Source organism: Streptomyces sp. NPDC029151 (genome assembly GCF_055564315.1).
The window spans coordinates 339,533-396,797 of sequence record NZ_JBVHWQ010000008.1; the positions used below are offsets into that span (position 1 = coordinate 339,533).

General features: G+C 73.0%; 48 protein-coding genes and 1 riboswitch (2 of these 49 cut by a window edge). Of the genes, 24 read left to right on the forward strand and 24 right to left on the reverse strand.

Annotated features, from left to right (window positions below):
• Positions 1-486, reverse strand: partial view of a GlxA family transcriptional regulator gene (locus ACZ4VF_RS28700; protein WP_467929541.1) — the 5' portion only. It extends 483 nt beyond the left edge of the window; 486 of the gene's 969 nt are visible here — the first part of the coding sequence; the start codon lies at positions 484-486; the stop codon falls past the left edge of the window.
• A gap of 52 nt (positions 487-538) precedes the next feature.
• Here ACZ4VF_RS28700 and ACZ4VF_RS28705 point away from each other — a divergent pair, with 52 nt between their 5' ends.
• The 3 genes from ACZ4VF_RS28705 (at position 539) to ACZ4VF_RS28715 (ending at position 3,915) form a co-directional block, all read left to right on the forward strand.
• Positions 539-925 carry a cupin domain-containing protein gene (locus ACZ4VF_RS28705; protein ID WP_467929542.1) on the forward strand — a complete coding sequence of 129 codons (387 nt, stop codon included), beginning with the start codon at positions 539-541 and terminating at the stop codon, positions 923-925.
• A gap of 175 nt (positions 926-1,100) precedes the next feature.
• The gene (locus ACZ4VF_RS28710; protein WP_467929543.1) at positions 1,101-1,934 is read left to right on the forward strand and encodes a calcium-binding protein; all 834 of its coding nucleotides are present in this window, start codon (positions 1,101-1,103) and stop codon (positions 1,932-1,934) included.
• A 94-nt stretch (positions 1,935-2,028) separates the two neighbouring features.
• A complete protein-coding gene (locus tag ACZ4VF_RS28715) occupies positions 2,029-3,915 on the forward strand; it encodes an NHL domain-containing thioredoxin family protein (RefSeq protein WP_467929545.1) in 1,887 nt (628 codons plus the stop codon).
• Here the strand turns inward: ACZ4VF_RS28715 and ACZ4VF_RS28720 are convergent.
• The 3 genes from ACZ4VF_RS28720 to ACZ4VF_RS28730 form a co-directional block, all read right to left on the reverse strand.
• Complete coding sequence (locus ACZ4VF_RS28720; RefSeq protein ID WP_388320994.1) at positions 3,903-4,154, reverse strand: DUF6458 family protein; 252 nt, start codon at positions 4,152-4,154, stop codon at positions 3,903-3,905. The two genes, ACZ4VF_RS28715 and ACZ4VF_RS28720, sit on opposite strands and share 13 nt — an antisense overlap.
• A gap of 66 nt (positions 4,155-4,220) precedes the next feature.
• Positions 4,221-5,519, reverse strand: a complete 1,299-nt coding sequence (locus ACZ4VF_RS28725; RefSeq protein ID WP_467929546.1) for a M18 family aminopeptidase — start codon at positions 5,517-5,519, stop codon at positions 4,221-4,223.
• Between the two features lie 100 nt (positions 5,520-5,619).
• Positions 5,620-7,446, reverse strand: coding sequence for an acyl-CoA dehydrogenase (locus tag ACZ4VF_RS28730; RefSeq protein WP_467929547.1), 1,827 nt, complete (start codon positions 7,444-7,446; stop codon positions 5,620-5,622).
• A 265-nt stretch (positions 7,447-7,711) separates the two neighbouring features.
• Here ACZ4VF_RS28730 and ACZ4VF_RS28735 point away from each other — a divergent pair, with 265 nt between their 5' ends.
• The 5 genes from ACZ4VF_RS28735 to ACZ4VF_RS28755 all read left to right on the forward strand — a co-directional run bounded on the left by ACZ4VF_RS28735 (position 7,712) and on the right by ACZ4VF_RS28755 (position 11,786).
• Positions 7,712-8,140, forward strand: a complete 429-nt coding sequence (locus ACZ4VF_RS28735; protein ID WP_467929548.1) for a BP74-related protein — start codon at positions 7,712-7,714, stop codon at positions 8,138-8,140.
• Positions 8,141-8,179: 39 nt separating this feature from the next.
• Positions 8,180-8,656 (forward strand): SseB family protein, encoded by a 477-nt coding sequence (locus ACZ4VF_RS28740; protein WP_467929550.1) that lies wholly within the window; start codon positions 8,180-8,182, stop codon positions 8,654-8,656.
• A gap of 156 nt (positions 8,657-8,812) precedes the next feature.
• A complete protein-coding gene (locus ACZ4VF_RS28745; protein ID WP_467929551.1) occupies positions 8,813-9,784 on the forward strand; it encodes a pirin family protein in 972 nt (323 codons plus the stop codon).
• A gap of 279 nt (positions 9,785-10,063) precedes the next feature.
• A complete protein-coding gene (locus ACZ4VF_RS28750) occupies positions 10,064-10,642 on the forward strand; it encodes a fasciclin domain-containing protein (protein ID WP_467929552.1) in 579 nt (192 codons plus the stop codon).
• 79 nt (positions 10,643-10,721) lie between these two features.
• On the forward strand, positions 10,722-11,786 hold the full coding sequence (locus ACZ4VF_RS28755; protein ID WP_467929554.1) for an AI-2E family transporter: 1,065 nt from the start codon (positions 10,722-10,724) through the stop codon (positions 11,784-11,786).
• Here the strand turns inward: ACZ4VF_RS28755 and ACZ4VF_RS28760 are convergent.
• The gene (locus ACZ4VF_RS28760; RefSeq protein WP_467929555.1) at positions 11,738-13,924 is read right to left on the reverse strand and encodes a SpoIIE family protein phosphatase; all 2,187 of its coding nucleotides are present in this window, start codon (positions 13,922-13,924) and stop codon (positions 11,738-11,740) included. The genes ACZ4VF_RS28755 and ACZ4VF_RS28760 overlap by 49 nt on opposite strands.
• A gap of 175 nt (positions 13,925-14,099) precedes the next feature.
• Here ACZ4VF_RS28760 and aspS point away from each other — a divergent pair, with 175 nt between their 5' ends.
• Entirely contained in the window at positions 14,100-15,863 is a 1,764-nt protein-coding gene (gene aspS, locus ACZ4VF_RS28765; protein ID WP_467929556.1) for an aspartate--tRNA ligase, read from the forward strand.
• 411 nt (positions 15,864-16,274) lie between these two features.
• Here aspS and ACZ4VF_RS28770 read toward each other — a convergent pair whose 3' ends face one another.
• A complete protein-coding gene (locus ACZ4VF_RS28770; protein ID WP_467929558.1) occupies positions 16,275-17,021 on the reverse strand; it encodes a hypothetical protein in 747 nt (248 codons plus the stop codon).
• Positions 17,022-17,171: 150 nt separating this feature from the next.
• Between ACZ4VF_RS28770 and ACZ4VF_RS28775 the strand changes: the two genes are divergently transcribed.
• Entirely contained in the window at positions 17,172-18,515 is a 1,344-nt protein-coding gene (locus ACZ4VF_RS28775; protein WP_467929559.1) for a pectate lyase family protein, read from the forward strand.
• A 65-nt stretch (positions 18,516-18,580) separates the two neighbouring features.
• Here ACZ4VF_RS28775 and ACZ4VF_RS28780 read toward each other — a convergent pair whose 3' ends face one another.
• The 13 genes from ACZ4VF_RS28780 to ACZ4VF_RS28840 all read right to left on the reverse strand — a co-directional run bounded on the left by ACZ4VF_RS28780 (position 18,581) and on the right by ACZ4VF_RS28840 (position 32,551).
• Complete coding sequence (locus tag ACZ4VF_RS28780) at positions 18,581-18,838, reverse strand: hypothetical protein (protein WP_467929560.1); 258 nt, start codon at positions 18,836-18,838, stop codon at positions 18,581-18,583.
• Positions 18,835-19,182 carry a hypothetical protein gene (locus ACZ4VF_RS28785; protein WP_467929561.1) on the reverse strand — a complete coding sequence of 116 codons (348 nt, stop codon included), beginning with the start codon at positions 19,180-19,182 and terminating at the stop codon, positions 18,835-18,837. The genes ACZ4VF_RS28780 and ACZ4VF_RS28785 overlap by 4 nt, the downstream gene beginning before the upstream one ends.
• A gap of 62 nt (positions 19,183-19,244) precedes the next feature.
• Positions 19,245-20,111, reverse strand: a complete 867-nt coding sequence (locus ACZ4VF_RS28790) for a helix-turn-helix domain-containing protein (protein WP_467929563.1) — start codon at positions 20,109-20,111, stop codon at positions 19,245-19,247.
• Between the two features lie 368 nt (positions 20,112-20,479).
• Complete coding sequence (metG, locus tag ACZ4VF_RS28795) at positions 20,480-22,195, reverse strand: methionine--tRNA ligase (protein WP_467929564.1); 1,716 nt, start codon at positions 22,193-22,195, stop codon at positions 20,480-20,482.
• Between the two features lie 106 nt (positions 22,196-22,301).
• On the reverse strand, positions 22,302-24,008 hold the full coding sequence (locus tag ACZ4VF_RS28800; protein ID WP_467929565.1) for a VWA domain-containing protein: 1,707 nt from the start codon (positions 24,006-24,008) through the stop codon (positions 22,302-22,304).
• 89 nt (positions 24,009-24,097) lie between these two features.
• On the reverse strand, positions 24,098-26,041 hold the full coding sequence (locus ACZ4VF_RS28805) for an FUSC family protein (protein ID WP_467929566.1): 1,944 nt from the start codon (positions 26,039-26,041) through the stop codon (positions 24,098-24,100).
• Positions 26,042-26,116: 75 nt separating this feature from the next.
• Positions 26,117-27,073 carry an endonuclease/exonuclease/phosphatase family protein gene (locus ACZ4VF_RS28810; protein ID WP_467929568.1) on the reverse strand — a complete coding sequence of 319 codons (957 nt, stop codon included), beginning with the start codon at positions 27,071-27,073 and terminating at the stop codon, positions 26,117-26,119.
• 183 nt (positions 27,074-27,256) lie between these two features.
• Positions 27,257-28,039 (reverse strand): ABC transporter permease, encoded by a 783-nt coding sequence (locus ACZ4VF_RS28815; RefSeq protein WP_467929570.1) that lies wholly within the window; start codon positions 28,037-28,039, stop codon positions 27,257-27,259.
• Positions 28,036-29,025: an ATP-binding cassette domain-containing protein gene (locus ACZ4VF_RS28820; protein ID WP_467929571.1), complete on the reverse strand. Its 990-nt coding sequence runs from the start codon at positions 29,023-29,025 to the stop codon at positions 28,036-28,038. Before ACZ4VF_RS28820 ends, ACZ4VF_RS28815 begins: the two co-directional genes overlap by 4 nt.
• A 99-nt stretch (positions 29,026-29,124) precedes the next feature.
• Complete coding sequence (locus tag ACZ4VF_RS28825; RefSeq protein ID WP_467929572.1) at positions 29,125-29,967, reverse strand: DUF4097 family beta strand repeat-containing protein; 843 nt, start codon at positions 29,965-29,967, stop codon at positions 29,125-29,127.
• Between the two features lie 115 nt (positions 29,968-30,082).
• A complete protein-coding gene (locus tag ACZ4VF_RS28830; protein WP_467929574.1) occupies positions 30,083-30,601 on the reverse strand; it encodes a toxin-antitoxin system HicB family antitoxin in 519 nt (172 codons plus the stop codon).
• A gap of 258 nt (positions 30,602-30,859) precedes the next feature.
• A complete protein-coding gene (locus ACZ4VF_RS28835) occupies positions 30,860-31,783 on the reverse strand; it encodes a hypothetical protein (protein ID WP_467929575.1) in 924 nt (307 codons plus the stop codon).
• Between the two features lie 246 nt (positions 31,784-32,029).
• The gene (locus ACZ4VF_RS28840; RefSeq protein ID WP_467929577.1) at positions 32,030-32,551 is read right to left on the reverse strand and encodes a hypothetical protein; all 522 of its coding nucleotides are present in this window, start codon (positions 32,549-32,551) and stop codon (positions 32,030-32,032) included.
• Positions 32,552-32,737: 186 nt separating this feature from the next.
• On the opposite strand from ACZ4VF_RS28840, the gene ACZ4VF_RS28845 reads away from it, so the two are divergent.
• Positions 32,738-33,907 carry a PP2C family protein-serine/threonine phosphatase gene (locus tag ACZ4VF_RS28845; RefSeq protein WP_467929667.1) on the forward strand — a complete coding sequence of 390 codons (1,170 nt, stop codon included), beginning with the start codon at positions 32,738-32,740 and terminating at the stop codon, positions 33,905-33,907.
• A 70-nt stretch (positions 33,908-33,977) separates the two neighbouring features.
• Positions 33,978-35,120: a hypothetical protein gene (locus ACZ4VF_RS28850; protein ID WP_467929578.1), complete on the forward strand. Its 1,143-nt coding sequence runs from the start codon at positions 33,978-33,980 to the stop codon at positions 35,118-35,120.
• A gap of 3 nt (positions 35,121-35,123) precedes the next feature.
• Here the strand turns inward: ACZ4VF_RS28850 and ACZ4VF_RS28855 are convergent, their stop codons facing one another.
• Together ACZ4VF_RS28855 and ACZ4VF_RS28860 are read right to left on the reverse strand one after the other, a co-directional pair.
• Positions 35,124-37,097: an Ig-like domain repeat protein gene (locus tag ACZ4VF_RS28855; protein ID WP_467929579.1), complete on the reverse strand. Its 1,974-nt coding sequence runs from the start codon at positions 37,095-37,097 to the stop codon at positions 35,124-35,126.
• A gap of 124 nt (positions 37,098-37,221) precedes the next feature.
• On the reverse strand, positions 37,222-38,463 hold the full coding sequence (locus ACZ4VF_RS28860; protein WP_467929580.1) for an amidohydrolase: 1,242 nt from the start codon (positions 38,461-38,463) through the stop codon (positions 37,222-37,224).
• Between the two features lie 365 nt (positions 38,464-38,828).
• On the opposite strand from ACZ4VF_RS28860, the gene ACZ4VF_RS28865 reads away from it, so the two are divergent.
• The gene (locus ACZ4VF_RS28865) at positions 38,829-40,172 is read left to right on the forward strand and encodes a helix-turn-helix domain-containing protein (RefSeq protein WP_467929582.1); all 1,344 of its coding nucleotides are present in this window, start codon (positions 38,829-38,831) and stop codon (positions 40,170-40,172) included.
• 4 nt (positions 40,173-40,176) lie between these two features.
• Here the strand turns inward: ACZ4VF_RS28865 and ACZ4VF_RS28870 are convergent, their stop codons facing one another.
• The gene (locus ACZ4VF_RS28870) at positions 40,177-40,968 is read right to left on the reverse strand and encodes a hypothetical protein (protein ID WP_467929583.1); all 792 of its coding nucleotides are present in this window, start codon (positions 40,966-40,968) and stop codon (positions 40,177-40,179) included.
• Between the two features lie 332 nt (positions 40,969-41,300).
• Here ACZ4VF_RS28870 and thrS point away from each other — a divergent pair, with 332 nt between their 5' ends.
• Positions 41,301-42,539 (forward strand): threonine--tRNA ligase, encoded by a 1,239-nt coding sequence (thrS, locus tag ACZ4VF_RS28875; RefSeq protein ID WP_467929584.1) that lies wholly within the window; start codon positions 41,301-41,303, stop codon positions 42,537-42,539.
• A 31-nt stretch (positions 42,540-42,570) separates the two neighbouring features.
• Positions 42,571-43,533 (forward strand): nucleoside hydrolase, encoded by a 963-nt coding sequence (locus tag ACZ4VF_RS28880; protein ID WP_467929585.1) that lies wholly within the window; start codon positions 42,571-42,573, stop codon positions 43,531-43,533.
• On the opposite strand, the gene nicT is transcribed toward ACZ4VF_RS28880, so the two are convergent.
• Complete coding sequence (gene nicT, locus ACZ4VF_RS28885; protein ID WP_467929588.1) at positions 43,534-44,604, reverse strand: Nickel transporter NicT; 1,071 nt, start codon at positions 44,602-44,604, stop codon at positions 43,534-43,536.
• 26 nt (positions 44,605-44,630) lie between these two features.
• Positions 44,631-44,814: riboswitch (cobalamin riboswitch) on the reverse strand.
• 80 nt (positions 44,815-44,894) lie between these two features.
• On the opposite strand from nicT, the gene ACZ4VF_RS28890 reads away from it, so the two are divergent.
• Both ACZ4VF_RS28890 and ACZ4VF_RS28895 read left to right on the forward strand, forming a co-directional pair.
• Entirely contained in the window at positions 44,895-45,245 is a 351-nt protein-coding gene (locus ACZ4VF_RS28890) for a metalloregulator ArsR/SmtB family transcription factor (RefSeq protein WP_467929589.1), read from the forward strand.
• Between the two features lie 80 nt (positions 45,246-45,325).
• Entirely contained in the window at positions 45,326-46,984 is a 1,659-nt protein-coding gene (locus tag ACZ4VF_RS28895) for a glycoside hydrolase family 13 protein (protein WP_467929590.1), read from the forward strand.
• Between the two features lie 218 nt (positions 46,985-47,202).
• On the opposite strand, the gene ACZ4VF_RS28900 is transcribed toward ACZ4VF_RS28895, so the two are convergent.
• A complete protein-coding gene (locus ACZ4VF_RS28900) occupies positions 47,203-47,949 on the reverse strand; it encodes a DUF4142 domain-containing protein (RefSeq protein ID WP_467929668.1) in 747 nt (248 codons plus the stop codon).
• A gap of 242 nt (positions 47,950-48,191) precedes the next feature.
• Here ACZ4VF_RS28900 and ACZ4VF_RS28905 point away from each other — a divergent pair, with 242 nt between their 5' ends.
• The 7 genes from ACZ4VF_RS28905 to ACZ4VF_RS28935 all read left to right on the forward strand — a co-directional run.
• On the forward strand, positions 48,192-48,878 hold the full coding sequence (locus tag ACZ4VF_RS28905; RefSeq protein WP_467929592.1) for a DUF6445 family protein: 687 nt from the start codon (positions 48,192-48,194) through the stop codon (positions 48,876-48,878).
• A gap of 117 nt (positions 48,879-48,995) precedes the next feature.
• Positions 48,996-49,712, forward strand: a complete 717-nt coding sequence (locus tag ACZ4VF_RS28910) for a DUF4328 domain-containing protein (protein WP_467929593.1) — start codon at positions 48,996-48,998, stop codon at positions 49,710-49,712.
• Positions 49,713-49,743: 31 nt separating this feature from the next.
• Positions 49,744-50,409: an SDR family NAD(P)-dependent oxidoreductase gene (locus tag ACZ4VF_RS28915; protein WP_467929594.1), complete on the forward strand. Its 666-nt coding sequence runs from the start codon at positions 49,744-49,746 to the stop codon at positions 50,407-50,409.
• Positions 50,410-50,577: 168 nt separating this feature from the next.
• Positions 50,578-51,525 (forward strand): MIP/aquaporin family protein, encoded by a 948-nt coding sequence (locus ACZ4VF_RS28920; protein ID WP_467929595.1) that lies wholly within the window; start codon positions 50,578-50,580, stop codon positions 51,523-51,525.
• Positions 51,526-51,701: 176 nt separating this feature from the next.
• On the forward strand, positions 51,702-56,879 hold the full coding sequence (locus tag ACZ4VF_RS28925) for an HD domain-containing protein (RefSeq protein ID WP_467929597.1): 5,178 nt from the start codon (positions 51,702-51,704) through the stop codon (positions 56,877-56,879).
• Position 56,880: 1 nt separating this feature from the next.
• Entirely contained in the window at positions 56,881-57,198 is a 318-nt protein-coding gene (locus tag ACZ4VF_RS28930; protein WP_467929598.1) for a hypothetical protein, read from the forward strand.
• Positions 57,195-57,265: the start of a hypothetical protein gene (locus ACZ4VF_RS28935; protein WP_467929599.1), read on the forward strand. It continues 577 nt past the right edge of the window; the window shows 71 of its 648 coding nt (coding positions 1-71); the start codon lies at positions 57,195-57,197; its stop codon lies off the right edge, out of view. The genes ACZ4VF_RS28930 and ACZ4VF_RS28935 overlap by 4 nt, the downstream gene beginning before the upstream one ends.

Genomic DNA, 57,265 nt, shown 5'->3' on the forward strand with positions numbered 1-57,265 from the left:
GGAGGCGGTGAGGAGGTCGCCGTCGTCCACGAAGAGCACGTCCGCCTCCAGGCGCACCCGCGGGAAGCGGGCCCGGAAGGCGTCCGCCCACATCCAGTGGCAGGCCGCCCGGCGCCCGTCCAGCAGTCCGGCCTCCGCGAGGGTGAACGCGCCCGAGCAGAAGCCGACGAGCCGGGCGCCCCGCGCGTGTGCCCGCCGGACGGCGTCCAGGACGCGTGGGGTGCGCGGGACCTCGGTGTCGGGCCGGTTCGGGACGATCAGCGTGTCGGCGGACTCGGCGGCCTCCAGCCCGGCGACCCCGGTGAGAGTGAAGAAGCCGTCCCGCATCCGGGTCTCCGGCTCGGCCGCGCACAGCCGGAAGTCGTACAGCTCCCGCCCCAGTTCCGGCCGGGCGAGCCCGAAGATCTCGATGGCGCAGCTCATCTCGAAGGGGTTGGAGTTGTCGTCGACCATCAGCACGACACGGTGAGAGGATCGTTGCGGCATGTGCGATTTCTAGCACTCGCCGGGCGCGCCGGCACCCGGCCACGATGAACCCATGGAACCCATCTCCCTGGAGGCGGCCCTCGCCTCCTTCTCCGAGCGGTGGAGCCCCCGCATCGTCACGGCCGTCAACGACTACGACGTGCGCGTGGCGAAGGTCGAGGGCGAGCACCTCTGGCACGCGCACGCGCACACCGACGAGTTCTTCCTCGTGCTCGCGGGCGAACTCCACATCGGGCTGCGCGAACCGGCCGGCGAACGCACGGTGGTCCTGCCCAGGGGCTCGGTGTTCACCGTGCCGCGCGGCGTCGAGCACAAGCCGTACGCGCCCGTGCCCACCGAGATCCTGCTCTTCGAGCCCACCGGGACGCTGACCGTCGGCGACCGGCACGAGGAGGTCCCCGACCACGTGGACGCGACCACGGGCCACGCGCTGACCTGACGGGGTACCGGAATCCACCGGACCGGCGGGTGTCGCGGGGGTGAACTTCCCGGACACCCGGGCGGGTTGCCCAACCAAACCGGCGGTCCCCGAGTCGGACGTCGTGCAAGGCGCAGCAGACCGCACGCTCCCTCTCGGAGGTTCTCCCACGTCCTCTCGTCCCACCCGCCGCCGGGTGCCCCACGCCGTCCCGGCGGCGGCCCTGGTCATCGGTGCGGCCCTGACCGTGCCGCTCGCCCTGGCCGGACCCGCCGGCGCCGCCACGGCGCCGGCCACGGCCGAGGTCAACGCGTACGACTGGCAGCTCGCCTACGAGGCCGCCCCCGGCCAGACCAACAGGGCCGCCGTCACCGCGTCGCTCACCGCGGACCGCACGGGCATCACCTACGTCATCGACGACGCCGTCCCGGTCCGCGCCGGCCACGACTGCCGCCACCCCGACGCCGCGGACCGCACGAAGGTCTCGTGCACGGTCACCGGCGTCGACAGCCAGGACCCGTACGCCGCCCTGGTCATGGACCTGGGCGACCGCGACGACGCGGTCACGTACCGGAACGCCACCGACCAGATCTACTCCTACGCCGAGATCTCGCTGGGCGCCGGCAACGACAGGGCGACCGACTCCGGCCGCCTCGACGGGGCCTACGTCTCGGGCGGCGCGGGCGACGACACCCTGACCGTCGGGAAAGAGGGCCTGGCCTGGGGCGGCGACGGCAACGACACGATCACCGCGAGCGGCGGCGACAACATCGTGCAGGGCGGCAGGGGCGACGACACGCTGCACGGCGGCAAAGGGGGCCAGTACCTGGCCGGCGACGACGGCAGGGACACGATCACCGGCGGCGCGGGCGCCGACACCCTGTACGGCGGCAGGGGCGACGACACCCTGTACGGCAACGGCGGCGACGACAGGCTGTACGGCAACAGCGGGAACGACAGGCTGTACGGCGGCGCCGGCCGGGACACCCTCTCCGGCGGCCCCGGCACGGACACGGTCCACCAGGACTGACGACCGGCCGCCCGGCGGTCCCGGGGTGCCCACAGGCCGGGCGGCGGCCGGCGCGTGTGATCCCGCCTTGGTGCCAGGATGGCAAGCTTGAAGGGTGAACGATGCTGCCCCGGCGTCCACCCCCGCGCCCGCGCCCCGCAAGCGTGCCCGTGTCCGCGCCCCCGGGCTGATCGGCAAGGGGGGCTGGCTGAACACCGGCGGCACGGAACTCAGCCTCGCCGCCCTGCGAGGCACGTGCGTCGTCCTGGACTTCTGGACCTCCTGCTGCATCAACTGCCTGCACGTCCTGGACGAGCTGCGCGAGCTGGAGGAGAGGCACCGGGACACGCTCGTGGTGATCGGCGTGCACTCGCCGAAGTTCGCGCACGAGGCCGACCACCAGGCCGTCGTGGACGCCGTGGAGCGCCACGGCGTGGCGCACCCCGTCCTGGACGACCCCGAGCTGGCCACCTGGAAGCAGTACGCGGTGCGCGCCTGGCCCACGCTGGTGGTGATCGACCCCGAGGGGTACGTCGTCGCCCAGCACGCGGGCGAGGGGCATGTGCACGCCCTTGAGCGCCTGGTGACGGAGCTGGAGGCGGAGCACACGGCGAAGGGCACGCTGCGCCGCGGCGACGGCCCCTTCGTGCCGCCTGCGCCCGAGCCGACGACGCTGCGCTTCCCCGGCAAGGCGCTGCGGCTGCCCTCGGGGAACTTCCTGGTCAGCGACACGACCCGGCACCAGCTGGTGGAGCTGGCCGAGGACGCGGAGACCGTCGTACGGCGGCTCGGCTCCGGAAGGCGCGCCTTCACGGACGGCGGTCCGCGAGAGGCGTCCTTCAACGAGCCGCAGGGCCTCGCGCTGCTGGACGACGGATCGGTGGTCGTCGCCGACACCGTCAACCACGCGCTGCGCCGCCTGGACCTGGCCACCGGCGAGGTGACGACCCTCGCGGGCACCGGGAGGCAGTGGCGGCGGGGCTCGGCGGCCTCCGGCCCGGCCCGCGAGGTGGACCTCTCCTCCCCGTGGGACGTCGCGGTCTTCGGCGGCACGGTGTGGATCGCGATGGCGGGCGTCCACCAGCTGTGGACGTACGACCCGGCCGCCCGCACGGTCGCCGTGGCGGCGGGCACCACCAACGAGGGCCTGGTGGACGGGCCCGGCGCCGAGGCCTGGTTCGCCCAGCCGTCGGGCCTCGCGGTCTCGCCCGACGGGGAGCGGCTCTGGCTCGCCGACTCCGAGACGAGCGCCCTGCGCTGGGTGGACACGGAAGGGCACGTCCACACCGCCGTCGGCACCGGCCTGTTCGACTTCGGCCACCGGGACGGCGCCGCCGGCCAGGCCCTCTTCCAGCATCCGCTGGGCGTCACCGCCCTGCCGGACGGCTCGGTCGCGGTCGCCGACACCTACAACCACGCGCTGCGCCGCTACGACCCCGCCACCGGTGAGGTCACCACGCTCGCCACCGATCTGCGCGAGCCCGGCGACGCGGTCCTCGCCGGCGAGGACATCGTGGTCGTGGAGTCGGCCCGGCACCGGCTGACCCGCCTGCGCCTGCCGGAGGACGCGGTCCGCGTGGAGCCGGCCGCCCACCGCACCCGGCGTGCCGCCACCGAGGTCGCTCCCGGCCGGCTGTACCTGGACGTGGTCTTCCGGGCCCCGGCGGGCCGGAGACCCGACGACCGGAACGGTCCCTCCACCCGCCTGCTGGTCTCCTCGTCACCGCCCGAGCTGCTGCTCGAGGGCGGGGGAGCGGGCACGGACCTGTCCCGGGAACTGGAGCTGAACCCGGCCGTCACCGAGGGCGTCCTGCACGTCTCGGCGGGGGCGGCCTCCTGCGACGACGGCCCTGCCGACGCGCACCCCGCCTGCCGTGTCCACCAGCAGGACTGGGACATTCCGGTCCGCCTCGTGCGGGGCGGGGCCGACCGCCTGCCGCTCGTCCTGGCGGGCACGGGCGCCGGCGTGGACGAGCAGGAGGCGGCGGCTCAGACGCCGTAACCGTCGCTGTAGCCGTCGGCGCGGTGGTGGTGCGGTTCGCTCTCCACCACCGGCGTCGTCGGCGGGACCACCACACGGCGGCGTCGTGCGATGCCGCTGAAGGTGGCCACACCGATCAGACCCACGGCCATCAGGATCAGGCCGACGACGGTGAGGTTGACACCCTGCATGTGCCAGTCGGTCGCGAACGTCAGGATGGCCCCTATGGCGATGAGGATGATGCAGCCGCCGAGACCCATGAGACCTCGCCTCCCCTTCCGGTTCCGGAATCTCCGGTGCCGTCCGGGTACCCGGCGAGGTCCCGACTAGCCCTGCAGGAAGGCCGTCAGCGCGTTCGCCAGCAGGAACGGGTCGTCGGCGCCGCACAGTTCGCGGACGCTGTGCATGGAGAGGATCGCCACGCCGATGTCGACCGTGCGGATGCCGTGCCGGGCCGCGGTGATCGGGCCGATGGTGGTGCCGCACGGCATGGAGTTGTTGGAGACGAAGCTCTGGAAGGGGACGTTCGCCTTCTCGCAGGCCGCGGCGAACACCGCGCGGCCCGAACCGTCCGTGGCGTAGCGGTTGTTGACGTTGACCTTGAGGATCGGGCCGCCGTTGACCCGCGGGTGGTGCGTGGGATCGTGCCGTTCGGCGTAGTTGGGGTGGACGGCGTGGCCCGTGTCGGAGGACAGGCAGACCGTGGCGGCGAACGCCCGGGCCCGGTCCTCGAACGAGCCGCCGCGCGCGAACACCGAGCGCTCCAGGACCGATCCGAGCAGCGGGCCGTCCGCGCCGGTGTCCGACTGGGAGCCGTTCTCCTCGTGGTCGAAGGCGGCCAGCACCGGGATGCGGGTGAGCGGGGCGCCGGAGGTCGCGACGGCGGCGAGGGCGGCGGCACCGGCGTGCACGGACAGCAGGTTGTCCATGCGCGGACCGGCGACCAGTTCCCGGTCCCGGCCGAGGTAGGCCGGCGGCTCCACCGGATGGGTCATCAGGTCCCAGCCGGCCACCGAGCCCGCCGCCAGCCCGGCCTCCTGCTCCAGGAAGGCGATGAGGTCGCCGTCCGAAACGTCGTTGCCGAGGCCCCACACCGGCTGCAGGTGCCGCTGCTTGTCGAGCTTGAGCCCCTCGGAGCCGACCGAACGGTCCAGGTGGATGGCGAGCTGCGGCACCCGCAGCAGCGGCCGGTCGACGTCGACCAGGACCGAGGAGCCGTCGCGCAGGGTCAGCCGGCCGGCCAGGCCCAGGTCGCGGTCCAGCCAGGAGTTCGTCAGGGGTCCGCCGTAGATCTCCACGGCGACCTGGCGCCAGCCGTGCGCCCCGGTGTCGGGGCGCGGCTTGATCCTCAGGTTCGGTGAGTCGGTGTGCGCGCCGACGATGTGGAAGGGGGTGTGCGGCTCGGCGCCCTCGGGCACGTACCAGGCCACGATCGCGCCGCCGCGCAGCACGTACCTGCCACCGCTGGTGCCGTCCCAGGCGTCCGTCTCCGCGACCTGCCTGAAGCCCGCCTTCTCCAGCCGCTCGGCGGTGTTCGCCACGGCGTGGTACGGCGACGGGCTCGCCGCCAGGAAGGACATCAGGTCGTCGGTGTGGCCGCGGTCGAAGCGGGCTGGTGCGCTCATGGGATTCACCTTAACGACGTGCACGGGCCCGCTCCTGGTAAAGGGAGCGGGCCCGTGCGAGGAATCGACGGGGACGTCCGGCACGTCCGGGACGACTCGGCTAGAACGCGGCCTCGTCCAGCTCCATCAGGTCCAGCTCGACGGTGCCCGCGACCTTGCGGGCGAGCGTGACGCCCGGCAGGACGTTCGCGGCGAAGAACTTCGCCGCCGCGATCTTGCCGGTGTAGAACGCCTTGTCCTTCGCCGAGGCGGTGGCCAGCTTCTCGGCGGCGATCGCGGCGCCCTTGAGGAGCAGGTAGCCGACGACGACGTCACCGGAGGCCATGAGCAGGCGGGTGGTGTTCAGGCCCACCTTGTAGATGTTCTTGGTGTCCTGCTCGGTGGCGGCGAGGTCGGTCAGCATCAGGCCGACGATCGCCTCCAGCTCCACGGCGGCCTTGGCCAGGTGCTCGCGGGCGCCGGCCAGCTCCTCGCCGCCGGTGCCGAGCGCCAGGAACTTCTTGATGTCCTCGGCGAGGGAGTTCAGCGCGGCACCCTGGTTGCGGACGATCTTCCGGAAGAAGAAGTCCTGGCCCTGGATCGCCGTGGTGCCCTCGTAGAGGGTGTCGATCTTGGAGTCCCGGATGTACTGCTCGATCGGGTACTCCTGCAGGAAGCCGGAGCCGCCGAAGGTCTGCAGCGACTGGGCGAGCTGCTCGTAGCCCTTCTCGGAGCCGTAGCCCTTGACGATCGGCAGGAGCAGGTCGTTCAGCGCGATCTCGGCGGAGGCGTCCTCGCCGTTCGCCTCCTTGATCTGGATCGCGTCCTGGATCGAGGCGGTGTAGAGGACGAGGGCGCGCATGCCCTCCGCGTACGCCTTCTGCGTGATCAGCGAGCGGCGCACGTCGGGGTGGTGGGTGATGGTGACCTTGGGCGCGGTCTTGTCCATGAAGTTCGCCAGGTCCGGGCCCTGCACGCGCTCCTTGGCGTACTCCAGCGCGTTCAGGTAGCCGGTGGAGAGCGTGGAGATCGCCTTCGTGCCGACCATCATGCGGGCGAACTCGATGATGCGGAACATCTGGCGGATGCCGTCGTGCTTGTCGCCGATCAGCCAGCCCTTGGCGGGGTGCTTGTCGCCGAAGGTCATCTCGCACGTGTTGGAGGCCTTCAGGCCCATCTTGTGCTCGACGTTGGTGGCGTAGACGCCGTTGCGCTCGCCCAGCTCGCCGGTCTCGAAGTCGAAGAGGTACTTCGGGACGAGGAAGAGGGACAGGCCCTTGGTGCCGGGGCCGGCGCCCTCGGGACGCGCGAGCACGTAGTGGAGGATGTTCTCCGACATGTCGTGCTCACCGGAGGTGATGAAGCGCTTCACGCCCTCGATGTGCCAGGAGCCGTCCTCCTGCTGGACCGCCTTGGTGCGGCCGGCGCCCACGTCCGAGCCGGCGTCCGGCTCGGTGAGCACCATGGTGGAGCCCCACTGCTTCTCGGTGGCGATCTTGGCGATGTGCTTCTGGACGTCGTTGCCCTCCTCGAAGAGGATGCCGGCGAACGCGGGGCCGGAGGAGTACATCCACACGGCCGGGTTGGCGCCCAGGATCAGCTCGGCGTAGGCCCAGATCAGGGAGCGCGGCGAGGTGGTGCCGCCGATCTCCTCGGGCAGGCCGAGGCGCCAGTACTCGGAGTCCATGAAGGCCTGGTAGCTCTTCTTGAAGGACTCCGGGATCGGCGCGGTGTTGGTCTCCGGGTCGAAGACCGGCGGGTTGCGGTCGGCGTCGGCGAAGGACTCGGCCAGCTCGTTCTCGGAGAGGCGGGTCAGCTCCTCCAGGACGCTCTTGGCGGTCTCGACGTCCATCTCCTCGAACGGGCCGGTGCCGTACACCTTGTCGCGCCCCAGTACTTCGAAGAGGTTGAACTCGATGTCGCGGAGATTCGACTTGTAGTGCCCCATGGCGACGGCTCCGTAGAGAGAGATCGGCGAGGCACTGACTCCTCGCACCTAGTTCACGTACCAACAAGTAGCTACGATGATGCTACCCGTCGGTAATAAGACGCAACCCTGAACCGGTCATCTGTGACGCGTCTCAAGTGCGCCTCCGGCGACCCCGTGCGCCCCGGCCGTCCGGGTGAATCGATGCCTCCGTTCAGGGCACACGGCGTAACCCGTTCGCTACGGTCGGTGACTGCCCGATCCCTTCTCGTGCACGGAGGCACTCATGCGACGGCTCCTGACCAGGCTGGGCGGACTGGCGGCGGCGGCGATGCTCACCGTCGGACTGGCCCACCCCTCCCAGGCGGCGGACCACGCCTACTTCGAGTTCACCGACATCACCCACGAGCGGGCGATCGTCCGGATCGACGACCCGGCCAAGATCCAGCACGCCCGGGACCTCGTCAACGGGCTGACCACCGACCGCCCCCACCTGCTCGGGCGGATCGTCCCGCGCACGGCCCCCTACAACCCCCGGTGGTCCTTCCACTACAACCCGGACACCGTCGATTTCTTCGACGTCGCCATCGAGGTCTGCGACGCCACGCTCCCCTACGTCGAGGACCACCTGGACGAGGCGGGCGGCGCCTTCCTCCCCGGGTACGTCTGGTGCCCGTGGACGTCCCGGCTGGTCCGGGAGGTTCCGGCCCCGTAGGCCGCTCGGGCGGCGGGGCGGCTCGGTACGCTTGCGCTCATGTACGGATACGGCCAGTCCATGGACGGGGGCGCCGCCCAGCAGCAGTACGCCCCGCCGCAGCAGCCGATGGCCAGCGGATACGGGCAGCAGCCGCCGCTGTACCCCGAGCCGTCCCCGCCCTCGCTCGCGGACGCGGTGCGCGCCTTCACCACCGGCCAGATGTCCGCCGAGGACTTCCAGCAGATCTTCGCCACGTCGAAGGTGTACTGCCCGCGCGGCGACACCCCCGGCTTCCTCGCCCTGCACAACACCCAGCAGCCGGTGATCCCGATGTTCACCTCGCTCAAGGAGCTGCGCCGGTACGCGGGCAAGGAGTCCAAGTACTTCGTGATCACCGGCGCCGAGGTGATCGACCTGCTGCCGACCGGCTACGGCTTCGTCCTGGACATGGAGGGCGAGCACCGGATGGTGTTCGACGCGAAGGCGGTCGAGCAGATGGTCGACTTCGCGATGCGCCGCATGTACGGCGGCTGAGCCGCGCGGCACGCCTCACAGCCACACCCCGCAGCACGTCTCACGGCACGTCTCGCACGATCGGGCCCGGAGGGAATGTCCTCCGGGCTTTCTCCGTTCTGGGTGACAAGAAGTTCAACGCTCAACTAAAGTGGGCGTACCAAGGAGGTACCCACCATGCCTGCAGTGACCGTCGAGAACCCGCTGACGCTGCCCCGTGTGACCGCACCCGCCGACGCCGTGGCACGTCCCGTGCTCGCCGTCACGACCGCTCCGAGCGGTTTCGAGGGCGAGGGCTTCCCGGTGCGCCGGGCGTTCGCGGGGATCAACTACCGCCATCTCGACCCGTTCATCATGATGGACCAGATGGGCGAGGTGGAGTACGCGCCGGGCGAGCCCAAGGGCACCCCCTGGCACCCCCACCGCGGCTTCGAGACCGTCACCTACATCATCGACGGCGTCTTCGACCACCAGGACAGCCAGGGCGGGGGCGGGACCATCACGAACGGCGACACCCAGTGGATGACGGCGGGCTCCGGCCTGCTGCACATCGAGGCCCCGCCGGAGTCGCTCGTCGTGTCCGGCGGCCTCTTCCACGGCCTGCAGCTGTGGGTGAACCTCCCGGCCAAGGACAAGATGATGGCCCCGCGCTACCAGGACATCCGCGGAGGCAACGTCCAGCTGCTCACCACCCCCGACGGCGGCGCGCTGCTGCGCGTCATCGCCGGCGAGCTGGACGGCCACCAGGGCCCGGGCATCACGCACACGCCGATCACGATGATCCACGCGACCCTCGCCCCGGGCGCGGAGATCACCCTGCCGTGGCGGGAGGACTTCAACGGCCTCGCGTACGTCCTCGCCGGCCGCGGCGCGGTGGGCACCGAGCGGCGGCCGATCCACCTCGGCCAGACCGCCGTCTTCGGCGCCGGCGGCTCGCTGACGGTCCGCGCGGACGAGAAGCAGGACTCCCACACGCCGGACCTGGAGGTCGTCCTCCTCGGCGGGCAGCCGATCCGGGAGCCGATGGCCCACTACGGCCCGTTCGTCATGAACACCAAGGACGAACTGATGCAGGCCTTCGAGGACTTCCAGAAGGGCCGCCTCGGAACGGTCCCGGCGGTCCACGGGATGACCGAGGGCGGCCTGTAGGTCTCACGCCCGCCACCGCCTCGCCGGGTCCCGTGCGACGGGCCGGCGGGGCGGCGGGGCGGGCGCGGCGAACCCCGGCCGGGCCCGCCTCCCGGGGCCGTCCCGGTCTGTCCGGGGATGCGGTCAGGGGAGGTGCCGGATACGCTCGACGGGCGGGAGCGGACACGGAAGTGCCCTGAGCCCGAACCGCCTTGAGGCCGGACTCGGCCGGGTTCCGTGGCGACGACGTGCATCCCGCGACAGACCCCTGCAGGACGACGCCTCAGCGGGAGGAACGCCATGAGGCTCACCGGCACGCGCACAGCACAAGCCGTCACGGCGGCCGTGGTCGCACTACCCCTCGCATGCGGTGGCCTGGCGGCGCAGAGCCACGCGCAGAGTCCGTCCCCCGGCTCCTCCGGGCCGTTCGGTCCCGGCTGTTCCGCGCTCTCCCAGAAGGCGGACACGGCCAGGGACAAGGTCGTCGAGGCCGCGGCCGCCTACCCACAGCTCAGTCAGCTGGTCGCGGCCGCGGTCAGGGCGGGGGTGAGCGGCGACCTCGACGGCATGCCCGGCATCACGGTGTTCGCACCCGACAACCAGGCCTTCCAACAGGTCGACAAGGACCAACTCGCCTCCCTGCTGGCCGATCAGGGACAGTTGAAGAAGGTGCTGACCTACCACGTCGTCAACCAGCGGATCACGCCGGACGAACTGTCCCACGGTTCCTTCACGACGGTGGCCGGCGGCAAGCTGACCACGTCGGGGTCGGGCACCGACTTCACGGTCAACGGCAAGGCGCACGTCGTCTGCGGCAACATCAAGGTCGCCAACGCCACCGTGTACGTCGTCGACTCCGTGCTCATGCCGCCGTCCTGACCCGCGGCGCAGCCTCTCCAGCCATCCGTCCGGCCCCGCGCCGCGCGACAGCCGGGGCCGGACGTGATGCGCTGGGGGCGTGCACCTCCTTCCCGTTCCCGTGCGGCGGTTCGCCGCGTGGTGTGTCGTGCTGCTGCTCGCCGCGGGCGTGGGCTGGGTGGGGGTGCGGCTGTGCGGGGAGCTGCGCACGGCCGTCATCCCGGTACTGCTCGCGCTGCTCGGGACCGCGCTGCTCGGTCCGTTGCACCGGCGGATGGTGCGGGCGGGGGTGCAGGCGTCGGTGGCGGCGGGGCTCACCTGTGTCGCCGTCCTGACCGTGGTGGGCGGCGCCGTCTACGTCGTCGTCGCCGCGCTCGTCGGCACCGGCGACCAGATCGTCTCCTCGCTGCGAAACGCCGCCAAGGGGGTCGCGCGGCACTTCGGGGCCGCCGGGACCGGTCTCGACGACCTCGCCGGCAACGCGCGCGAACTGCTGCGCAGGTTCGGCGGGACGGCCGTCTCCAACGTCATCAGCGGGGTCAGTGTCGTCGCCGAGTCCCTCGCCATGGCCGTGCTCGCGCTGCTGCTCGTCTTCTTCTTCCTGCGCGACTCCCACCGGGCCGTGGGCGCCCTGCGCTCGGTCGCGCCCGGCGGCACCGCCGACACCCTGGAGGCCATCGCCCGGCGGGCCTTCGCCGCGATGGAGGGGTTCATGCGCGGGACGACCCTCATCGCCCTGATCGACGCCCTGTGCATCACCGTCGGCCTGCTGGTCCTCCGGGTGCCCGGCGCGGTCGGGCTCGGTGCGCTCGTCTTCGTCGGCGCCTACATCCCCTATCTCGGCGCGTTCGTCTCCGGCGCGGTGGCCGTGCTGGTCGCCCTCGCCGACCGGGGTTTCGTGATCGCGCTGTGGGCGCTCGGGGTGGTGCTCGCGGTGCAGGTGCTGGAGGGGCACGTGCTGCAGCCGGTGATCCAGAGCCGGACCGTGCAGATGCATCCGGCCGTGGTGATGCTGGCGATCACCGCGGGCGCCTCCGTCGCCGGCGTCCTCGGCATGCTCCTCGCGGTCCCGCTGACCGCGGCGGCCTTCGGGGCCGTACAGGAGCTGAGAGAGCGCTACGCCGGCTCGTCCGGCGCCCCGGCCGCCGGGCCCCCGGTCTCGTAGAGCTCGAACCAGATGCTCTTGCCCTCGCCCCGGGGGTCCACCCCCCACGCGTCCGCGAGGAGTTCGATCAGCATCAGGCCGCGGCCGGAGGAGGCCAGCTCGCCGGGGCGGCGCCGGTGCGGGAGGTCGTCGCCGCTGTCGAAGACCTCCACCCGCAGCCGCCGCCCGCCCCCCTCGCCGACGACCTCGGCGAGCAGCAGCGCGTCGGCGTCCGTGTGCACCAGCACGTTGGTGATCATCTCGGAGACCAGCAGCACCGCCGAGTCCAGCTGGTCGGCCGAGGCCCAGTCGTGCAGCAGCTCCCGCAGGTGCTGGCGGGCCTCCGCGATCCGGTCCGGCTCGTCCTGCGCCACCGACAGCAGCGTCCGCCGCACCCGCGGTCGTACCGCGACGGTGTCGCCGCAGCCGCAGCCCTCCCCCGGCCGGCACAGCAGCAGCAACGCGATGTCGTCCTCGCGGCGGTCGGCCAGGGGGCCGGTGGTGTGGTGCGAGAACGGCCCGTGCACGGCCTGCACCAGCGTGTCCGCCAGGGACTCCAGGTCGCCCCGGTGGTCCTCCAGGGTCTGGCGGAGCCTGCGCCAGCCGCTCTCCAGGTCGTGGCCGCCGGTCTCGATCAGGCCGTCGGTGCACAGCATCAGCGTCTCGCCGGGTTCCAGGGTGAACCGGGTCGTCGGGTAGTCGGCGTCCGGGTCGATGCCCAACGGCAGCCCGCCCACCGTCGGCCGCATCATCACCGTGCCGTCCGCCATCCGGATCACCGGGTGCGGATGCCCGGCGCGGGCGATCTCCAGCCGGCCGGTGGGCGGGTCGGCCTCCACGTACAGGCAGGTCGCGAAGCGCAGGTCGGGCTGCGGGCCGGGGTGCCGGTCCGGGTGCGGGTCCGGGGGCGGGTCGACACCGGAGGCCTGCGTGATGCCGTGCAGGAAGCGGGAGGCGCGGGAGAGGACGGCGTCCGGGCGGTGGCCCTCGGCTGCGTAGGCGCGCAGCGCGATCCGCAGCTGGCCCATGAGGCCGGCCGCGCGCACGTCATGGCCCTGGACGTCCCCGATGACCAGCGCGAACCGCCCCGAGGGCAGCGGGATCAGGTCGTACCAGTCGCCGCCGACCTGGAGGCCGCCGCCGGTCGGGATGTACCGGGCGGCCACCCGCATCCCCGGGATCTCCGGGCCCAGCGAGGGGAGCATGGAGCGTTGCAGGCCCTCGGTCAGCTCCCGCTCGGACTCGGCCGCACCGGCCCGGGACAGCGCCTGGGCGAGCATCCGGGCGACCGTGGTCAGCACCGCCCGCTCGTCCGGGGTGAAGGCCACCGGGTAGGTGAAGGCGGCCATCCAGGCGCCCATCGTGCGTCCGGCGGCCGTCAGCGGCAGGAAGGCCCAGGAGTGGCGGCCGAAGACCCGGGCCAGCGGCCAGGTCGCCGGGTAGCGCTCCTTGTAGTCCTCCGGGGAGGACAGGTACACGGCCCGCCCGGTGCGGACGACCTCGGCGGCCGGGTAGTCGGTGTCCAGCGGCATGTCGGAGAAGGGGTTCATGTCGCCGGGCTGGTGCCCGTGCTGGCCGGTGATGGTCAGCCGGTCGCCCTGGACGCCGAAGACCACGAGCCCGTCCGGGGAGAACCCCGGCATCGACAGGCCCCCCGCCACCCGCAGCACCTCGGCCGTGGACCGGGCCTCCGCCAGCGCCCGGCCGGCGTCCAGCAGGAACGCCTCCCGGGAGCGCCGCCAGTCCCCGGTGACCGCGCTGCGGCCGGCCGCCGTGCCCGGGGCCGGCTCGGTCACCTCCTGGAGGGTGCCGATCAGTTCGTACGCGTGCCGCTCGGGGTCGTACGACGGTTTCGACCGGCTGCGGACCACCCGCAGGATCTCGCCCTCGCCGTTCATGATCCGGATGCGCACCTCGGCGAGGGTGCCCTCGGCGACGGCCAGCCGCACCACGCCGGTGATCTCGTTCCAGTCGACCGGGTGGAACCGGGCCCGGGTCTGGGCCTCGGTGAGGGTGGCCGGCTCCGCGGGCAGGCCGAGCAGCCGCGCCGCCTCCGCGTCCACGGTCACCAGTCCGGTGGCCGTGTCCCAGTGCCAGAGCCCGGTCGCGAGGGCGGCGAGGACGTCCTCGGTGGACGGCAGGGGCTCGCCGGTGCGCATTGCCCCACTTTAGGAAGACATGACCGGTGCCTGCCACCGTAGGCGGGCGGGCGGTAAGGGTGGGGACCCGAGCTGGGGGTGCCCGGTACCCTTGATGGGTCCGGGCCCCGTGCCCGTTCCCGCCGGTCCGCAGAGCCGGCAGGAGAAACCCCACCACGAAGGACGATGAACGACGATGCATCGGTACAGGTCCCACACCTGCGGCCAGCTCCGCGCCTCTGACGTCGGCACCGACGTCCGGCTGAGCGGCTGGCTGCACAATCGGCGCGACCTGGGCGGCATCCTGTTCATCGATCTGCGCGACCACTACGGCATCACGCAGCTGGTCGCCCGCCCCGGCACCCCCGCGTACGAGGCGCTGGACAAGCTCTCCAAGGAGTCCACGGTCCGCGTCGACGGCCAGGTGGTCTCCCGGGGAACCGAGAACGTGAACCCCGACCTGCCCACCGGCGAGGTCGAGGTCGAGGTCGCCGAGGTCGAGCTGCTCGGCGCGGCCCAGCCCCTGCCCTTCACCATCAACACCGAGGACGGGGTCAACGAGGAGCGGCGCCTGGAGTACCGCTTCCTGGACCTGCGCCGCGAGCGCATGCACCGCAACATCATGCTGCGGACGGCCGTGATCTCCGCGATGCGCCAGAAGATGGCGGCGATGGGCTTCAACGAGATGGCGACGCCGATCCTGTCCGCCACCTCCCCCGAGGGCGCACGCGACTACGTGGTGCCCTCCCGTGTGCACCCCGGCAAGTTCTACGCCCTGCCGCAGGCCCCGCAGCAGTTCAAGCAGCTGCTGATGATCTCGGGCTTCGACCGCTACTTCCAGATCGCGCCCTGCTTCCGCGACGAGGACGCCCGCGCCGACCGCTCGCCGGGCGAGTTCTACCAGCTCGACGTCGAGATGAGCTTCGTCGAGCAGGAGGACGTCTTCCAGCCGATCGAGAAGCTCATGACCGAGCTGTTCGAGGAGTTCGGCGGCGGCCGCCACGTCACCTCCCCCTTCCCGCGCATCCCGTTCCGCGAGGCGATGGCGAAGTACGGCTCCGACAAGCCGGACCTGCGCGCCAAGCTGGAGCTGGTGGACATCACCGACGTCTTCGAGGGCTCGGAGTTCAAGGCCTTCGCGGGCAAGCACGTGCGCGCGCTGCCGGTGCCGGACGTCTCCGGGCAGCCCCGCAAGTTCTTCGACCAGCTCGGTGAGTACGCCGTCGAGCAGGGCGCCAAGGGCCTGGCCTGGGTGCGCGTCGGCGAGGACGGCTCGCTGTCCGGCCCGATCGCGAAGTTCCTCACCGAGGCCAACGTGGCCGAGCTGACCAAGCGCCTCTCGCTGGCCCCCGGCCACGCCGTCTTCTTCGGCGCGGGCGAGTACGACGAGGTCTCGAAGATCATGGGCGCGGTCCGCGTCGAGGCGGCCAAGCGCGCCGGCCACTTCGAGGACGGTGTCTTCCGCTTCTGCTGGATCGTCGACTTCCCGATGTACGAGAAGGACGAGGAGACCGGTGGGATCGACTTCTCCCACAACCCCTTCTCGATGCCGCAGGGCGGCCTGGAGGCCCTGGAGACCCAGGACCCGCTGTCCATCCTGGGCTGGCAGTACGACATCGTCTGCAACGGCGTCGAGCTGTCCTCCGGCGCGATCCGGAACCACGACCCGGAGATCATGCTCAAGGCCTTCGAGATCGCGGGCTACGACCGGGAGACCGTCGAGGAGAAGTTCGCGGGCATGCTCCGCGCGTTCCGCTTCGGCGCCCCGCCGCACGGCGGCATCGCCCCGGGCGTGGACCGCATCGTCATGCTCCTCGCGGACGAGCCCAACATCCGCGAGACGATCGCCTTCCCGCTCAACGGCAACGCCCAGGACCTGATGATGGGCGCCCCGACCGAGCTGGACGAGTCCCGCCTGCGCGAGCTGCACCTGACCATCAGGAAGCCGCAGCCCAAGTAGCGAGCACCGCCTGTGCGCGCCGACCCGTCCTGACTCGCTCTCGACGATCGGCGCGCACAGCCGTCTCCGGGCTCGGTGACGGCTTGCGATACGAGCCGTCGGCGGTCCCGGGGGCGGCGGCGGTGGCCACCAGGAACCCACCGACGACAGCCGCTGCTGCGCGGCACCCGGCGCACCGACAAACGCGGGTACGTCACCTTCCGGACCGTCTTCCCCGGCTGGTACCAGGGCCGCTGCGTGCACATCCACGTCAAGGTGCACGTCGACGGCGCCTGGACGGACGCCGGGTACGAGGGCGGCCGCACCTGCCACACCGGGCAGCCGTACTCCACCCACATCGCGCGCGGGGTCCGGGCCCGCCTCACCCTGGGGGTGGCACCGGACGACACGCACGACGGCAGCCGACCGCACTCAACCGCCCTGCCCGCCCTGCTCACCCTGGTTCTCCCGCTCCTCCCGCTCCTCCCGTTCCTCCGGCTCGTCCGGCTCGGTGTCGGGAGAGGCGCCCTCCTCCAGGAGGCGTTCGGCGATGTCGTCGGACCAGTGCTGGGCCCAGGCGCGCAGGGCGGCGACGGCGGCCTCGTCCAGGCCGTACCGCAGGAAGTCCCGGTCGGCGTAGAAGTCCGTGCCGGTCAGACGGGACTGGAGGGTGGGCAGGTCGAACGGGTCGTGGGCGTGCCGACGGCCCAGTTCCTCCAGGCCGGGCAGGGAGAACCGGGCCGCGCAGGCGTGCGCGTCGATGAGGTCGACGGCCGCGCCACGGTCGTACAGGGCCCGGATCTTCGTACCGACGGCGTCCGCCAGGGAGAGCGCCGGGCCGTACGGGGTGAGTTCCGGCGGCTGCCAGAACGCCTCCTTGTGCAGCGCCAGCCCGCACTCCTCGCCGCTCGGCGGGTCCGTGACCGTCAGCTGCGCGGTGAGCGCGGTCACCGGGCCGGTCCGCACCCGGCGCCCCCGCGCCTCCAGGGCGGCCGCGACACCACCGGCGATGTGCTCCGTCGTCTCGCCGCTCTCGGTGGCGAGGTCCAGGTCGGCGTGCGGCCGGCGGAGGAGCCCGTGCGCTTCGAGGGCGTAGCCGCCGGCCAGCACCAGGCCGTACGGGCCGCCTGCCGGGACGACGTCCGCGAGGAGCCGGCGATGGGGTTCGGGGATGTCCACGGAAGGATCTTTTCCGGCTTCCCGCCCCCCATGCGGGACGCCCGACCGGGCCGGACGGAAAAATTCCGGCCGCGGCGGCAACGTCCGCACGGGCGGCGGCCACTGAGGAGGCGTAAGACATCATCGACAGACCTCCTTAAGGACTCCTCCGTGGCAGCTCCCTCCCACCGCCGGTCCCTCCGCGGGCGGCGCACCCTCGCCGTGTCCGCCGCCGTCGTGGCCGCGGGTGTCGGCGCCGGGGTGTTCGTGATGAACGCGAACGCCGACGCCGTCGACCTGTACCACCAGACCCTCGCCGCCAGGGACGGCTGGGCCGCCTCCGGTACGGGGACGACCGGCGGGGCGAAGGCCGACCCCGCGCACACCTTCACCGTCTCCACCCGGGCCCAGCTGGTGAAGGCGCTGGGCTCGGCGACCGACACCACGCCCCGGATCATCAAGGTCGAGGGCAGGATCGACGCCAACACCGACGACAGCGGCAAGAAGCTGACCTGCGCCGACTACGCCTCCGGCACCGGCTACTCGCTGTCGGCCTACCTCAAGGCCTACGACCCCGCCGTATACGGCCGCTCCAAGCTGCCCTCCGGCACCCAGGAGAAGGCCCGCGCCGCCGCCCAGGCCAGGCAGGCGAGGAACGTCGTCTTCAAGGTGCCGGCCAACACCTCGATCGTCGGCGTGCCCGGCAGCGACGCCGGGATCACCGGCGGCATGCTCCAGATCCAGAACGTGGACAACGTCATCGTCCGCAACCTGGCCTTCTCCGCCACCGAGGACTGCTTCCCCCAGTGGGACCCCACCGACGGTGACGACGGCAACTGGAACTCGAACTACGATGCGGTCACCCTGCGCGGCGCGACCCACGTCTGGGCGGACCACAACACGTTCACCGACGCGCCCCGCTTCGACAGGGCGAACCCGAGGTACTTCGGCCGCGAGTACCAGATCCACGACGGCGCCCTGGACATCACCAAGGGCTCCGACCTGGTGACCGTCGAACGCAACCGGTTCACCGACCACGACAAGACCATGCTGATCGGCTCCAGCGACACCGACAGCGCCGGCAAGCTGCGGGTGTCGATCCACCACAACGTGTGGAAGGGCATCGTCCAGCGCGCCCCGCTGACCCGCATCGGCCAGGTCCACCTCTACAACAACCTGTACGACACGACGACCGTCGACGGCTACGCGCCCCTGTACAGCATCAACTCACGCGCCAAGGCCCAGGTCGTCGCGCAGGCCAACTACTGGACGGTGCCCTCGGGCGGCAAGGTCGCCAAGCTGCTCAGCGGCGACGGCACCGGCTCGGTCGCGGGCAGCGGCAACCTGGTCAACGGCACGGTCACCGACCTGGTCGCCGCGTACAACGCCGCGAGCTCGAAGAAGATCAGGACCACGGTCGACTGGACGCCGACGCGCACCGCCGGCCTGGAGACCTCGGCGAAGAACCTGCCGGCGGAACTGGCGAACACGACGGGGGCGGGTGTGCTGAAGTAACGCCCCGGACGGCTGTGAGGGCCTGCTCCTGCTGAAATGGCGGGGCTCGTGAAACAGGGGCAGGCTCAAAACCCCAGGTAGGTGATCTGGACGACGTAGACCCGCTCGCTCCGGACAACGACCTGGTACGTGAACATGCCACCCGGCACGATGACGTCGCCACTCCGGGGATCGAGACCTTGGTGGGCTCGGCCGTGGACGTGAAAGGCTTCAGCGGCTCTCACCAGTTCGTCCGCCTTGGCTGCCACCTGGGTGAGGAAGTCGGTGGGTGCCGAGCGCGCGGCTTCCTCCGCTCCAAAGGCGTACTCCCACTTCCAGCTCAACCGCGTACTGCCTTCATGGCTTCGTCCAGTACGGCGGTCAGCTCCTGGAGAGCTGCTTCGGCGAGAACGGGATCCTCGTCCTCCAGCATGTTCTGCGCGCGCTCGAAGCGGGCGGACAGCTCGGGACGGCGGGCGATCTCGATGTCCCGGGCCCAGCGGAGAACCCAGCTCTGCACGGGACTCAGGGACTGCCACTCGACCGCCTTGGCGAACGCCTCGTCCTTCGAGGCCTGCATATCCGCGAGGCGTCCCGGAGCCAGGACGGCGAGTGCCGCGCGCAGGGCGTCGGGTGTCTGCTCAGGTCGGGGGATCAGCTCGCGTCCGTGCTCGGGCAGTGTGCTCATGGTGTCCTCCAGGAGTACCCCAGCCACACTATCCGGCACGGCGGGGCCGAGCGTCCACGTGCTCATCCGGCCGGGCTCGGCTCGGCGCGGCAGTCGCGGCAGCGGCCGGGAGCCGGCGCCCGGAAGGCACGCTCGCAGCCGTCGCAGGTATGGAGGGGGAGGCGCGGCCCAAGGGCTGGAGAGGCCGGGGGCCGGAACGGTGGCGGCGGCGGGAGCTGAGCGGTCAGGCGGTGGGCGAGGAGGGCCGCCGGGCGGATCAGGGGCTCGTTCGGCAGGTTCGCGGTCAGGGCGTGGCGTACGGCGGTGGGGGTGAGGTCGCGCTCCAGCCAGGCGGCGACGCCCGGGGCGAGGTGTTCGGCGTCGGTGGCCGAGAGGAGCAGGCGGGGGTCGTGGCGGCGCAGGCCGGCGAGGACGTCGACGGCCGTCTGGAGGAGGACGGGCGAGGGGTACGACGGCTGCGGTACGGCCGGGAGTCGCTTGCGAGGCGCCGGGTCGTCGGGGGACTCGCGCCGGGCGGGCCTGCGGGTAACCGTCTCCCGGGCGGCGCGGTGACCGGGCCGGTTGCAGGAGACCGTGCGGGTGACGATCCGGCCGGTGGGGGTGCGTTCGCGGGTACGGCGCAGGTAGCCGTGGCCCTCCAGCTCCCGCAGGGCCGCTGCGATGCGGGTGGGGCCCTCGGGGAAGCGGGCGGCGAGGGTCTTGATGTCGACCGCTGTGCCCGGCCGCACCGACTGGATGTAGCAGGCCAGTCCGATGGCGAGCAGGGACAGCTCCGGGTGCTGGGCCAGGTCGTTGCCGATCACCGTGAAGTTCTCGGTGTGCCGGACGTGGTCGTGGGCGACGCCGGCGACCGGCTGCCCGTCGAGGTGCTTTTTGCCCGGGATACGGGACTGGGCGGGCATGGTCGCGCTAGGGTTTTCGGTGTCCATCGGGAAGCCCTACTTCCTCGGTGGTCAGGCCCTCGCACTGGGATGCCAGTCCCGGCGAGGGCCGTCGCATGTCTGGGGGTTGCTCGGGTGCCGCTGTCGCCGAGCGTAGGGCAGACAACCGGTCCCCGATCCAGTCCAGTTGGCATATTCACTCGCGGGAGTGAGTTTGCCCGGCGGGAGGGAGGGGTGGGGCTTGGCGGGGTGCTTTCTCCCCGGTGGGTAGTGCATAGGGAGCGCAGGTCGGACCGGCGATCGGGCGGTCAGGTTCCGGCGCGGGAGGCAGCAGCACGCGCACGGTACGGCAGAGGGCGCCGGGCACGGTGTGCTCGGCGCCCTCGGGGGTGCTTCAGGGCATCGGTGCGGCGCGGTCAGGCGGGCTCGCCGCCGAAGCGCTCCTTGTACGTCTCCAGGTCCTCGTCCGTCAGCTTGGCGAACAGGACCGGCGGGACCGCGAACGGGGTGCCGGACGGGACCGAGGCCAGGGCCTTCGCCTCGTCCCGGGTCACCCAGGCGGCGGTGTCGTCCGGCAGGGAGAACGCCTCCCGCATGGTCTTCGCCGTCGCCGGGATGAACGGCTCGGAGACCACCGCGTACAGGTGGATCAGGTTCATCGCCGTACGCAGGGTGAGGGCCGCGCCGTCCTTGTCGGTCTTGATCTCCAGCCAGGGGGCCTTCTCCTCCAGGTAGGAGTTGCCGGCCGACCACAGGGCGCGCAGGGCCGCGGCGGCCTTGCGGAACTGGAGCGCCTCCATCTGCGACTCGTACTCCGCGAGGAGTTCGGCGATCTGCTCGCCGAGCCGCGCCTCGGCCTCACCCGGCTCGCCGCCCGCGGGGACCTCCTCGCCGAAGCGCTTCTTGGAGAAGGACAGCACGCGGTTGACGAAGTTGCCGAGGGTGTCGGCCAGGTCCTTGTTCACCGTGGCGGTGAAGTGTTCCCAGGTGAAGGACGAGTCGTCCGACTCGGGGGCGTTGGCGATCAGGAAGTAGCGCCAGTAGTCGGCGGGCAGGATGTCCAGGGCCTGGTCGGTGAAGACGCCCCGCTTCTGCGAGGTGGAGAACTTGCCGCCGTAGTACGTCAGCCAGTTGAACGCCTTGACGTAGTCGACCTTCTTCCACGGTTCGCGCACGCCCAGCTCGGTGGCCGGGAACATCACCGTGTGGAACGGGACGTTGTCCTTGGCCATGAACTCGGTGTAGCGGACGGTGTCGTCCGCCTCGTACCACCAGGACTTCCAGTCCCGGTTCTCCGGGTCCTGGTCGGCCCACTCCTTCGTCGCGCCGATGTACTCGATCGGGGCGTCGAACCAGACGTAGAAGACCTTGCCCTCGGCCGCCAGCTCCGGCCAGGTGTCCGCCGGGACCGGGACGCCCCAGTCCAGGTCGCGGGTGATCGCCCGGTCGTGCAGGCCCTCGGTCAGCCACTTGCGGGCGATGGAGGAGGCGAGCTGCGGCCAGTCCGCCTCGTGCCGGGCGACCCACTGCTCGACCTCGTGCTGCAGCTTGGACTGGAGCAGGAAGAGGTGCTTGGTCTCGCGGACCTCCAGGTCGGTGGAGCCGGAGATCGCCGAGCGCGGGTTGATCAGGTCGGTCGGGTCCAGCACGCGGGTGCAGTTCTCGCACTGGTCGCCGCGGGCCTTGTCGTAACCGCAGTGGGGGCAGGTGCCCTCGACGTAGCGGTCCGGCAGGAAGCGGCCGTCGGCGGGCGAGTAGACCTGGCGGATCGCGCGCTCTTCGATGAAGCCGTTCTCGTTCAGCTTGCGGGCGAAGTGCTGGGTGATCTCGCGGTTCTCCGGGCTGGAGCTGCGGCCGAAGTAGTCGAAGGCCAGCGCGAAGCCGTCGTAGACCGCCTTCTGGGCGTCGTGCGCCTGCGCGCAGAACTCGGCGACCGGGAGACCCTGCTCCTTGGCGGCCAGCTCGGCGGGGGTGCCGTGCTCGTCGGTCGCGCAGATGTACAGGACGTCGTGGCCGCGCTGGCGGAGGTACCGGGAGTACACGTCCGCCGGGAGCATGGACCCCACCATGTTGCCCAGGTGCTTGATCCCGTTGATGTACGGAAGGGCGCTGGTGATGAGGTGTCGAGCCATCGGGGGCTGCTCCCAGGTCGCTACGTGTACGAACCTTGAAATCGTAGCCGACGTGTGTATGCCGCCCGCTTCCCGTTTTACGGGGTGAGAAGCGGGCGGCGCGGGGTCACGGGCGCCAGGAGGCCAGGACTCCGTCGTACAGCTCGGTGTCCGTCAGCTCGCGGGGGGTGGGGCCCGCGTGGAAGAAGGACGTGTTGCCGGTCTTCAGCTTGCGGAGGTAGTCGAAGGCCTTGTTGTCGTGCTCACCGAAGGCGACGAAGGAGAAGAACACGGAGGGGTGGTTCTCCGCGGCCTCGGTCAGGGCCTGGGTGGCGGGGGTCTTCGCGTCCGGGGCGCCGTCGGTCTGGAAGACGACGAGGGCGGGTGCGGTGGGGGCGGCGTTCTCGCGGTGGTGGGCGAGTACGGCGTCCACGGCGGCGTGGTAGCTGGTACGGCCCATCCGGCCGAGGCCGGCGTGCACGTCGTCGATCCTGCTCTCGTGGCCCGGGTCGAGGGTGAGGTCGGTGGTGCCGTCGACCTCCGTGGAGAAGAAGACGACGTGGACCGTGGCCTCGGGGTCCAGATGGGCGGCGAGGGCGAGGGTCTGGTCGGCGAGGGCCTGGGCGGAGCCGTCCTTGTAGTACGGGCGCATGCTCGCGGAGCGGTCGAGCACCAGGTAGACCTTGGCGCGGGTGCCGGTGAGGTCCGTCTTCCTGAGGGCGGCCGTGGCGGCCTTGTAGGCGGTGGTGAGGGCGGGGGTGCGGGCCTTGACCTTGGCGAGGGTGGTCGCGGGCTTGGCCTTGACCGCCTCGGCCTCGCCATCGGTGTCCGGGGTCCCACCCGTACGGGTTTCGTCGCCGGGCGCGGACGACCCCAGGGGGGTGTCCTCGCCGTCGGCGCCCTGCGGAGCGGTCGCCGCTGCGGTGGGCTCCGCCTTGGCGTCAGCGTCCGCGGTCGTCGTTCCGGTGGGCTCCGGTGCGGCGTCGGGCTCCGCGGTGGTTGCTGCGGTGGGTTCCGGCTTCGGGTCGGCTTCGGCGGTGGTCGCTGTGGTGGGTTCCGGCTTCGGGTCGGCTTCGGCGGTGGTCGCTGTGGTGGGCTCCGCCTTCGCGTCGGGTTCCGCGGGCACCGGCTCGGGAGCGGTCGCGGACTCGGCCGGGTGCGTGTCGGGCGTCTCGTTCGTCGACGGGCCCGGGGCGGGCGCGGCCGTCTCGGGATGCTTGTCGGCCGGGGCCGGGGTCTCGGCCTCCTCCGCGTCGGTTGCGGCGTCGGCGTGCTCCGCCCGGCTCGCGTCCTCCTCGGCCTCCGCCGGAACCGTCGCCTTCGCGGTCGGCGCCGTGGGCTCCTCCGTGGCGGGGACCGGCTGCGCGGGTTCCTCCTCCGTCTTCGGGCCGGCCGTCGTCGCGGCGGCTTCCCCGGCCCCGATCCCGGCCTCGGCAGCCCCTCCGGGCTTCTCGCCGGTCACGCCGGTCCCGTCCTCGTGCCCGGCCTCGGCCGCGGTGGTCTCCGCGGGCCTCTCGTCGTCCTCGGCCTCGGCCGCGGTGGCCGGCTCGGGCCGGGGCTCGGCCGCAGCGGTGCCCTCCGGCTTCCCGCCGGTCCCGGCCTCGTCCTCCGCGCTGGCCGGGGCGGTGTCGTCCGGGTCGGGGTCGGGGACCTGGACGTTGGCGAACGCCGCTGTGACCAGTTCGTGTTCGGAGGAGGCGGGGGACTGGCGGGGTTCCGGTACCGCCGGGGCGGGGGTCGGCGGTTCCGGCGTCTGGGGCGCACCCTCCGGCTCGGTGGCTCGGGGTTTGCGTGAGCGGCCGAATGCGTTCCGCAGGAGAGTGAGAATGCCCATGTGCGCAACCCTTCGCGTGAGGTTGTAACCCGTCAATCGCTGGCCAGGACGGACACGTAAGGTTAGCGGCCCCGCGTCGCCGGACCGCGTCAGTGCGGAGACGTGATGGCCCGGGCGGCGGCGACCTCCTGGCGGAGGGGTTCCAGGACGCTGCCCGAGGGGCCCGTGAGGTCGGTGCGGACGGCTGTCAGCGACTCGGACCGTCGTACGCCCTCGGACAGCTCGCGCAGCTGCAGGGCCACTTGGGAGACCTCGCCCGTGGACGGCGGCACCGCCCCGTGGCGGACGCGGACGCGGGCCGCCGTCGTGGCGTCCACGATGCGTTCGACGGCGACGACCAGCGGCCACCAGGCCGCGGCGCGCCGGCCGGTCGGGGGCGGTTCGGTCAGGGCCCGCTGGAACTCCGTGCGGATGACGGACAGGTCGCGGTAGAGGCGGCGGCGCATGCGGGCCCGGGCCGCCGGTTCCGTGGACGGGCCGAAGGCCGCCTCCACGTAGGCCGCCGTGTCGGCCACCGCGTCGGCCAGGCGGTCGCCGACCCGTGTGTGCCAGCTCTCCGGCCACAGGAGGTAGCCGGCGATCAGGGCGACCCCGCAGCCCAGCAGGGAGTCGGTCAGCCGCGGGAGCAGCAGTGCCGTCCCCTGGTGGTTGAGGATGTCGGAGAGGAGGAGGATCACCGGGGTGATGGCCATCGTCTGGTGACCGTAGCCGCGGGGGGTCAGTGCCGGGATCAGGGGGGCCAGGAGGAACAGGGCCGGGACGTCCCACCAGCCCAGGGGGACCTCGGCCAGGACCACCGCCGCGACCACCAGGCCGGCCACCGTGCCGAGCGCGCGCAGCAGGGCGCGGGAGAAGACCGAGCCGAAGTCGGGTTTGAGGACGAAGGTGATGGTCAGGGCGACCCAGTAGGAGCGCGGGACGGGGACCAGTGAGACCAGGGCCTGGGCGATGCCGATGCAGACCGCCAGACGGACGCCGTAGCGCCAGGAGTTGGCGGACAGGACGACGGTGCGGGCGGCGCGGGCCGTGCGGATGCCGAGCGCGGCCGGCCGGCCCAGCCGGTCGTCGATGCCCCGGGGGTCCACGTCGGGGGCGATGACGACCTCGGCCGCGTGCCGCAGGGCGTGGTCCACCGCCCGCCCCGTCTCCGTGGTGGGCAGGGGGAGGCGCAGGGGCGGGAGCGGGGGGCCGGTCCCCTCCACCGACCGTGCCAGGTGACGTACGGCCTCCGGGATTCGCTCGGGGAGCGGGCGGGCCGCCAGATGGGCCGCGGGGGCCGCCTCGATCACCGGGGTGATCGCGTTCAACTGGGCCAGCAGGCGGGTGAGTTCGCGGCTGCGGCCGTGGTGGCGGGCGCGCCGGGCCAGGATCAGGTCGTACGACTCGTTGAGGGACTGGGTGACGGCGCGCCGGGCCTCCTCGTACGGCCCGGTGCGGTCGGTGCCGGCGACCGCGAGGAGGGCGGCGACCGTGCGGTACGTCGCGGCGACCGCCGTCCGTTCGGGGACGCCCGCGCGCAGCGGCCAGGCCAGCAGGGCCAGCAGCAGGACCAGGAGGCCGCCGCCGGTCATCAGGGCGGGGGCCAGCCACCAGGGGGAGGGGAGCGGGAGGCCCGCGCCGACCACGCAGTTCAGCAGGAGGAGCAGACCGGAGACCGAGGCGACCGCGCCGATCGTCGAGATCATCCCGGAGAGCAGGGCGACGCCGGTGAGCAGGGCCACCGCGTACCAGCCGTGGCCGTACGCCAGCGTGCCCAGGGTCACTCCGACCGCGCCGAAGAGCTGCGGTACGGCGATGTTGAGGATGCGCATGCGGTAGGCGTCGGCGGTGTCGCCGATGACGCCGGACAGGGCGCCCATGGAGGCGAGGGCGCCGTAGGCCGGGCGTCCGGCGGCGAGGCCGAGCGCCAGGGGGAGGGCCATCGCGAGCGCGGCGCGCGCGATGGCGGCCCAGTTGACGGGCGCCTGCTGGGGTGTGAGGTTCCGGACCAGCCAGTCGGGAGGGGTGAGGCCGATGGGGAACTCTCGTGGCATGCGCCCATTATGGATTGTTCGGCTGAATTCGGGTCGTGGCCGCCGGTGCGGGGGACGCGTCCGCCGGTGCGCTGTTCACGTCCGTCCGTGCAGCGTGAGGTCCACCACCAGGGCCCGGTGGTCGCTGCCGGCCACGCGCGGGAAGCGGACGCCGGTCGCGGTGAAGTCCCGGGAGACGAGCACGTGGTCGATCTGGGCGCCGATGACGGAGGCGGTGCGCGACGGCCAGCTCGGGGTGCGGTCCTGGCCGGCGAGGCGGGCCGCGTCGGACAGGCCGGTGTCGAGGATGTGCCGGAAGGCCGCGTGGTCCTGGGAGGCGTTGAAGTCGCCGGCGAGGATCGTGGGGGTCCGGCCACGGGTGGCGGCGAAGACGCGCAGGCGGGCGAGTTCGCGGCGCCAGAGGGTCACCCGTCCCGGCAGCGGGGGCATGGGGTGGGCGAGCTGGAGGCGTACGGCGTGGCCGCGTACGTCGGCGACGGCGCCGGGCATGCCCATCGTGCCGGGGACACCTGGGGCCGGGGCGAGGGGGTGGCGGCTGAGGATGAGCGAGCCCTTGGAACCGTCCCCCTCGACGGTCCGGCGGTGCGGGTAGTCGGCCGCGAACTCCCCTTCCAGTGCGGCCCGGCAGCGCGCGTCGCACTCCTGCACGAAGACCACGTCGGGGTTCCGGCCGCGGACGACCGGGACCAGGGCGGCGGTGCCGTGCCCGAACTCTACGTTGGCGGTCAGTACGCGCAGCCGGGCGAGCTGCGGGCCGTCGGCCTCGTCGACCGTGCCGTACGGTTCCCCGTACCAGGCGAGCAGGCCGAGGACGGCGACGCCCCAGACCAGGCCCGTCCACCAGCGGGTGAGCAGCGCGCACAGCAGGGCGAGGCCGGCCGGCGCGAGCAGCCAGGGGAGGAAGGCGAGGAGCTGGGGCACGGGGGTGATGCCGTCGCTGTCGGCGACCCGGCAGCCGACGACCGCGCTCACCCCGGCGAGCAGCAGCCCGGCACACCAGGTGCCGAGCCTGCGTCCGGAGCGCTGGGTCACGGGGCGAGCCTACGATCGTCCGGCCGGCGGCGCCAGAAGATCACCCGGAGCCCCGGAGCCCCGGAGCCCCGGAGTCCCGGAGTCCCGGAGTCCCGGAGTCCCGGAGTCCCGGAGTCCCGGATCGCCGGAGCCCCGGAGCCCCGGCGGTCCGGCGGCCCCGCGGCCCGGCGGGGGACGCGGTGCTCAGCGCTTGGTGGTGCTGTTGAACAGCGAGCGCGACCAGACGTAGCCGGCCACGGTGATGCCGGCGCACCAGGCGAGGGAGATCCAGCCGTCGTTCCCGATCGCGGTGCCGCAGAGCAGACCGCGCAGCGTCTCGGTCATCGGCGTGAAGGGCTGGTTCTCGGCGAACCACCGCAGGCCCGGGGACATGGACCCGGCCGGGACGAACGCCGAGCCGAGGAAGGGGAGGAACTGGATCAGCAGGGGCTTGTTGCTGGCGGACTCGACGGTCTTGGAGATCAGGCCGAGCGCCACCGAGAGCCAGGTCACCGCGAAGGCGATGGCCGCGAGGAGGCCGGCCGCCGCCAGCCACTCCAGCGGGGTCGCCCCGGAGCGGAAGCCGACGGCGAGCGCCACGCCCATGACCGGGACCATGCACACCATCGTCTGCACGACACTGCCGATGACATGCCCCGTCATGAACGACGACCGCGTGATGTCCATCGTCCGGAACCGGTTGATGATGCCCTCGGTCATGTCGGAGCAGACCGCGATCGAGGTCGACATCGAACCGGCGGCGACGCCCATGATGACGATGCCGGGTGTCAGGTACTCCAGGTAGGCGTCCCGGCCGCCGCCCATCCCGGCGCCGATCGAGTCGCCGAAGGCGTACACGAAAAGCAGCAGCATCAGGATCGGCATCATCGCGCTGCCGAGTCCCACGGACGGATAGCGGATCGCGTGCTTCAGGTTGCGCCGGAGCATCGTCATCGAGTCGTGCACGGCGTAGGTGAGGGTGCTCATCGCGGGGTCTCCTTGACGTGAAGCGCGGAGTCGGCGGTGCCCTCGCCGGTGAGGGCGAGGAACACGTCGTCGAGGTCGGGGGTGTGCACGGAGAGGTCGGCGGCCCGGACGCCGGCGGCGTCGAGCCGGTCCAGCAGGCCGCGCAGCGCGTCGAGGCCGCCGTCGCCCGCCACGCGCAGGAGGAGGTTCTCGTCGTCCCGGGCCGCGCCGGGGAAGACGGCCGACGCGCGCTCGTAGGCGGCGGGCTCGGTGAACCGCAGCCGCACATGGCTGCCGGGGATCCGCGCCTTCAGCTCGTCGGCGGTGCCCTCGGCGACGATCCGGCCGCCGTCGAGCACGGCGATCCGGTCGGCCAGCTGGTCGGCCTCCTCCAGGTACTGGGTGGTGAGGAAGACGGTGGTGCCGCCCGCGACCAGCGTGCGCACGGTGTCCCACATGGTGCGGCGGCTGCGTGGGTCGAGCCCGGTCGTCGGCTCGTCCAGGAAGATCACCTGGGGGTCGCCGACCAGGGTCATGGCGATGTCGAGCCGGCGCCGCATACCGCCGGAGAAGGTCGCGGCGCGCTGGTGCGCGACGTCCGCGATGCCGAACCGCTCCAGCAACTCCCGGGCACGGGCCCTGCCTTCGCGCTTGCCCAGCCGCAGCAGGTCGGCCATGAGGAGCAGGTTCTCCTCCGCGGTGAGCAGGTCGTCGAGGGCGGCGAACTGCCCGGTGACCCCGATCGCGGCGCGTACGCCGTCGGGTGAGCGGGCGACGTCGTGGCCGGCCACCTGGGCCTGTCCGCCGTCGGCGGCGACGAGCGTGGACAGGATCTGCACGGTGGTGGTCTTGCCGGCGCCGTTCGGGCCGAGCAGTGCGAACACGGTGCCGGCCGGGATGCGCAGATCGATGCCGTCGAGCACGGTCTTGTCGCCGTACGACTTGCGCAGGCCGACGACGGAGACGGCGGCGGGCGGCTGCGCACCCGACCGACTTGGCGCGGGCATGACAGAAGAAGGCATGGGCCCTCCCGTTCGAAGGCTGGAGTGGGTGGAGGGGTGAGGAGTGGAGAGAGGAGGACGAGAGGGGGCGAGGGGGAGGGGTGCTCAGAGGCGGGGGCGGCGGATGTCGATGTTGCCGTACCGGGTGCGGGCGCGGATCTTGACGGTGTCCTCGGTCTCCCCCGGGGTCTCGGACGCGGTGAGGGAGTTGCGCACCTGGCCGGCGTCGGAGCTGACGTCGAGCCAGGCGGCCGTGCCCTCGCGGACGCCGACCTCGATGGCGCCGTAGGAGGTCTCCAACTGGACGGAACCGCGGGCCACTTCGCCGACGCGCAGGGTGCCGTGGGCGGTGGTGGCGGTGACCGAGTCCTCGGCGCGCCGGATCTCGATGTCGCCGTTGGCGCCGTTCACCCGCAGGTCGCCGGTCGCGGCGCCGACGGTCGTGGTGCCGTGCGAGTTCTTCAGGACGGCGGGACCGTCGAGGAGACCGACGCGCAGGCTGCCGGAGCTGGTGGTGATCTCGGCCGCGCCCTCGACGCGGTCCACGGTGATCGTGCCGTGCGAGGCGGTCAGCGTGACCGGACCGGTCGTGTCGAGGCGGACGTCACCGGCCGAGGTCTTCACCCGGACCTCGCCGAGCCGGCCCTCGCCGACCACCTGCGTCCAGGCACCGGTCGCCTCGACACGCGAGCCCGTGGGCAGGTCGATCGTCACGTCGACGGTGCCGGTGCGGCCGAACAGGCTGGGCTTCGGCGTCCGCACGGTCAGGGCGCCGTTCGCGTACGTCACCTCGGTCTGGTCGGCCGTCCGCACGTCCAGGTCCTTCTTCGGGTCGCGGGGGCGCACCTCGACGACGGTGCCGGGGTGGTCGCCCGCGGTGAAGTGGAGGGAGCCGGCGTCCACGCGCGCCGTGACCGAGATCGCTTCGGGAGTGTCGAAAGAAGGCATGGCTGTCCCGTCCTCTTGGCTCTTCGGGGCGTCCTCGCTGGTGGGACGCGGTGTGGGTGGAGTGGTGCGGGTGAAGGGATGCGGGGTGCTGTGGTGCGTGCGGGTGATGGCGCGGTCAGCGCACCCAGCCGGTGAAGCTCTGGCCGACGCTCTGGGTCTTCTCCGCCGTGCGCGGCCGGGCGCCGCCCTCGACCGCGGCGGACACGGCGCGCACCAGCCAGGCGTTGACCGACAGCCCCTCGCGGGCCGCGGCCTCCTCGGCGCGGGCCTTGAGGTGGGCCGGAAGACGCAGGTTCACGCGGGCCGTGCCGCCCTCGTCGCCCTCGCCGGGCGCCGGTGCCGGAGCCGGGGCCCGGAACGGCTCGGCGGCCGTCTCGCCGGGACCGCCGACGGGCGGCGGGGTGACCACGAAGTCGGGGTCCAGGCCGCGCAGCCGTACGTCGACCGAGCCGGGGGCGAGTTCGCGGGTGATCTCGTCCATCGCGGCGGAGAGCACGTTGAGCAGGGTCAGACGGGTCGCCGACTCCAGTGGCGCGGTGAGCCGCTCGGCCAGCTCGCGGGCGTCTTCCCCGCCGGCTTCGGCGGCCACCGCGAGTTCGCGGCGGAGGGTGTCGACATAGGGCGTGAGGTCCATGACGCCATAATGGCACCATCGTGACGCCATGCGCAAGGCTCGCGGGTGTCCGGTCAGGAGCAGAATCGGCCTGCCACCCCTTGACCTGCGGAAATGTGGGTCAGTGTCGCGGTACATCGCTGAAATGGGGTGGCGCCAGATGGCGTCACGTGACGCCGCACGGCACCGCATGGCATCGCATGACGCCGCATGGCACTACATGGCGCCACGCCGATGCCACGCGATGTCGACTGGTGCCAACACGGTGGCGGGCGATCCTCAGATCCGGGCCCGCGTCGGCGCCGGCCCCCTGGCGGGTGACGCCGCCGGGGAGTCCTCCCGCCGGCGCGCGGGCCGGGGCGGGCGCAGCCGACGGGTCAGCCGGACGGTGAGGGCCACCGCCGTGCCGAGGCCGAGCAGCAGCCACGCCGTCGTGCGCAGGGTGCCGGTCAGGGCGTCGTAGACCGCGCCCGCGGCCGGGTGGGACACGCCGGCCGGCAGGTCGGACAGGGTGAGGCTGCGGCCGACGGCGAGGGCGAGGACCAGCAGGGCGCCGCCCAGGGCCGTGCCGAGGGCGGTGGCGGTGACCGCGCGGCGCCGGCGTACGGCGAACGCGATCCCGCCGACGGCGAAGGCGACGGCAGCCACGGGCAGCCAGAAACCGGCGACTTCGAGCACGTGGAACCCCTTCCGCAGGGTGGTCAGCCGGTCCGCCGGGAGCACGGCGACCGCGGTGTGCTCCACCGGGATCCGCGCGGCCAGCGGTACGTGGTCACGGGTGAGCTGGCGTTTGACCTGGGCGGTCACGGGGGCGAGGTCGACGGTGACGGCGCGCGCGTCCTCGGCGCGCAGGGCACGCAGCACGGCGTCATGGGTGACCCGGTTGCCGGTGTCCCAGGCCAGCCGGAAGGCCCGGGTGTGGGTGAAGGAGCGGACCGCGTCGTGGACGAACGGGCGTACCGAGCCGCGCAGCGGGCGGACGTCGAGGTGCTGGTCCACCGCGCGCAGGATGCCGTCGCCGACCGTGTCCACCACGGCCTCCCGCACGGCCGGGTCGGCGGCGAGCGGCGCCATCGTGGTGACGTACCGGCCCGTGTCGGTGAGCCCGTACGCCGCCCAGGCCGCCAGCGCGCCGAACGGCACGAGGAGGCAGGACAGGACGATCAGCACGGCCGACAGGGCGCTCCGGAGACGTGAGGGCACGTTTCCAGGCAAGGGCCCCGGAGGCCGGTGCGCGAGCGGGGCGACTGCGTTCGGGCGGCCCTCCGGTGGAGGGATCACCCCAACGGGTGTTTCCTGGTGCTGGGGGGACGGAAGTGGCCGAAGTGCACCACTCGTGCGGACGGCCACGTGGGGAACCGGGGAAACAGGGGAGCGCGTGGGTCCCGGCCGGCTCGGCCGGGACCCACGCGTACCCGTGTCCCGCGCGACGGGGTCCTTCCCGCCCGCTCAGCGGATCCGGCGCCCGGACGCGTCCTCCCGGGTGTAGTAGCGGTAGAAGAACACCGCGAAGGTGACCGCCGACACCAGCACGGACATCAGCACCGACCGCACCACGTCGCCGTGGGGGCCCAGGCCGGCGCCCTGGGTGGCGAAGAGACTGCCGCTCTGGCTGTAGAGGAAGCCGAACGCACAGCCCACGAACGCCGTCCACAGCAGGGCGTGCACCTCCCGCGGCATCCGCGGGGCCAGCGTCAGCAGGGCCGCGCACAGCACCGCGAACACCGCCGCGCTGACGAAGCCGAGCACCAGGTTCCCGCCGGTGACCGGGCCGCCGGCGCGGTCGTTGGCCGCCACCCAGTAGCCGTAGACCAGGCCCAGGACGACCGGGACGGCCAGCCGGGCGATCCGGTGGGTGCGGGCGTCGAAGACGTCGGGTGTCCGCCGGACGATGTCGGACGACCGGCGCTCCACCTCGGGCGTGCGGCCGGGCCGGGACATTCCGCCGGGCGCGGGTGCCGCTTGAGCCATGGGAGCACTCCTTCCTCTCGCCCGGGGCACGCCCCGCTGCCGGGGCCCCTCCCTGGGCACGTTTCCAGGGCACACCGGGTGCCCGGGCCCGGCAACTCGGCCGGACCGGGTCACGAGTGCCCGGATGCGGGCGGATCTCTCCCGTGATTCGCTGAGCTTCATGGAGGACTGCCGGCCGTGACGGAGATGGAGTACGGGCGGCGCCGCAGGCTGCTGCGGGTCGGCGGGCGGAGCGTCGCCTGGCTGCCTCCCCTGGCCCTGCTCGCCGGGATCATCCTGCTGGACTTCAGCACCGGCGAACAGTTCCGGATCATCACCTGGATCGTCCTGGTCCCGGGCATCGCCGCCGCGATCTGCGGAGTGTGGACGACGGCCGCCTACAGCGTCCTCTCGGTGGTGACGTACGTCCTCGTGGACAGCGCCTGGCCGGACCAGTACAAGGCCGGCTTCGGCGACTTCCTGCTGGTCGCCCTGGGCGGCGCGCTGGCCACCATCGCCTCGGTGGTGCGGGTGCGCCAGGAACGGGAGGTCCTGCACATCCGGGACATCGCCGAGACCACCCGGCGCACGGTGCTGCGCCCGCTGCCGCCGCGCTGGGCCGGTCTGGAGCACGCGGGGGTGTACCTGGCCGCCGACGTGGACGCCCGGGTCGGCGGCGACTTCTACGACATCCAGCCCGGCCCGCACGGCACCCGGGTCCTGGTCGGCGACGTGCAGGGCAAGGGCCTCGGCGCGGTGGAGGCCGCCGCCGCGCTGCTCGGCACCTTCCGCGAGGCCGGCTACCACGAGAAGGACCTCGCGACCGTCGCCGCCCGTCTGGAGACCCGGATGCTGCGGCACCGCTCGCACACCGCGGCGCTCGGCCGGGCCGACGGCGACCGCTTCGCCACCGCCGTCCTCATCGGCTTCCCCGAGGACACCGCGGAGGCGATCGACGTCGTGAACTTCGGCCACGAGCCGCCGCTCGCCGTCGGTCCGCGCGGGGTCCGCGAACTGCCCGGCGGCGAGGGGGTGCCGCTCGGCCTCGGCGAGCTGGCGGGCGGGCTGCCGCCGGTGCGCCGGGTGCCGCTGGCCGCCGACGAGACGCTGCTGCTGGTCACCGACGGGGTGACCGAGGCCCGTGACGGGACGGGCGCGTTCTTCCCGCTGGTCCGCGAGGTCGCCCGCGCGGTCGGCGCCGACCCGGGCCGCTCCCAGCCCCGGCGCCTGGTCCGCCGGGTCCGCGACGGCGTGCTGCGGCACAGCAAGGGCCGGCTGGAGGACGACACCACGATCTTCGCGGTGCGGCGGACGGACACCGGGGACGGGCCGGGCGCCGGGGGCGAAGACCACGAACAGGGACGTTTGCGGTCCTGAGGCACCGCCGTGCGGTGGCAGCGGCTACGGTGCTGGCTGGAGACCGGATCTACGGGACAGGGGGAGCACGATGCCCGGAACCGTGCTGTTGCTCGCGGCCTCGCCGCTGGGCCGGGCGCGTCTGGTGGACGCGGCGGGTGTCCTGCCGGTGCTGGCCGCCGTCGCCCCCGCCGTGCTGTCCGGCACCGACACCGCGAACGTGGTCGAACTCGCCGACCCGCTGGAACCACAGGCCGTCCTCACCCGGCTGCGCGCCGCCGCGGCCACGCCCGGCCCGCTCACCGTCTACGTCACCGGCCAGCTGCACCTGGACCGCCGCCAGCACCAGCCCCACCTGGCCCTGGCCCGCACCACCCCGGCGACCCTGCGCTACACCGCGCTGCCCTGGCACTGGATCCGTGAGGAACTCCGGCTGCGCTCCGCCGCGGACACCGCGCTCGTGGTCGACCTGCACGCCGACGCCGAGGCCTGGCGCCACCTCGCCGAGCGGGGCCTCGACTGCGGCCGCACCACCGCGGTGTACGGCCGTGTCGCCCCGGCCACGGGCCGGCGGGGCCTGGCCGAGCCGGCGTACATGAAGACGGTGGCCACCCTGCTGAGAAGCGGCCACCGGCCTCCGCTGGAATCCCTGCACCAGCAGGCGCTGGCCCGGATCGCGGAGGGGACCAGGGGCGACCTGCTGCTGTCCGGCGTGGGCGGTGTCGTCCCGGCACCGGCTGCCGGGAGCGGGCCCGCGGCCGTGCCGGCACCGGCTTCCGGACCCGGCGCCGTCCCGGCCGGACCGCAGGGAGGCGATCCGCACGCCGGGATCGCGGCCGCCGTACGGGCCGGGCGGCACACGGAGGCCGACGGGCTGGCGGCCCGGCACGAGGCGGAGGCCGTGCGGGCGTACGGGGCGGTGTCCGAGCACGCGTTGCACTGGAGCGAGGTCCGGGCCGACCTGGCGATGTTCGCGGGGGACGCGGCGCGCAGCTGCCGGATGTGGCTGGGGGTCGCCGAGGCGCGGCTGGCCGCCGGGCAGGCGGGGGACGCGCCCGCGGTGGAGGCGGCCGTGGACCGCGCCCACCACCAGTGGGCCTGTATCAAGGACACGGCGCGGGCCCGTGAACTCGGGCCCGCGCTCGCCCGGTTGCGGCTCAGGGTGCCCGGCCGCCGGCAGGGCGCGCTGGAGAACGTCCAGCGGCAGCTGCGCCAGCTGCAGGGCACCCCCTAGTGCCTACCGGGTGAAGGTGAAGTACTTCCAGGCGCCGTGCGTCGTGGAGTTCACGGTGTCACCGGAGGCGCTGTTGATGTACGACGAGCGGACCCGGAAGCGCCAGCCGACGTCCTCGCCGTGGTCGCCGGTGATGGTGACCCGGGAGACGCCGTCGGAGCCGAGCTTGAAGTACGCGGGGTCGCCCGGGTACCAGCGGCCCTGGTAGTACACCTCGAACTCGAACTTCTGCGCCCGGCCCGGGTAGTAGGGCATCTTGGTCGTGATCAGCGGGTTCTTGGTCTTGTGGAAGAAGTAGTACGTGTGGCTCCACGTGTACTTCGACTTGTAGTGGTTGCCGACCGACGTGGCCACGCTGACCCGGGCGCCGACGGTGCTGGCGGCGGACGCCGAGGTGTAGCGGGAGTCGCCCTTGAACTTCGCGGTGACCTTGGTGTCCCGCTTCAGGTCCAGGGTGACCGAGAGGTTGCCGTCGGAGTTGACCTTGCCGGACTTCACCAGCTTGTTCGGCTTGTCGCCGCCGAACGGGTCGGCCCAGATCTCGACCGTGCGGTTGGTGTACGTCTTGCCGAGGTGCGCGGTGAACCTGACGTCCTTGCCGTACGCGTACACCTTGCCGTCGTTGTCGACCGTCAGCGCCGGCTTGGCGCGGGAGACGTCGACGGAGTCCGAGCCGGAGGCCGCCGCGTGGCCGGCGTCACCGGCGTAGGACACGGTGTACGTCACCTTGCCGCCGGAGGGCGGGGTGTCGGTGAAGGAGAAGGTGCCGTCGGCCTTGGTGACCGCCGCCGCGAGGGCCTTGCCCTTCGGGGACTCCAGGTCGGTGCGGGTCACGGCCAGCTTGGTGCCGGCCGGAATCGCCGTCTTGGAGGCGACCTTGCCCTTGACGGTGAGCCGCTTGGCGCGGGCCGCGGTGGCCGGCGCGTCCACGGTGACCGTGCTCGCCGCCTTGGTGGGCGCGGTCAGGACCCGCAGGGAGTACACGCCCTGGCTGTTGCTGGTCACCGCGAACAGCCGGGAGGCGTCCGGGGCCCAGGCCAGACCGCCGCGGGCGAGCAGGTCGGAGCCGCTGGAGGTGCCGGTGTTCGGGAAGTCGTAGCTGCGGACGGCCTCGCTGCTGCCGGGCTTGAAGATGTAGACGTCCGGCTCGTAGGAGCCGTCGATGCCCGCCGCGACCGTGCCGTCCGGCGCGATGGCGACGGAGTTCGGGTACGCGTCCGTGACGTACTTGCCGTCCTCGTCGAGGTCGGACGTGCGGAACACCTGCTGGTAGTAGGGCGCGCCGCTGGCCACCACGACGTCCTTGCCGTCGGGGGTGACCTGGAGGTCGCCGAGGTTGCTGCCCGCCTCGCGGGTGCTCGCCACCTTCGCGGCGGTGCCCGACGAGACGTCGTACGAGGCCAGTTCGACCGGGCTCTGCTCGACCGCGCCGGCGATCAGGGTGCTGGAGCCGGGCGCGGCGTCCAGCAGCGGGGCCTGGTACCAGTCGCCGTCCTGGTCGAGGGTGACCTTGTGGTCGTCGGCGGAGAGGTCGACGGAGCCGATGTTGCCGTCGGCGGCGCCGCCGTAGCCGAACCACAGCCTGCCGCCCGCGAGGGCCACGCTGAGCGGCTTGTCACCGACCTCGTACCGGGTGGTCTCGGTGTCGGTGGCGGTGTCGAAGACGGCGATGGCGTCGAGGTCCTGCACGGCCGCGTAGAGCGTGCCGGAGTCGGCGGACAGCTCCAGGCCGTGGACGCCGGAGAGGTTGGTGTCGAGCTGCTTGAGGTACTTCCCGGCGAAGTCCGTCACGACGATCTTGCCGTTGAGCGGATCGCTGATGAAGACCTGCCGGTGGACGGCGTCCACGACGATGTCACCGGTCGTCCTGACCGGCAGGACGGCGGTGGAGTCGGCGGACGCCGGAGTGGCGGCGAGGGCCGCCGAGCTGAAGAGGACCGCCAGGGTGGTGGCCGCCGTGAGAGAGCGCTTGCGCACGCTGATTCGAACCCCCCGGAACGAAAGAAAGACGTGGGTGCCCGCGCGTGGGCACGGCGGCGTGTGGAGCCCCCTGTGCATGAGCCGTGTGCACCGCGCGTGGCGAGTGTGCGCAAAGAGTAGGTCATGCCGGTGACAACAGCGCCAGGGCCCCGGAGACCAGGGTGCGGACACCTGGGGCAACGGTGGACAGGTCGGGCGCGAAGTGGGGGCTGTGGTTGCTCGGCACGGCCGAGAATTTTTCCGGGAGCGTCTCGCCGGGCGCCTGCTTCCACACCTCGGCGGGGGTCGTGGTGACGAACCAGTACGCGTACGGGAGCGAGCCGAGCGCCAGCTCCGGGAAGTCCTCGCTGCCCATCGCCGGACCCGGGTCGAAGACCGTGCCCGCGCCGAACACCTCGGCGTGCACGGCGGCGACGGCGGTGTCCGTGCCGGCGTCGTTCACGGTCATCGGGAAGCAGGCGCCCACGGTGACCTCCGGCTCGCGCGGGCAGCCGGCGGCCAGGCACTCGCCGTGCGCGATCCGCCGGATCGCGGCCAGCATCCGCTGCCGCACCGCCTCGGACCGCGTCCGCAGGTTCAGCGCGATGCGGGCCTCGGCGGGGATGATGTTGTGCCGGCTGCCCGCCTCGATCCGCCCCACCGTCAGCACCGCGGACTCGCCCGCGGCGATCTCGCGCGACACGACCGTCTGGAGCCGGGTGACGAGATAGGCCGCCGTCACCACCGGATCGACGGTCGCCTCCGGCCGGGATCCGTGGCCGCCGCGGCCGTGCACCACGATGTCCACGTCCGTGGCGGCGGACATGATCAGGCCGGGCACGTGCGGGTACAGGCCCGCCGGGCCCGGCGCCGCGTGCTGGCCGAGCAGTACGTCCGGCCGCCCGAACCGCTCGTACAGCCCGTCGGCGACCATCCGGGCCGCGCCCTGCCCGGTCTCCTCGGCGGGCTGCCCCACCACCAGCAGCGTCCCCCGCCAGGCGTCCCGTCCGGCCGCCAGCGCCCGCGCGGCCCCGGCCAGCCAGGTGACGTGCAGGTCGTGCCCGCAGGCGTGCATGACGCCCGGTACCTCGGAGGCGTACGGCAGGCCGGTCTCCTCCGTCACCGGCAGCGCGTCCATGTCGGCCCGCAGCAGCACCGTCGGGCCGTCCCCGTTGCGCAGCACGCCGACGACTCCGGTGCCGCCCACGCCCTCGGCGGTGTCGAACCCGGCCCTCCCGAGCCGTTCGGCCAGCTTCCCGGCGGTCCGGTGCTCGCGCAGGGACAGCTCGGGATGCCGGTGCAGATCCCGGTAGAACTCCTCCAGGCCCGGTACGGGCAGGTCGGCGGTCAGCTCCAGCGCGGTACGGGCGGCAGGTGAGGTCACGGTCGCAGGGTAGGGGGATTCCGGGCCGGCGTGTGGTGTCGGGTACGGGATCCGGCGGGCCGGCGGTGCGTCGTCCGGCCCGTCAGCCGTGCTGTGCCGGTGCCGCGACCGGCGCGGCCGGGGCGGCCGGGGTCGCTCTCGCCGGGCCGGCGTTGGCCGCTATCAGCAGGGCCGCCGCGGCGATCACTGCGGCCGTTACGGCCCTCCGTGCGGTGGGGCGTGCGTAGGGTGCGGATGTACGTCCGGACACGGCGACCTCGCAACACGACAGCGGCCTGTTAAGCATGCTTAATCCGCCGTTTAACGTAGGGGCTGCCGGAGCCTGACGGCAAGGGGTGCCAGGGGAGCCGGGGGGAGCAGGGGGCATGCGCGAGCGGGACGACCCGGAGGTCATCGGACGGCGGGTGCAGCGGCTGCGGACGCAGCGGGGTCTCACCCAGCGGCAGCTGGCGGAACCGGCGTACACGCCCGCCTACATCTCCACGCTGGAGGCGGGCCGGGTCCGCGCCTCCGACGAGGCGTTACGGCACATCGCGGAGCGGCTCGGCGTGGCCTTTGAGGAGCTGGCCGTGGGCCGCCCCGCCCACCTGGCCACGGATCTGCGGCTGCGGCTCACCGAGGCCCAGCGGGTCCTCGCCGACGGCCGGGCCGAGGAGGCGGCCGCCCAGTACGCCGTGCTGCGCGCGGAGGCGGAGACGCACGGGCTCGGCTGCGAACAGGCGACCGCGCTGCTCGGGCTCGGCGAATGCGCCCTGGAGACCGGTGAGTTGACGACGGCCCGCGAGCACTTCGAACAGGCCGAGGAGCGACTGGCCGGAAAGACCCTGCCGGTCCGGGTGCCCGCCATCCGCGGCCGGGCCGTGGCCCACTACCTGGCGGGCGAACTGCGGTACGCCGTCTACCTCCTGGAGTCCACCCTCGACGAACTGAACCGCGGCGGACTGCACGACCCGGACGCGCTGCTGCTGCTCTACGCCAGCGTGATCGGCCCGTACATGGACATGGGCGCGCACGCCCGTGCCGCCCAGGCCGCCGAGTTCGCCCTCGCGCTCGCCCCGCGGGCCGGAGACCCCGCGCTGATCGCCCGGATGCACCGCTCGGTCGCCCGCACCCTGCTCGCCGAGGGCCGGGTCGCCGAGGCCGACGCCTCCCTGGCCAAGGCGGCCGAGCTGTACCGGCAGCTGAGCCTGCGCACCGAGCTGGCCAACTGCCACTGGATGCGCGGCTACGTCAGCGCGCAGAACGGCGATCTCGACCGGGCCGAGGCGGAACTGCGGCAGGCGTACGCCATGCTCTCGGAGAGCCGTGCCGCCCTGTACCGCAGCCAGGCCGCCGTCGAGCTCGCCGACGTGCTGCACCGCCGGGGCAGGTCCGAGGAGGCCGCCGGGCTGCTGCAGGGCGTCCTCGGCGACTTCTCCTCCGAGCGCGGCGCCGTCCACGCCGCCGCCGCGCACCGCCTGCTCGGGATCATCGCGGAGGACGCCCGCGACACGGAGGCCGCCGAGGAGCACTACGTCCGCGCCCTCAGCCTCCTGGAACGCGCGGGTGCCGCCGGCGACCTCGCCGACCTGTGCCGCCTCCTCGGCGACCTGCTGCGCCGCACGGGCCGCGTCGAGGCCGCCCTGGACGCCTACCGCACCGGGCTCGGCCACCGCACCGCCCCCGGCACCACGACCCTGGGGCCGGCACCGGCGCAGCCGCCGCTGTGACCCCTCACACCTGGGCCCGCCCCTGCCTGCGGATGTCCGCCAGCCGCAGGGCGCCGATCTGCACGGCGGCCTGGGTGGCGTCGTTCGGGACGTCGCCGAGGCCCGCGTTGGTGAGGGCGAAGGCGTCCTCACCGACGCGGACGGCGGCCAGGTCCATGGTGAGGAGGTACTCCTCGCCGTCGTCGTTCGTGGTGCCGAGGGTGAGGCGCAGGCCCTGCCGGGCGTCGCCGACCTCCGGCAGCGGGGCGTCCACGACCCGGACGTCCTCCACCAGGCCGGTCTCGGTGGTGGCGGTGAAGCGGGCGCACTGCACGGGGAGGGTGCCCAGCCAGGACAGGACGGCGTCGACGTCGGCGGGGCGGCGGGCGCCGATCTGGTAGCGGAGCTGGGCGTCGGTGTCGGTGTCGTCCAGGCCGACGGCGACGCGGGCCGGGGCGCCGAGGAGTTCGTCGTCGTACAGGGCGTCCAGCAGCCGCTGGCACTCCCCGGCCGTGGTCCGGGCCTTCAGCAGGCCGTCCCGCCAGGTGGCCGCGCCGCGCGTGGGCGTCCAGGGGGCGCCCAGGTCGGTCTCGTTGATCAGCGCGGACCTGGCCTGCTCGTCGCTGAGCGTGGAGCCGTCGGCCCGCGCGGACGCCTTGGAGGTCTGGCTCGGCCGGTCGATCGTGGGCAGCGGGTACGGCGCGCTCGCCGGGTGCTTCAGGCCGAGGGCCGCACAGCCGCCGGCGGCTATCAGGCCGGCGGCGAGGACGGTGAGGAGGACGCCACGGGGGACGCGGGTGCGTATCGCGGGGAACATGGGTGCCTCCTGGGCTGCGTGCGGCCGGTGGTGCCTGATCTCACGGCACCACCCGGCCGATCGCCTCACCAGCGCTCCGGGCCGTACGGGTGAGGGGCGCGGCGCGGACCCGTGGTGCCGGGGGAGCGGGGGCGGCGGAAATCCGTGGTGCCGGGGGAGCGGGGCCCGGTAGCGTGCCCGGTATGCAGCGCGCCTCCTCGCATCCGTCGAGCACGACGACGCCGGACACCGTCCCGGCGCGCTGACACCTGACCAGCATCGAAGCCCCGGGGCGCACGCCCCGGGGCTTCGTCGTGCCCCGGGGCGTCCGCCTCCCGACGGAGGAGAAACGGATGAACGGCAAGGCGGAGGAGCAGGTCGTGGACCACCGGCGGCTCGGGCGGGCCCTCGGACTGTTCGGCACCGATCCGCTGATGGGCTCCGGGCTGCCGTACTGGCTGCCGGACGGGGCGGTCGTGCGGCACACCCTGGAGGAGTACATCCGGGACGCCGAACGCCGGGCCGGCTACCGGCACGTCTACTCGCCCGTGCTCGGCAAGCGCGAGCTGTACGAGATCTCCGGGCACTGGGACCACTACCGCGACGACATGTACCCCCCGATGCGGCTCGGTGCCGAGGAGGTCGTCCTGCGGCCCAGCCTCTGCCCCCACCACGCCCTGATCTACCGCTCCCGCTCCCGCAGCCACCACGAACTGCCCCTGCGCATCGCCGAGCTGGGCGCCATGCACCGCGCCGAACCGTCCGGCGTGCTCGGCGGCCTGACCCGGGTCCGCGCCATCCACCTCAACGACGCGCACGTCTTCTGCACCCTGGACCAGGCGGTGGCCGAGGCCCGCGCCGCGCTGGAGCTGATCGCCCGCGCCCACGCGGACCTCGGCATCGAGGCCGTGCGCCACCGGCTCTCGCTGCCCGGCGCGGGCGGCAAGTACGTCGCCGACCCGGAGCTGTGGCGCCGGGCGACCAGACTGCTGCGGGAGGTCCTCGCCGAGGCCGGGGTGGCCTACGAGGAGGCGGAGGGCGAGGCCGCGTTCTACGGCCCGAAGATCGACGTGCAGATCGCGGACCCGGCGGGCCGCGAGTCCACCCTGTCCACCGTGCAGATCGACTTCCACCAGCCCGCCCGCTTCGGCCTGCACTACATCGGCGCCGACGGCGCGAAGCACCGGCCGGTGATGGTGCACCGCAGCATCATCGGCAGTGTGGAGCGGGCCGTCGCCCACCTCGTCGAGACCCACGCCGGCGCGTTCCCGGCCTGGCTGGCCCCCGTGCAGCTGGTGGTGCTGCCGGTGGCCGAGGAGCAGGTGGAGCCGGCGGCGGCGCTGGTCCGGGAGGCGCTCGCGCTGGGCCTGCGCGCCGAACTCGCCGGGCCCGGGGAGGGGACCCTGGGCGCCAGGGTCCGCGCGGCGCGCCTGGTGCCGTACCAGGCGGTGATCGGGGCCCGGGAGGCCGGCGCCGGGCTGGCCGCCGTGCGCCTGCGGGACGGCCGCCGGCCCGGTGCGCTGCCCGGGAGCGAGCTGCTGCGGCGCGTCGCCGAACGGGTGGCGGCACGCGGCACCGCGCTCTGGGCCTGATCTAAGGTCGAGGCGACGGAAGGAGTCCGCCGTGACCGGTCAGCCCATCCCCGTGATCATCGACTGTGACACCGGTGTCGACGACGCCCTGGCCCTGCTGTTCGCCGTGCGCCACCCCGGACTCGACCTCAGGGCGGTGACCTGCGTGGCCGGGAACACCGACGTGGACGGCGTGGTCCGCAACACCCTCACCGTGCTGGAGCAGGCGGGCGCCCCCGACATCCCGGTGGCCCGGGGTGCCGAGCGCCCGCTGCTGGAGCCCGCCCGCCACGCCCCCGTGCACGGCGCCGACGGCATGGGCGACCTGGGCCTGCCCGCGCCGGCCCGGGTCCCGGCGGACGTCGACGCGGTCACGCTCCTGCACCGCGAGATCCTGGCCTCCCCGCGCCCGGTCACCCTGATCCCGACGGCGCCCCTGACCAACATCGCCCTGCTCCTGCGCACCCACCCGGAGGTGACCCGGAACATCGAGCGGATCGTGTTCATGGGCGGGGCGGTGGAGGTCGGCAACGCCACGCCGGTCGCGGAGTTCAACGTCTGGCACGATCCGGAGGCCGCGGCGATCCTGCTCACCGCCGGGGTGCCGATCACGATGTACGGCCTGGACGTCTTCCGGCAGGTCGTCGTGGACAGCACCGAGGTGCACCGGCTGCGCGGCAGCGGCGAGCCCGGCACCCGCCTGGCCGGCGAACTCCTCGCCCACCGGCCGGCCCACCAGGGCGAGCCGCCGGAGGCCGAGGAGGCGGGCGGCCTCGGCGACGCCGGCGCGGTGTGCGCGGTCGCCGACCCGCAGGGCATCACCACCCGCCTCCTCCCGGTCGAGGTCTCCCTCGCCCCCGGCCCGACCCGCGGCCAGACCATCGTCGACCGGCGGCCCCGGCTGGGCGAGTCGGAGATCCATGAGGGGGGCCGTGAGACGGCCCTGGTGGACGTCGCGCTGGAGGTCGACGCCGACCGGTACGTGAAGCTGTACCTGGAGACGGTGCGGCGGTAGTCAGTCGGCGGCCGACCAGCGTTCCTCCACGCGGGCCAGCCGCCAGTACGCCAGGGCCGCCGCCCACACCGCCACGAACAGGCCGACGATGAGGTAGCCGACGTTGCCGAGGTCGAGGCCGGCGATCCAGCCGGTCACGGCGTCGTGCAGGGCGAACTTCTCGTGCAGGACGCCGACCAGTTCGATCGTGCCGATGAAGAAGGCGACCGCGATGGACAGGCCGGTGATGGCGAGGTTGTAGAAGACCTTGCGGACGGGGTTGGCGAACGCCCACTGGTAGGCGAAGTTCATGAACGTGCCGTCGAGGGTGTCGAACAGGCTCATCCCGGCGGCGAAGAGGAGGGGCAGGCACAGGACCGCGTACCAGGGCAGGCCGGCCGCCGCGCCGGAGCCCGCCATCACCATCAGCGTGACCTCGGTGGCCGTGTCGAAGCCGAGGCCGAAGAGGAAGCCCAGCGGGTACATCTGGCCGGGCCGGGAGACGGACTTGGTGAGGCGGCCGAGGATCCGGTTCATGAAGCCGCGCGAGTCCAGGTGCTGTTCCAGCTCCTTCTCGTCGTACGCGCCCGCGCGCATCGCCCGGAAGACCTTCAGGATGCCCACCAGGGCGACCAGGTTCAGGGCGGCGATGAGGTAGAGGAACGTGCCGGAGATCGTCGTACCGAGGAAGCCGAGCACCTGGTGGGTGGTGGAGCCCTCGTTCGTCACCTTGCCGGCGAGCGAGGTGCCGCCCGCGATCAGCAGGGCCAGCAGGACGACGACGCTGGAGTGGCCGAGCGCGAACCAGAAACCCACCGACACCGGCCGCTTGCCGTCGGCCATCAGCTTGCGCGTGGTGTTGTCGATCGCCGCGATGTGGTCGGCGTCGAAGGCGTGCCGCATGCCCAGGGTGTAGGCGGTGATGCCGAGACCGACCCCGAAGACGTCGGTGCCGACCTTGTAGTGGCGGGGGGCCACGAGGAGGTACAGGATGCCGAAGGCCACGAGGTGCAGGGCGACGATCACCGCCATCAGGCCCGCCGTCCTGACGGTGTCCTCGCGTCGCCAGCGGAAGGTCGTGACATCGGCCATCGTTCATGCTCCAGCACCTCGTGGATCACTTCATGAGTGCCGTGGCCGGTCTCCTGGCTTACGGGTCGCACGTCCGCCGTCCCTGCCTTCCCGGTCGTACGACCAGTGGCCCGGCGGGTGCCGGACGGGACGGGAACTCCCCGATCACAGTGGCGAGGGCCGCGTCGACCTTGCATCGACTTCCCGAACACCACGGCCCGCCCACCGTAGAGGGGCGCGCGGTTCCCTGCATAGCTGCGCACCCGCGCAGGTATTCAAGATCACAAAAGTGCGCCTGCGAGGATGTGGTCATGCATCTCGTGCCTGCCGACCGAGCCGACCGTCGCACCATCGACGGTCACCGGGTGTGCGAGGCGATCGCCGCCATCGGCGACGCGGGGCTCCTGCGCACCTGGGCCGACCGTTTCTCCCTGCTGGCCGACGCCAACCGGCTCGCGCTGCTGCTCGCCCTGCACCGCACCGGGCCGCTCGCCGTGTCGGACCTCGCCGTCGCCACGGGCATGAACGACCCGGCCGTCTCCCAGGCCCTGCGGCTGCTGCGGGCGGCCGGGGTCGTGGCCGGGGAGAAGGAGGGGCGCGTGGTGCGGTACCGGGTGGTGGACGTGGAGGTACAGGGCCTGTTGGAGCACTGCACGGCCTGACCACCCACGAAAAGGTTCCCTTTCCGGGCACTGTGGACAGATACAGATTCCGCACTGTCGTCCGTCCCATGGGAGCCCGTATGGCAGACCACTCGCCGGACCTCTCGCCCAGGAACCCCGACTGGTGGCGCCAGGCCGTCATCTACCAGGTGTACCCGCGCAGTTTCGCCGACGCCGACGGAGACGGCCTCGGCGACCTCCGGGGTGTCACCCAGCGTCTGGACCACCTGGCCGCGCTCGGCGTGGACGCCCTGTGGCTGAGCCCCTTCTACCCCTCCGAACTCGCCGACGGCGGCTACGACGTCATCGACCCGCGCGGCGTCGACGAGCGCCTCGGCACCCTGGACGACTTCGACGCCCTGGTCGCCGAGGCGCACCGGCTCGGCCTCAAGGTCGTCGTGGACATCGTCCCCAACCACACCTCCCACCTGCACCCCTGGTTCGAGGAGGCGCTGCGCGCCGGACCCGGCTCCGCCGCCCGGGAGCGGTACGTCTTCCGGCCGGGGCGCGGCGCGCACGGGGAGCTGCCGCCCACCGACTGGCAGTCGGTGTTCGGCGGCAGCGCCTGGCGGCGGGTGCCCGACGGGGAGTGGTACCTCCACCTCTTCGCCCCCGAACAGCCCGACCTCAACTGGGACAACGAGGAGGTCCGCGCCGACTTCCGCACCACCCTGCGGTTCTGGTCCGACCGGGGCGTGGACGGCTTCCGCGTCGACGTCGCCCACGGCCTGGCCAAGGACCTCACCGAACCGCTGCGGGACGTCGGCGGCCTCGGCGCGACCGGCGAGCAGGCGCTGCCGCTGGTGCCGCCGGGCAGCCACCCGTACTGGGACCGGGACGAGGTCCACGAGATCTACCGGGACTGGCGCAAGATCTTCGACGCGTACAGCCCGCCGCGCATGGCCGTCGCCGAGGCCTGGGTGCCGGGCGACCGCCGCGCCCTGTACGCCCGGCCCGACGAACTCGGCCAGGCGTTCAACTTCGAGTACCTGGAGGCCCGCTGGGACGCCGGGGAGCTGCGGGACGTCATCACCGGCTCGCTGGCCACGGCCCGGGCCGCCGGGGCCTCCGCGACCTGGGTGCTGTCCAACCACGACGTCGTACGCCACGCCTCCCGGCTGATGCTGCCGCCGGACACCGACCCGGCCGCCTGGCTGCTCGCCGACGGTGCCGCGCCCGCCGTCGACACGGCGGCCGGGCTGCGCCGGGCCCGGGCGGCGACCCTGCTGATGCTGGCGCTGCCCGGCTCGGCCTACCTCTACCAGGGCGAGGAACTCGGCCTGCCGGAGGTCGCCGACCTGCCCGTCGAGGTGCTCCAGGACCCGATCTGGGAGCAGACCGGCCATGTCCGCAAGGGCCGCGACGGCTGCCGCGTGCCGCTGCCGTGGACGACGACCGGACCCAGTCACGGCTTCGGGCCCGGGGCCTCCTGGCTGCCGCAGCCCGCGTCCTTCGCGGCGTACGCCGTCGACGCGCAGACCGGGACCGAGGGCTCCACGCTGGAGCTGTACCGCACGGCCCTGCGGCTGCGCCGCAAGCTGCTCGCGGGCGAGACCCTGACCTGGACCCCGGACGCACCGGCCGGTGTGCTGGACTTCAGGCGCTCCGACGGCTGGCGCAGCGTCACCAACGTGACCGCCGGGCCGGTACCGCTGCCGCCGGGCGAGGTCCTGCTCAGCAGCACCCCGCTGCCGGAGGGAAGCGCGCTGCCGCCGGACACCACGGTGTGGCTGGCCTAGGGCCTCTCTTCCGGATCTCGCCGGGGTCGCGGGGGCCGGCACGCACATCTGCGGCGTTGTCGTCGGTTGCCGGCTCCCCCACGCTCGACGTCGCTCGCGCGGGGGGACCCCCCTCGCGTCGACGCCCTCCTCCGCCTTGCGGCTGCACGCACCAGACCCCGCTCGGGTCGGCCGACAGGCACCGTCGCCGGGAGCCGGCCTGATCCGAAAGGGAGGCCCTAGCCGGCCGAGGGGCTGGGGCCGGGGGCGGTGCCGCCGCCCGTGCCGCCGCCGGACAGGCCGCTCAGGTCCAGCGGGGTGGACGTGGCGGTCGGCGGCGGGGTGAGCACCACCTCCGGCTGGCCCGCCGGCGGGGCCGGCGGGGTCAGGTCGGAGGAGGGCAGCTTCGGCGGGGTGGTCTGGTTGAAGATGGTCTGGTCGAAGTCGACCAGACCGGTCCTCTCCATCACCGTGATGTGGTCCAGAACCGTGTCGTTGGCCTGGTCGGCGAGGGCGCGGACCAGCGAGTTCTTCGTGGTGGAACGGATCTTCGCGATGGTGTTGAAGATCGAGCCGTGCGTCATCCGCAGGATGTTGGCGAAGTCGGTGTCGAACTGCTTGCCGCTCTCGCCCTTCAACTGGCTGACGAAGCCCTCCTGCTGCGGGCTCGCCACGTTGGGCAGCGTGATGTTCAGCATCGGGGCGATCTTGCGGCAGGAGGCGTCCAGCGCCGCGTGCCCGTCCACCAGGTGCGCGCTGGCCGTCTTGACCCCCGTCGAGCTGCCCTTCTGCAGCCCGATCTGACCGAGCGGGTACTCCCACAGGCCGGCCGCCCGCACCTTGACCACGAAGTCCCGGTCCCCTTCGGTGAGCGGCCCCCACTGGGTGTTGGCGATGATGCGGGTCTGGGAACTGGAGACGGTGTCGAGGCCGAGCATGCCCGGGTAGGCGAGTGCCGCGAGGGTCAGGGCCATGGCACCGCCCACGAAGAGAGTTCCCGTCGCGTTCCGCGAAAAGCGCACCGTTCCTCCTGCTGGGATCCCGCCCATGGTTCGGACACACAGCCGTACGGACGCGGCGGCGATTCTTCTCAGCGGTCCCGGGTAAAGATCGGCGGGCTCGGGTAAAGAATCCCCCGATGCCCTTGGCCAAAGGTTGGCCGCTGCCGGGCAGAAGGTTGACCTGAGCGCGGGAGAAGGCAGACCGGTCGCCCGCCTAGATTCGCCGCATGCCCCCACAGCCGCCGCCGCGCCCCCCTGCCGTGCTGCCCGTCCTGCCCTACCGCAAGCCCACCAAGGGCCGCGACTACTGGGTCCTGGACGACGTCCTGCCGGACGTCGACGCCGTACGGCAGCGGTGTCTGGCCAAGGACGACTGGGTCGAGGGCCACCCGTACACCTCGGAGACCTGGCCCGGCCTGCGCGCCATGCCCGGTCTGGAGCCGGCGGAGCTCGCCCGGATCGAGCGCCTGGTGAAGAAGGCGACCGGGGCGAAGGAGCTGTGGGTGCAGCAGGCGCCCGGCGGCGGCACCCTCAACCACAACTGCGTCCAGGTGGTCGGCGAGGGTGAGAGCACACCCCGCCCGCACACCGACTCCCGGGCCCTGTGCCGGTACGCGGCCGTGCTCTACCTCAACCCGGACGTGCCGAAGGACTGCGGCACCAGCTTCTATCGCCAGTCCCTGCCCGGCGGCCGGCTCGGCGGCAACGTCGTGCAGGCCCCGCACACCAACCTGGTCGAGGCCCTCGGCACCCGCTACGTCGGCGCGGACGCCTTCGAGGAGGACGTGCGCGTCCCGCACCGGTACAACCGGCTGCTGCTGTACCACGCCAACCTGGTGCACAGCGCCACCGGTTACGCCGGCCGGACGCTGGCGGAGAAGCGGATGACGGCGGTGTTCTTCTGGATGGCCTGACCCCTGACGGGCTGCCCGACCCCTGAACGTTCCTCCCGGGCGGAACGGGGGGCCGGTCGCCGTCGTCCTCTCCGGAGGAGGCCGGGAGGAGTCCGGACACGGGCAAGGGGAGGGGCGATGGGGCAGGGAGACGCGCCGGACGCGCGGGAGGAGCGGGCCGCCGGTGAGGCGACGCCGTACCGGGACGTCCGGGTGACGGGGCGGCTGGCCGTCGCCGGGCTGCTGCTCGCGGGCGCCGCCTGGGTGGTGCGCGGCGTGTGGGAGACGCGGCTGGCCGTCGCCGGCGAACCCGGATCCGGGCCGCCGGACCAGGGCGACGGGGTGCACCGGCAGTTGACCGCGCTGGAGGACTCGTACCACCTCGTCACGTCCGCCGGCGGTGTCGCCGTGCTGGTCTGCGCCCTGCTCTTCCTCTCCTGGCTGGTGCGGCTGCGGGACAACGCGCGTGTGCTGTCCGGTCGGGCGCCCAGGTACGCGGGCATCTGGGTGTACGCGGGCTGGATCGTCCCGGTCGTCAGCTTCTGGTTCCCGCGCGGCATCGTCGCCGACGCGTTCCGCGGTTCCGCCCCGGGGCGGAAGCTGCCCGCCTCCGTGAACGTGTGGTGGGGGCTCTGGCTGCTCGGGACGCTCAGCGGGGTGGGCATCGTCTACAAGGACTCCACCGACGAGATCATCGCCCGCGCCTACACCGAGGTGTGGCCGCTGCTGGCCAGCGACGCGGCGGTCGTCGGTGCCGCCGTCGCCGGCGCGTTCGCCGTGCGGGCGGTCACCGCCGTCCAGGTGGCACGGATGCGGGAGGCCGCCGCCCCGCACAGGGTGCCGCAGCCGGTGTGAGGCGGCGGCCCGCGCGGTACGGATGACGGGCATGAGCAGTGTCGCCGTCGTGGGAGCCGGGCCGGGACTCGGGGCCGCCGTCGCCCGCCGGTTCGGACGGGAGGGGTTCGCGGTCGGGCTGGTCGCGCGGGACCGGGGCCGGCTGGAGGCGATCACGGACGGGCTGGCGGCCGAGGGGATCTCCGCGCGCGGCTTCACCGCCGACGTGCGCCGGCCCGAAGCGCTGACGGCGGCGCTGCGGGAGCTGGCCGAGGCTCTCGGGACCGTGGAGGTGCTCCAGTACAGCCCCGTGCCGCACCGGGACTTCATGCGGCCCGTGCTGGACACCGGGCACCGGGATCTGGTGGGGCCGATCGAGTTCTCCGTGTACGGGCCGGTGGCCGCCGTGCAGCAGGTGCTGCCGGGGATGCGCCGGCTCGGGCGCGGCACGATCCTCTTCGTCAACGGCGGGAGCGCCGCCGTTCCCCATCCCGAGCGGGCCGGCACCTCGATCGCGTTCGCCGCGGAGAGCGCCTACGGCCATCTGCTGCACGACCGGCTGGCCGGCGAGGGCATCCACGTCGCCCAGCTGGTGATCCCGGGCGCCATCACGGCCGGCCACGCCCGCAAGGACCCGGACGTCCTCGCCGAGACCCTGTGGAACCTCCACCGGGACCGCCACGGCTTCCGTCACTACGCCGACGACCTCGCCGGCTGACCCGCCACGCCCCTTCCGGGCCCTGGTGCTGCGCGGCGCCCTGCCGGCCGGTCCGGCGGGGCTGCCCGTACAGGGCCGAGCGGGGACAGGACCGTCACCCTGCGAGGAGTGGCTTTGTGAGCCAATATGGTGACATTGGCCGCAACGGTCTCTTCTAAGGGGGCCCCCATGGCTGTGGACATCCCTGCGCTCGTCAAACCCTCCCGCCTCAGAAGCCGGGGCGGACTGCTGGGCGAGTGCCTGGCGGAGTTCCTCGGAACGTTCGTCCTCATCTCCTTCGGCTGCGGTGTCGTCGCGATGGCGGTCGCCGCCCTGCCCGGTTCGGGCCGCGCCCAGACCGTCACCACGATCTTCCTCGCGGCCGGTGACTGGCTCCTCATCACCTGGGGCTGGGCCCTGGCCGTCGTGTTCGGCGTCTACGTCGCCGGCGGCGTCAGCGGCGCCCACCTCAACCCGGCGGTGACCCTGGCGATGGCCGTCCGCCGCGGCTTCCCCTGGGCCAAGGTCCTGCCGTACTGGTTCGCGCAGGTCGTCGGCGCCCTCACCGGCGCCGCCCTGGTCTACCTCGTCTACCACAACGCGATCAGCGCCTACGACCAGGCCGCGGCCGGGCCGAAGGTGAACGGGCACACCAACGCCACCTTCTCGATCTTCGCGACCTTCCCCGCCCCGTACTTCCACGGCGGCATCTGGGGCCCCCTGATCGACCAGATCGTCGGCACCGCGTTCCTGCTGATGCTGATCGCCGCCGTCATCGACCTGCGCAACCAGGCCGTGAAGGCCAACCTCGGGCCGCTGGTCGTGGGCTTCGCCGTCGCCGCCATCGGCATGTCCTACGGCGCCAACGCGGGCTACGCCATCAACCCGGCCCGCGACTTCGGCCCGCGCCTGTTCACCTACGCGGCGGGCTGGGACGGCCTGGCCTTCCCCGGGAGCGTGGCCGGCTCGTACAGCGGCTACTGGTGGATCCCGATCGTCGGGCCGCTGATCGGCGGTGCCATCGGGATCCTGGTCTACGACCTCTTCATCGGGGACGTCCTGCTGGTGCGGGCCGAGATGGCCGAGCTGCCCGAACCCGGCCGCTCCACCCCGGTGCGCACCACCGACGAGGAGTGAGGAGCGGGGACCCGGCCCCGCCAGGACCTTCGTGGCGAACCTCCGGCGGGGCCGGGCCGGTTGCCCTCCCGGAGGGGTCCGCCGAGCCCCCTCCCCCTGGCGGTCTTCTGCGATAATCGCCCTCCATGCCATGACGGGGCGTCACCGTGGCCCCGGGCGAGGGGGGTACGAGCACGATGAGTGGCGGTCGTCGGCGGGCTCTGCTGATCGGGGTGTCCGCGTATCCCCAGCTGGACGTGCCGAAGCTGCGGGAGGACTTCCCGAACCTGCCCTTCGCCCGGAACGACGTCGCGGCCCTGCGCACGGCCCTGCTGAAGAGCGGGTACCAGCCGGAGCACGTGACCGTGCTGGACGACGAGGAAGAGACCCGCCTGGCCGCCGTCTACAACGAACTGGACCGGTTCCTGAGCGGGTGCGAGGACGGCGACGTGGGCCTCGTCTACTTCTCCGGCCACGGCGTCCGGTTCGGCGACACCGACTACCTCCTGCCCAGTGACGTCCGCGCCCGGTGGGGGGCCGGCGAACAGCGCACCCTGCGCCCGAAGGACCTCATCGAGATCGTGCCCGACGAGCTGCTCGCCCCCCTGCGCTCCGACGCCACGGTGATGCTCTGCCTCGACGCCTGCCGCAGCAGCGGGGACACCCCGCCGGCCACCTTCGAGGCGATCAGGGCCAGCCGCCCCTGGGCCAACGTCGTCGTGCTCAGCGCCTGCGCCCCCGGCGAGGAGGCCCTGGGCCACGGTGACGACAGCGTCCTGGCCAGGGCGTTGGGCGAGACCCTGCTGCCGACGTCCTCGGCCCGCACGTTCCGCCAGGTGATCGAGCGCGTGGAGCAGCGCGCCGAGGAGCTCGCGGCGAACTACCGGTACGGCAGGCCCCCCAGGGCCGTTCACCGCTGGCTGGGCGGTGACACCACGGGCGGCCCCCACGCCGACGTGCCGCTGTGCAACGCCGATCCGTCCGGCGGCCCCTGGACGGACGCGGTCGTGCGGTCGACCCTGTGGGAACGGACCGACGGCACCCCCGCCCAGCGCACCACGGCCCGGAACCGCCTCGCAGAGGTCGTGAAGAAGGCCGTCGCCATCCGCAGACGGCGCGACCCCGAGTCCGACCCGTGGGACGACGAGCAGGTCCCGGAGCGGCTGATCGAGCGGCTCGACCAGCTCGTGGACGCCTCCGGCGCACGGCTGAGCCTCGTCGAGACCGTGGTGCTGCTGGGCGCGCCGTTCCTGCGCGAGGCCGCCCTCTCCTGCGGCCTCGCCGCGCTGCGCACCCTCGACGACCACGGCTCCGACGGCACTCCCGCGGACGAGGACGGCTTCACCGCCCACCTGGAGCGGGACCTGGGGGACGTACGGCGCGCCCACCGGCAGATCGAGGCGACCCGCCGGACACTGCTGCGCCGCGGGGAGAAGGAGGACGCCGCCGGCGCCGAGTACTGGCTGCGGCACCGCTTCCTCGCCGACTGGGACCTGCTGTGGGAGCAGGGGCGCACGGACGCCGAGCTGGACAGCCTGCGTGCCGCGGTCGACCTGCTGGTGCAGACCGCGGAGAGCGCCGCCGGCCTCACCCTGGGCCCGGACGAGCGGGCCGAGCTGCGCCACGCCGTGGTCAAGGTCGTCTCCCAGCTGGGCACCGGCACCCCCGCCGACTCCGTCGCGCCCGACGGCACCCCCTGGGACATCGAAGGCGGGCTGTGCGCCTACCTGTGCGGGGAACCCGAGCGGTGGAGCTGGCGCCCGCGCGAACTGGCCACCCTGCTGCACCTCGCCGGGCTGCTCGCCCTCGACCCGCGCATGCTCGACGGTGTGCTCATCGACCACCTGGGGCCGCGCGAGCCCACCCAGGTCCGGCCGAAGGGCATCATCACCGAGATCGCCGTGAACAGCGGTTTCCTCCCCGCGCAGGTCCCCGCCCCCGAGGCCGCCGACGGCACCGAACCGGCGTGCCTGCCCGGCCGCGCCCCGGACACCTCCTGGCGGCTGGTGTTCAAGTGCACCAGCGCCGCCCTGTTCACGGCACTGGAGCGGCTCGCCGCCCGTATCGCGGCGGAGTCGGAGGCGACCCGGCGCGGCCTCGGCACCCTGCGCTCCGGCGACCTGCTCTTCGGCCTGCCCCAGATGGTCAAGACCGAGGGCCTCCTGCCCCGCAACCACGGCTTCGGCAAGCCGCCGCCCCGGTTCCGGCTGGCCGAGGACGAGGTGAAACCGCTCATCATGGGCACCCAGCTGTACGGGGACCGGATGCTGGCGGTGCGCGAGCTGTACCAGAACGCCCTCGACGCCTGCCGGGTGCGCCAGGCCCGCCGCCGGTACGCGGACAACGTACGGCAGACCCCCGGGCAGACCGAACGGGAGCAGCTCGCCGACTGCACCATCAGGTTCACCCAGGCGACCGAGGCGGGCCGCACCTACATCGAGTGCGAGGACGACGGCGTCGGGATGACGGCGGAGGAGCTGAGGGACCTCTTCGCCCAGGCCGGCCGCCGCTCCGAGCAGTCCTCGGCCCGCATGCGCGAGATGCGCCGGTGGCGCCGCCGCGGCATCACCACCGAACTCAACAGCCGTTTCGGCATCGGCGTCTTCAGCTACTTCATGCTGGCCGAGGAGGTCGAGGTGACCACCCGGGCGGTCGACCTGTCCGGCCACCTCCCCTTCGACGGCCACCGGGCCACGGTCACCGCCGGCTCCGGGCTGATGCACCTCAAGCGGGAGCAGCGGGCACTGCCGCACGGCGGCACCCGGGTCCGGCTGTACCTGCACGACGACTCCGAGACGGACGAGCAGCCCCCGTCACTGATCGAGGCGTTGCGCGAGTTCCTGTGGTGCAGCCCCGTGAAGGTGGTCGCCCGGGAGAACGCCGGCGACCCGGCGGTGTGGGAGCCGGGCGAGCTGTACGGCGACTCCTCCCTGCCGGGTGCCCGCATCCCGGCCGGCGAGGGCGTCTGGTGGGTGCAGGGCAAGGGCATGCTGCTGGCGGACGGGCTGCTGGTCTCGGAGGCCGAGCGCCCGCAGGGGTACGTGGTGAACCTGCGGGGCAGGCACCGGCCCGAGCTGAGCGTCGACCGCAACCGCTTCCTCGGCTACGACGAGCAGCGCGTCGAGGAGGACCTCAAGGCGGCCGTCCCGGCGCTGGTCGGTTCGGCGTGGCGGCCCTTCCCGCTGGAGTGGCTGTGGAACCTCGCCGACGCCTGGCCACGGCTGGTCGACGAGGTCCTCGGCCATCTGATGGAGCACGACGTGCAGGTGATGGTGCCGGACGAACTGCGGCCCGGGGGCCGGACCCACGAACCGCGGGGCGTCACCCTGCGCACCGCGGGATGCATGCCCGCCGACGATCAGATCTTCAGGGACGAGGCGCGGCGGAGGGGCATCGAACCCATCTTCTTCGGGGTCTGGCGCCTCGCCGTCCTCGGTGTCAACCGACAGAAGGACGCGGTCGCCACGCACGACGGCTTCCCCCGGCCGGAGCCGCTGGACGCGGTGCTGTTCCGCCACATGCCGGACGGAACCATCCGGGAACCACTGCGCGCCGCCGCGGACACCGGACGCCCGCTGCGGGAGGCGGTCCGTCAGCTGCGCCGGTACGCCCTCACCGGGGTGCCGGTCCCGGAGGTGGCGGACATCCGTGCCCTGACCGGCTTCGTGCCCGAGCGCTTGGCGACAGCGCTGTACCAGGACATATGGAACGCCACAGGCCCGAGCACCGCGGACGACCGCGACGCCGTGCTGCAGGCGGTGTGCGAGGCGATGGTACGTGTGTCGGCCCAGGAGAAGGTGCGCCTGGGCGCCCTGGCGGAACTGCTCGGACAACTGTCCACCCTCGACCCGTCGATCCCCGCGGCGCCCGACCTGAAGGGGCTCGCCGCCCATCGCGTGGACGCGCGGGAACGCCGTGTCCTGCTGAACGACGTGCGGCCCCGCGAATCCTTCGTGACCCATTCCGCCTGGTCGTTCGACAGGCTGGTGCGGCCGGTGGACGTCGCCTACCGGGCCGTGCAGACGGGGATCCCGCCGGCCGAGATCGAGGCGGTCGTACGCCGCTTCGAGCCCCTCGGCTACCGGCTCGCCGGGCCGGACCTCACCGTCCTCCCGGACGAGCAGCAACTCATCGCGCTCAGCCGCGATCTGGACGGGGAAGCGCCCTTCCTCACCCCGGAGCCGATCGGTCTGCGGCACCTGGTCCGGTTGGCCGCCCGGCGCCGGCAGACCGTCGGCGCCACGGCGGCCTGGCTGGCGGGCTGGGCGGCCACGATGGGCGCCGAGGTCGCGGACCCCGGCCCGCTCGCCTCGTTCCTGCCGCCCGCCTGGTGCGAACGGCTCCCGGAGCAACAGCCCGGCGAAGGCCGGGCCGGAGACGAGAGCGGGCCCGGGGAACGGCCGTTGTCCGCCTGGACCGTCCTGGCGGTGATCGAGGAGCTGGGGGACGACGCCGCGGAAGACCAGCACATCGCCGCGGTGACGGCACTGGCGGACGCCGGCGTGGTCGAGTCCCGGACGGTCGAGGCGGCCCGGATCCTGCCGTCCGTCCCCCGCTCGGCCCGTGGCCTGTGGAGTCGCGGCCTGACGTTGAACGGATCCCGGCACACGGTCTTCAACATGTCGGCGAACATCGAGGTGTACGGCCGACTGGAATCCTCCTCCGTGCTGTACATGGCGGCGGAGCTGCACCGCAGCCTCGGTGACGCCGCCGAGAGGCTCCGGGCGCAGACGGCCGCCTACGACATCGACGTGTCCGAGATCCCCGCCGACGTCGCCGACCTGGAACCGAGCCATGCGGTGCGGCAGGCCCTGTGTCCCTCCGTGGGCATGTGGAGGGCCTTCATCTCGCTGAGCCACTTGGGTCTTTACGCGAACGACACCGGCACCGACCTCGCCACCGCCGCCGCCGACCTGAACGCCTACCGCGCCCTGGGTGCCCCGACGGTCCCCGTACCGCCGGACTTCGTACGGCCGGAGGAACCCCTGGAGCGCGACGAGGCCGCCGAGTACGCGCTCTTCCAGCCCTGCCTGGAGGACTCCTGGACACTGACGCCGCTCGGCCTGGTGGTGGCGGCCGGGCGGCTCGGGGAGGGGCTGCGGGCGACGTACCGCCGGCTGGAGCCGTTCGTCCGGATCGGGCTGGACGTGCCGTTCGCCGAACCCGCCTGCGACCGCGTGCCGGACTGGCGGGACGTCGTCCTGCTCACCGCCCGGCTCACCGGCCGGGAACCGGCCCTGTCCGGGGACGTCACGGCGGACCAGCTCCGGCTGGCCGCCGAGGAGACGGACCTGACGGAGGACGGCGTCCGGGTCCGCCTCGCCGACTACGCGCCCCTGTTCGGCTTCCGACTCCCGCCGCACGAGAGGATCTGAGGTGCCGCACCTCGCCAAGGACTACGAATCCGCTTACCTTCCGGACCAGACCGGGTTCCTCTGGGACTTCTCCGACGGCCGGCTGGTCATCACCGGTCTCTGCCCGGCCTGCTCCGGCGAGACCCGTCACCCGGTCCCGAGGAGCATCACGCCCGGCGCGGTGACCAAGGGCGGGGGTGCCTCCCCGGACGACGAGGAGGTGCCGCGCGAGGTGTTCATGCAGTGCCGGTGCCGCCGGCCCCACCCCGGGGACACCCGGGAGAGGGGCGGCTGCGGTGCCAAGTGGACGGCGGTACGGCAGACGGGCGCCGGTTCGTGACGTCGTCCGGGCGCTATCTGCCCGAGGAACTGGAGGCCGCCCAGCAGCGGCTGGACGCGATGGTCGA

Bases quoted from the DNA above. Each gene is read 5' to 3' on its own strand.
- ACZ4VF_RS28805 (WP_467929566.1), bottom strand. From the start codon at position 26,041: ATGCCACGAGAGTTCCCCATCGGCCTCACCCCTCCCGACTGGCTGGTC.
- ACZ4VF_RS28895 (WP_467929590.1), top strand. From the start codon at position 45,326: ATGGCAGACCACTCGCCGGACCTCTCGCCCAGGAACCCCGACTGGTGG.
- ACZ4VF_RS28800 (WP_467929565.1), bottom strand. From the start codon at position 24,008: ATGGGCATTCTCACTCTCCTGCGGAACGCATTCGGCCGCTCACGCAAA.
- thrS (WP_467929584.1), top strand. From the start codon at position 41,301: ATGAACGGCAAGGCGGAGGAGCAGGTCGTGGACCACCGGCGGCTCGGG.
- ACZ4VF_RS28730 (WP_467929547.1), bottom strand. From the start codon at position 7,446: ATGGGGCACTACAAGTCGAATCTCCGCGACATCGAGTTCAACCTCTTC.
- aspS (WP_467929556.1), top strand. From the start codon at position 14,100: ATGCATCGGTACAGGTCCCACACCTGCGGCCAGCTCCGCGCCTCTGAC.
- ACZ4VF_RS28840 (WP_467929577.1), bottom strand. From the start codon at position 32,551: ATGGCTCAAGCGGCACCCGCGCCCGGCGGAATGTCCCGGCCCGGCCGC.
- ACZ4VF_RS28720 (WP_388320994.1), bottom strand. From the start codon at position 4,154: ATGGGTCTCGGCGGCTGCATCATCCTCATCGCCATAGGGGCCATCCTG.
- ACZ4VF_RS28870 (WP_467929583.1), bottom strand. From the start codon at position 40,968: ATGTTCCCCGCGATACGCACCCGCGTCCCCCGTGGCGTCCTCCTCACC.
- ACZ4VF_RS28915 (WP_467929594.1), top strand. From the start codon at position 49,744: ATGAGCAGTGTCGCCGTCGTGGGAGCCGGGCCGGGACTCGGGGCCGCC.
- ACZ4VF_RS28920 (WP_467929595.1), top strand. From the start codon at position 50,578: ATGGCTGTGGACATCCCTGCGCTCGTCAAACCCTCCCGCCTCAGAAGC.
- ACZ4VF_RS28790 (WP_467929563.1), bottom strand. From the start codon at position 20,111: ATGGACACCGAAAACCCTAGCGCGACCATGCCCGCCCAGTCCCGTATC.
- ACZ4VF_RS28815 (WP_467929570.1), bottom strand. From the start codon at position 28,039: ATGAGCACCCTCACCTACGCCGTGCACGACTCGATGACGATGCTCCGG.
- ACZ4VF_RS28735 (WP_467929548.1), top strand. From the start codon at position 7,712: ATGCGACGGCTCCTGACCAGGCTGGGCGGACTGGCGGCGGCGGCGATG.
- ACZ4VF_RS28785 (WP_467929561.1), bottom strand. From the start codon at position 19,182: ATGAGCACACTGCCCGAGCACGGACGCGAGCTGATCCCCCGACCTGAG.
- ACZ4VF_RS28905 (WP_467929592.1), top strand. From the start codon at position 48,192: ATGCCCCCACAGCCGCCGCCGCGCCCCCCTGCCGTGCTGCCCGTCCTG.
- ACZ4VF_RS28890 (WP_467929589.1), top strand. From the start codon at position 44,895: ATGCATCTCGTGCCTGCCGACCGAGCCGACCGTCGCACCATCGACGGT.
- ACZ4VF_RS28850 (WP_467929578.1), top strand. From the start codon at position 33,978: ATGCCCGGAACCGTGCTGTTGCTCGCGGCCTCGCCGCTGGGCCGGGCG.
- metG (WP_467929564.1), bottom strand. From the start codon at position 22,195: ATGGCTCGACACCTCATCACCAGCGCCCTTCCGTACATCAACGGGATC.
- ACZ4VF_RS28825 (WP_467929572.1), bottom strand. From the start codon at position 29,967: ATGCCTTCTTTCGACACTCCCGAAGCGATCTCGGTCACGGCGCGCGTG.
- ACZ4VF_RS28705 (WP_467929542.1), top strand. From the start codon at position 539: ATGGAACCCATCTCCCTGGAGGCGGCCCTCGCCTCCTTCTCCGAGCGG.
- ACZ4VF_RS28925 (WP_467929597.1), top strand. From the start codon at position 51,702: ATGAGTGGCGGTCGTCGGCGGGCTCTGCTGATCGGGGTGTCCGCGTAT.
- ACZ4VF_RS28865 (WP_467929582.1), top strand. From the start codon at position 38,829: ATGCGCGAGCGGGACGACCCGGAGGTCATCGGACGGCGGGTGCAGCGG.
- ACZ4VF_RS28910 (WP_467929593.1), top strand. From the start codon at position 48,996: ATGGGGCAGGGAGACGCGCCGGACGCGCGGGAGGAGCGGGCCGCCGGT.
- ACZ4VF_RS28750 (WP_467929552.1), top strand. From the start codon at position 10,064: ATGAGGCTCACCGGCACGCGCACAGCACAAGCCGTCACGGCGGCCGTG.
- ACZ4VF_RS28830 (WP_467929574.1), bottom strand. From the start codon at position 30,601: ATGGACCTCACGCCCTATGTCGACACCCTCCGCCGCGAACTCGCGGTG.
- ACZ4VF_RS28740 (WP_467929550.1), top strand. From the start codon at position 8,180: ATGTACGGATACGGCCAGTCCATGGACGGGGGCGCCGCCCAGCAGCAG.
- ACZ4VF_RS28745 (WP_467929551.1), top strand. From the start codon at position 8,813: ATGCCTGCAGTGACCGTCGAGAACCCGCTGACGCTGCCCCGTGTGACC.
- ACZ4VF_RS28725 (WP_467929546.1), bottom strand. From the start codon at position 5,519: ATGAGCGCACCAGCCCGCTTCGACCGCGGCCACACCGACGACCTGATG.
- ACZ4VF_RS28760 (WP_467929555.1), bottom strand. From the start codon at position 13,924: ATGCGCACCGGCGAGCCCCTGCCGTCCACCGAGGACGTCCTCGCCGCC.
- ACZ4VF_RS28820 (WP_467929571.1), bottom strand. From the start codon at position 29,025: ATGCCCGCGCCAAGTCGGTCGGGTGCGCAGCCGCCCGCCGCCGTCTCC.
- nicT (WP_467929588.1), bottom strand. From the start codon at position 44,604: ATGGCCGATGTCACGACCTTCCGCTGGCGACGCGAGGACACCGTCAGG.
- ACZ4VF_RS28845 (WP_467929667.1), top strand. From the start codon at position 32,738: ATGGAGTACGGGCGGCGCCGCAGGCTGCTGCGGGTCGGCGGGCGGAGC.